This is a genomic window from Gluconacetobacter liquefaciens, assembly GCF_003350405.1.
Taxonomy (GTDB): domain Bacteria; phylum Pseudomonadota; class Alphaproteobacteria; order Acetobacterales; family Acetobacteraceae; genus Gluconacetobacter; species Gluconacetobacter liquefaciens.
The window spans coordinates 1-57,671 of record NZ_QQAW01000009.1 but is presented as its reverse complement, the minus strand read 5'-3'; the positions used below and the strand labels follow the sequence as shown (position 1 = coordinate 57,671).

Genomic DNA, 57,671 nt, shown 5'->3' with positions numbered 1-57,671 from the left:
CCACGACCCCCCTTATGTCGTATTCGCGCAGGCTCGTCGGATCAAAACCGTGCGCGAACGCCACCATCAGCCAGTATAGTTCTTCAGGAACGCCCGCACGGAATCCCCAAGATCCGGCCGATCGATCGACATTGCGATCTGGGCTTCCAGATAGCCCAGCTTGTTGCCGCAATCGAAACGCTGCCCCTCATAGCGCAGCCCGTGGAACGGAACATGCCCGATCATCTTGGCCATCGCGTCGGTCAACTGCACTTCACCGCCCGCACCACGCTCCAGCTTGGACAGATGCGGCATGACGTCGGCCGTCAGGACATAGCGCCCGATGATGGAAAGGTTGGACGGCGCTTCTTCGGGCTTGGGCTTCTCGACCAGGCCCGTCACCTCGACCACACGACCATCGTCCTTGCCGGTCTTCAGGATACCGTAGCGGCTGGTGTGCTCGCGCGGCACCTCGGTGACGGCGACGACATTCCCCCCGGTCTGGTTATAGGCCTCCACGAGTTGCTTCAGACACCCCACATCGCTCTTCACCAGATCGTCGGGCAGCAGGATCGCAAACGGGTCGTCGCCGATAAAGCTGCGGGCACACCAGATCGCATGGCCCAGGCCCAGCGGCTCCTGCTGGCGGACGGCAATCAGCGCCCCGGCCTCGATGGTGCTGGGTGCGAGGGCGTCCAGCGCATCCTGCTTGTTGCGCTCGCGCAGCGTCGTCTCCAGTTCGAAGGCGACGTCGAAATAATCGATCAGCGAGTCCTTGCCCCGTCCGGTAATCAGGCAGAACTCCTCGATTCCGGCGGCACGGGCCTCGTCGATGGCGTATTGGATCAGCGGCTTGTCGACGACCGTCAGCATTTCCTTTGGCATGGCCTTGGTCGCCGGGAGGAAACGGGTGCCGAGACCGGCGACCGGGAGTACGGCTTTTCGCAAGGGTTTGATCACAAGCGTCACCTTCGATCCATCGTTGAAAATCAGAACATTCGAACACGTCACGACTGTACGCGGCGCATGAAACAACGACCGCGCTCGCAATTCGTTCTAACCGATAAACGGGAAAAAAAAATGACTTAAGTGAGGCAAAATAACATGATGGGTCAAAAGGATGCCTATGATGATGCGTGCGGAAAACCCATGCGGGCAGCCATTGCATCACCTGTGCAGGCATAAAATCAGCGCGAGCACCCGGCCCCGGCAAATGGAGCCAGCGTTTCGTCCGCCCTGCTTTCCATTCTGATTTTCATCATAAAGCCAATCGTGCCGGGCTGGCCGGCCTGTCGATTGGTGCGGTCGAGAAGACTCGAACTTCCACGGGGTTGCCCCCACAAGCACCTCAAGCTTGCGCGTCTACCATTCCGCCACGACCGCACCGTGACATCGGTTACCGCCTGAGCGATACCGTGTTGACGGAAGGCCGTATAAACGATGCAGGTTCGAGGGGCAATGACCGAAAAGACAATTCTGTGGAATTCGAGCCGGGTGCCGGTTCCCTACCCCGACGCGATCGCCGGGATGGAGCGACAGGTGGCGGGAATCCGCGACGGCAGCCTGCCCGAGCGGGTCTGGTTGCTGGAACACCCCCCCACCTACACGGCCGGCACATCGGCCAGGGACGCGGACCTGTTCAATCCTTCCGGCTTCCCCACCCACGCCGCCGGCCGGGGCGGGCAGTGGACCTATCACGGGCCGAGCCAACGGGTCGCCTATGTGATGCTGGACCTCACCCGGCAGCAGGGCACGGTCCCCCCGCGCGACCTGCGGGCCTATGTCCACGCGCTGGAGGAATGGCTGATCCGGACATTGCGCCATTTCGATATCACGGGCGAACGGCGCGCGGACAGAATCGGCGTCTGGGTGGTCGATCCCCTCACCGGGTCCGAAAGCAAGATCGCAGCCCTGGGGGTGCGCGTCACGCGCTGGACGTGCTGGCATGGCGTGGCCCTGAACGTGGCGCCCGACCTGAGCCATTTCGAGGGCATCGTGCCCTGCGGCATCCGCGAGCACGGCGTAACCAGCCTGCACGCCCAGGGCCGCAACGTAGACATGGCAACGGTGGATGAAGCCCTGCGCGCCGAATGGCAGGGTCTCTTCGGCAGCATCCCAACCCCGATCAGCGCACTCTGACCTCGACCGGACGCGCTACCTACAGCGGCGCGTCCAGCGAGAAGAAACCGGACGGAAAGTCCGTGCCGGTCCGGACGTCGGTCAGATGCAGGCGCGTGCTGTTGTGGCGCGCGTCCAGCAGGTCGATCGCCACCAGAGACAACTGCCCGGCGAAATCGGCAAATCCCAGCGTCAGCAGGCCCTGCGACGGGTTGTCACTGCGGGCCATCGAAATCTGCAACACATTGGCACCATGCCGAACCGCAGTGACCTCCACGGCCCCCCCCAGATGCACCGGCGTGGCCAGCAGCAGCCCCAGCGGCTGGTGCGAGAGGTTCATGCGCGTCACCGACTGGCGCTGCGCGTCGCGAAACACCAGGTGCCCGCCCGCCGCGACCAGCCGCATGGGGTGCGGCGTCCGGTAATCCAGGCGCAGATTGCCCGGATCGTAGGAGAGCGTGCCCTCCCCGATTCCACCATCCGGCCAGGTCTGGACGACGCGGGCGGTCAGGCCGCGCGTGGTGTTCAGATACCGTTCGACCCGCGCCACGTCATGCCCGTCCACCGCTCCCGGCGATGCCTGGCAAGCCGCGACGGCCAGCGGTGCGGCCAGGAACAGCCGGCGCGAAAGCGTGCCGCCACCGCTCATGCGCCGGCGATCCGGGCCTGCTCGGCGGGGGTGCGCAATGTCAGCGACAGCGCATGCAGGCCCGAGGCGAATTCCGGCGCCAGCAGGTCATGCACCAGGCGAGAGCGCTGTACCCGCGCCTGCCCGTCGAACGCCGCGCTCACCACCAGCACATTGAAATGCGTCTCGCCCCCGGCAGCGGCACCGCGCATCCCGGAATGGCCGGCATGCCGGCCGCTATCGTCCTCGATTTCGATCAGGCTGGGGGCCAGATGCGTGCGGATCGCGCGGGCGATCCGGTCCACCCGTCTCTCATCGGCCAGAGAAGGTGCCACCTCTGCATGGTCTGTGATGCTCACTGTTCCCGTCCCCTCTTTCTGCTGACTCGCTTGGCTCTTGCACGAATACGGTTCGAACGCACATAACGCCAGATGATGACCCGAAAGAACACACGTCACCGGGCTTTCGACCCCGATCCGGATGCGCCGGCCCGGTGCTGCGACATGGCCGGCTGTGACGAGAGCGCCGGCTACCGTGCGCCGAAATCACGCGACGCGCTGAACGAATATTTCTGGTTCTGTCTGCCCCATGTACGCGAGTACAACGCGCGGTGGGATTTTTACAAAGGCATGTCGCCCGGCCAGATCGAGGCGCACATCCGCGATGACGTCTCCTGGAACCGTCCTTCCTGGCGGCTGGGCCAGCGCGCCGGCCGCCTGGGCCCGGACGATTTCATCGACCCGATGGATCTGATGGACGGCGCGCGCCGTCCAGGCCCACGGACCGGTGCCCCTGCCCGCCCCGACATGCCCGAGGCCCTGCGCCAGCCGCTGGACATGATGGGTCTGGACTGGCCGCTATCGATGGACGAACTGAAAATGCGCTACAAGGACCTGGCGCGGCGGCATCACCCGGACGCCAATGGCGGCGACCGCCAGTCGGAAGAACTGCTGAAAAGCATCAATGTCGCCTACACCACGCTGCGCGCCCATCTGGCCTCGGCGCGCGAAGCCGATCTGGAACGTACCGCGTAGGCATGGCCTTGCCGACGATAGCGTCTATAGTGGCACCGGAAACGTCGAAAGAACGCCTCTGGCGCCAGAAACCGGGCGTCGAAGACAGGAAGCCAGAGACCAGAACGGAGAGGCCCTGCCGCCGATCTCGGCCCTGTCCGGCGCGCCCGACCTGATGGTTTCGGCCCGCGAACTCTTCGGCATCGACAGCGACCTGCAAGTTCCTGCCTTCTCGGTCCGCACCGACCATGTGCCGGACGCCGATCCCACCTACCGTTTCGACCATGACACCACGCTGGCGATCCTGGCCGGCTTCGCGTTCAACCGCCGCGTCATGATCCAGGGCTACCACGGCACCGGCAAGTCTTCGCATATCGAGCAGGTGGCCTCGCGCCTCAACTGGCCGTGCATCCGCATCAATCTCGACAGCCACATCTCGCGCATCGACCTGATCGGCAAGGATGCGATCGTACTGCGCGACGGCAAGCAGGTAACGGAATTCCGCGAGGGCCTGCTACCCTGGGCCCTGCAACGTCCCTGCGCCCTGGTGTTCGACGAATATGATGCCGGCCGCCCCGACGTGATGTTCGTGATCCAGCGCGTGCTGGAAATCGAAGGCCACCTGACGCTGCTGGACCAGAACCGCGTCATCCGCCCGCATCCGTATTTCCGCCTGTTCGCCACCGCCAACACGGTCGGCCTGGGCGATACGACGGGCCTGTATCACGGCACCCAGCAGATCAATCAGGGTCAGATGGATCGCTGGAACATCGTCACCACGCTCAACTACCTGCCCCACGCCCAGGAAACGGCGATCGTACTGGCCAAGATGGGGATCGACCCCAACGATGCACCGGCCCGCAAGCGGGTCGAGAGCATGGTGGCGCTGGCCGACCTCACGCGTTCGGGCTTCATCGCAGGCGATATCTCCACCGTCATGTCACCACGCACCGTCATCAGCTGGGCGGAGAATTACCGGATCTTCCAGAACCTGGAATTCGCGTTCCGGGTCACCTTCCTCAACAAGTGCGACGAGGCGGAGCGGCAGACGGTGGCGGAATATTACCAGCGCTGCTTCAACGTCGACCCCTCCGGCACCGCGCCGCGCGCGCGCTGATCGGCCAGCGCCATGCGCGACCGCAAAAACGACGCCCTGTCCGCCCGTCAGGCCGCCGCAGAACGGACGGATGCGTTCAAGCGCGCGACCGTCGGCGTGCTGCGTGCGCTCGGCGGCCGCGCGGATGCCGACGTGATCTTCCAGAGCGGCCCGATCCCGGCTGCCGCCGCCGTCAGCGGCGAGCATGTTCGCCTGCCCCAGCCCGGTTCGAACCTACAGGAAGCGGATATCGACCGCGTCCGGGGCGCCGCTGACGCCGCCGCCCTCCGGCTGCGGCATCACGATGCAGCCCTCCATGCCGTCACCCGGCCCGAACCGGCCGATGCACGGGCGGCCTACGAGGCGCTGGAACAGGCCCGCGTGGAAAGCGTCGGTGCGCGCTACATGGCCGGCGTCGCGGCCAATCTGCGGCATAAGGCCGAACGCGACTATCGCGATAGCGGCTACGACCGCGCCGACCGGCGCGAGCAGATCCCTCTCCCCGTCGCGCTATCGCTGCTGGCGCGCGAGACGCTGACGGGCGAACCGGTGCCGGATTCCATGCGTGCGATCGCCGATCAATGGCGCACGCATCTCGGCCCCTCCGCCCAGCACGCCCTGACGGACATGGCGGCCGCGCAGGACGACCAGCGTGCCTTTTCCAAGGCCGCCCGCCGGCTGCTGGTAGCCTGCGATCTGATCGAAGGCGAAGCCGAGATCGAGGAAGACCCGGACGGCAGCGACAACGCATCGTCCGACGAAACCGACGACAAACCATCCGATTCGCCCGAGGACCAGTCGCCGCAGAACAAGGAGGATACGTCCGGACTGGAAGAGGACGAATCCGGCCTGCAACCCCAGTTGGCCCAGGGAACAGGCATGGGCGACGAAGACGCCGACGACGCCGAACCCGGCGAGGCGGCCGGATCGGAGGAACCCGGTGGTCCGCGTAGCGCCGAAGACCACACGGCCGGAGACGCCACGACCGCCTACCACGCCTTCACCACGCAGTTCGACGAAGAGATCCCGGCCGAGGATCTGTGCGACCCCGAGGAACTGACGCGCCTGCGCCAGCAGCTCGACCAGCAATTGCTGAGCCTCCAGGGCGTGGTGTCGCGCCTGGCCAACCGCATGCAGCGTCGCCTGCTGGCCCAGCAGACCCGCGCGTGGGAGTTCGACCTGGAGGAAGGCATCCTCGATGCCGGCCGCCTGTCGCGGATCGTGGTCAATCCCACCCTGTCCCTGTCCTACAAGCACGAACGCGACACCGATTTCCGCGATACGGTCGTCACGCTGCTGATCGACAATTCGGGCTCGATGCGCGGCCGCCCCATCTCGGTGGCCGCCATGTGCGGCGACATTCTGGCCCGCACGCTGGAGCGCTGCGCGGTGAAGGTCGAAGTCCTCGGCTTCACCACCCGCGCCTGGAAAGGCGGCCAGAGCCGCGAGCGCTGGGTGGCGCAGGGCAAGCCCCCCAATCCCGGCCGGCTGAACGACCTGCGGCACATCATCTACAAATCGGCCGACATGCCGTGGCGCCGGTCGCGCAAGAATCTGGGCCTGATGCTGCGCGAGGGCCTGCTGAAGGAAAACATCGACGGCGAAGCCCTGCTCTGGGCATGGAAGCGCCTTCAGAGCCGGCCGGAAAGCCGGAAGATCCTGATGGTGATCTCCGATGGCGCCCCGGTCGATGACAGCACGCTCTCGGTCAATCCGGGCTCGTATCTGGAGACACATCTGCGCCAGGTCATCGCCCAGATCGAAAACCGCAGCGGCGTCGAACTGGTGGCCATCGGCATCGGCCATGACGTCACGCGCTATTACCGGCGCGCGGTCACGATCTCGGATGCCGAGGAACTCGGCGGCACGATGATGCAGGAACTCTCCGACCTGTTCGACGAACACGCCCCCACCCGCCGCCGCGCCTGACGGCGCGGCCGGTGGAAAGCCCTATACCGATCCTGCCGGGCCGGTATAGGCACCCGGCGGCGGCCGGTCGATCGGCGGCGCCACCATCAGCGCCTCATGGCCCGCCAAGGACGAGACATGGGCCAGCCGTTCACGCGGCAGCGCCTCCGGACATTCGTCACGCATGAAGACGATGATCTTCTCGCGGATCTCGCACCGCAGGTCCCAACTCCGCATGGCCGACCGCGCGCTGGCGATGACCCGGATGGTCATGACATGGGCGCTGCAATCGGCCACCTGAACGTCGAACACCTTGCCGTCCCACAACGCGCTGCCATGCACGATCTCATGCAGGCGCGCGCGGATACGGTCCATGGGCGCGTGGAAATCGACATACAGAAACACCACCCCGATCAGCGCCGCCGAGTTATGGGTCCAGTTCTGGAACGGATTTTCCAGGAACCATGAAATCGGCACAATATGCCGCCGCCAGTCCCACACCCGCAGCACGACATAGGTCGCGGTAATTTCCTCCACCCACGCCCAGTCGCCATTGATGATGATCAGGTCTTCCATGCGGATCGGCTGCGTCATGGCGATCTGCATGCCCGCGATCAGGTTCGTCAGCAGCGGCCGGGCGGCGAGGCCCACGACCACCGAGGCCGCGCCCGCCGACGCAAACAGGCTCAGCCCATATTCCCGCACCGATTCGAACGTCATCAGCGCCGAACCGACCGTCAGCAGTCCCACTAGGATATCCGCCATGCGCCGCAGCACGCGCACCTGCGTCATGTGGGTACGCAGCAGGATATCGTCACGGTCGTCCGTGCCGGTAATCCGCGCCAGATAGGCATCGGAGAGAATCCGCATCGCCACGATCGCGGCATACCCCACCATCAGCACGAACAGCACCAGCAGCGCATGGCCGCCCCACTGCATCGTCCGGTACGAAAAGCCCGAGGCCGGCAGCGCCGTCGCAACGAAGACAATCGCCAGCATCACCCGCGCCGGGCGCTGCATCGCCATCGTGAACAACCGGATGAACGCGCCCTTCTTCTGTCCGGGAATGCGCAAGACCAGCTTGGTCATGATCCGGCTGCAGATCTCGGCCATCAGCACGGCCGCGCACAGCACCACAACCGAGGCCATGGTGCCGGGCAGCCAGTCAAAGGAGATACGAATCTGGGTCAGAAGGTCGATAAAGGCGTTTTTCACGAATCCGGGTTCACTCTTTCCATGGGGACGACGCGGGCTGCCGATGGCCTGAATGGCGCCATATCAATGGGGACGAGGTGCTTCTTTAACCACGATGGGAAGCCTCACTTCAAACGTCATCCGTGGGTTGACTTTGCCCGGGCGGGGCGATATTTCCCACGTCACCGACGCGATGGCGGCGTAGCTCAGCGGTAGAGCAGGGGAATCATAATCCCTTGGTCGGCGGTTCAAATCCGTCCGCCGCTACCATCGGTCGGTCTTCCCCTTTCATGCGGTGCTTTCATCAAGGCGCCAATAACGAATTGCCGCGCAGCATCAGCTTCGCGGCCGTCCGTGGTTTGCAGTATCGCATTGACCGGCACCCGACAAATATGTCGGGCCGGCAGACAATGTCGTGGCCGCCCCCACTCAGGGCGAAACGCCCCCCCGAGCAGCCGCAACATCCCGGGCCGTCACATGGCCCTCCCGATTCCCGAAATGGCTGATGGCATAATTCGCGATGTCGGCCAGATCCTGGTTCCGATATTCTGGCCCGAACGCCGGCATGACCATCGCGCCATGCGCGGTTTGCAGCGTCCCTCCCTCGACCATGGTCCGGACCAGATTCCGCCCGTCGGTCTCGCCCAGGCTGCGCGCGCCCCACAGGGCGGCGAAATCGACCTGCCGTCCATGCCCGTCCGTCAGATGGCACCCGGTGCAGGCCCCTGCAAACAGCCGCTCGCCATTGCTGTGGATCGGCGCCAGTTGCGCCAGCGTCTCGGGCGAAACGACCCCGATGGTCTCGTCCGACCGCCGCGCCGGCAGGCTGCGCAGATAGGTCACCATCGCCGCGACATCCTCGGGCGTCAGAAACCGCAGGCTGTGACTGACCACATCCGCCATCGGCCCGACGGCCGTCCCCCGCCCGTCGGCATGGCCCGTGGAGAGATACGCCGCCAGTTGCGTATCGCTCCACGCCCCAATGCCGCTATCGACATCCGACGAGATATTATAGGCCAGCCACCCATCGATCATGGCCCCGGCATAGGATTTCGTCATCGATAGCGCCTGGAGCATGGTCCGGGGCGTATGGCATTCGCCGCAATGACCGGCCGCCTCGACCAGATAGCGCCCCCGGTTCCAGGCCGCGGTCCGTCCCGGATCGTCCGGCAGCGGGCCGGACGGGCGATAGAGCAGGTTCCACCCGATCATCGCAACGCGGATATTATAGGGAAACCGCACCTGATTGGCCGGCGCCGGCGCATGGACCGGGCGCAGGCTCATCAGATAGGCGCGAATGGCACGGACATCCTCCTCCGTCATCTTCACGTAGGACGCATAGGGCATGACGGGATAAAGATGCCGCCATCCCGGCCCCACGCCGCGCCGCACGGCCGAATCGAACTGCGCGTCGGTGTAGCGCCCGATTCCGGTCTCCGAATCGGGGGTGATGTTCGGCGCATAGATGGTGCCGATCCCCGGCAGGTCGAACGCGCGCCCCCGGCGAAGGGCACGCCCCCCTGCTTCGTGTGGCAGACCTCGCAATCCGCCGCCTGTTCCAGATAAGCTCCACGCCGTACCAGATCGGCATCCTGCGCCTGCGCGGCCCCCACCGGCATCATTTTGGCCAGCACAATCCCGACCAGTACAGCCATGCCGGCCACCCGGCGCCCGAAGCGCGTCACGACCGGGCGGCTCATGCCTGCGGCCCCGTCAGCGGCAACCGGCGATAGCGGCGGCCGGTGGCGGCAGCCATCGCATTGGCCAGAGCCGCCGCGGCCGCGGCGGTTCCGGTCTCGCCAATGCCGCCGGGGTCCTCGGTGCTGTCGATCAGATGCACCTCGATGGCGGGGGATTCGTTCATCCGCAGGACCCTGTATGTGTTGAAGTTCTTTTCCTGCACCCGCCCGTTTTTCAGTGTCACCTCGTTGAACAGGGCGGCACTCAAGCCGAAGATCAGCCCCCCTTCGATCTGCGACACCACCTGATCGGGATTGACCACCCGGCCGCAATCGACGGCGACCACGGCACGGCGTACCCGCACGGTACCCATCGTCGACATTTCGACTTCCATGACCGTGGCGAGGTACGAACCGAAGACATATTGCAGCGCCACGCCGCGCCCGACGCCCTCCGGCAGGGTCGTCCCCCATTCCGCCTTCTCGGCCGCGAGGTCCAGAACCGCGCGCGCACGGGGGCGGTCCTCCGTCATGCGGCGGCGGAACGCTACCGGATCGACCTTCGCGCTGGCCGCCAGTTCGTCAATGAAGCTCTCGATGACGAAGACCCCGCGCGTGCCGCCTACCCCACGCCACCACGCCGTCACCACGCCCGGCGTCTCGCGCCGCGCATAATCCAGGAACATGGCAGGGATGGCGTAGGGCGTCTCGACCGTGGCGACCAGCAGATCGTCATCCACGCCATTCGGCAGCAATGCCTCGGGCGCCCAGCGGGCAACGACCGCCGGCCCCACGATGCGGTGCGACAGCCCGACCAGTTTCCCGTGGGCGTCCAGCCCGCCGACCAGATGATCGACATAGGCCGGGCGGTACCGGTCCATCGTCAGATCCTCCTCGCGACTCCAGATCACCTTGAGCGGATAAGGCACCTGGCGGGCAAACTGCACCGCCTGCGTGACATATTCATGCTCAAGCCGCCGCCCGAAACCACCGCCGATATACTGGTTGTGCAGAAAGACCTTTTCCTTCGGCAGGCCCGTTACCTCGGCCGCCGCATCGCGGGCCCGCATCGGCACCTGGGTCCCCACCCAGACATCGCATCGCTCGGGTGTCACATGCACCGTGCAGTTGATCGGCTCCATCGGCGCATGCGCCAGCAGCGGCTGCTGATACACGGCCTCGACCCGCGCCGCGGCCCCCTTGATGGCCGTCTTGGCATCGCCCTTGGTGTTGGCGACGATGGCCGGCCCCTGCAGCGCCTCATGCAACTGCCGATAGACCGTCTCGGTGGACACGGTGGCATTGACGCCTTCATCCCAGGTGATCGCCAGGGCCTCCAGCCCCTTGCGCGCCGCCCAGTAATGGTCGCCGACCACACAGACCGCATTGCCGATCGTCAGCACGTCCCGCACACCCGGCACCTGCCGCGCCGCGCGGTCATCGACATGCAGCAGCACACCCCCCATCACCGGGCAGGCCGCGACGGTGCCGATCTTCATGTCCGGCTGCTGGATGTCGATGCCGAAAGTCGCCGTGCCGTTCACCTTCGCCGGCCCGTCGAGCCGATGCTGGGCATGGCCGATCAGGCGAAAGGTCGAGGGGTCGCGCAACGCAACCGGGCCGGAGGGAACCGGCAGCGCCGCCGCCTCCACCGCCAGTTCACCATAAGTCAGGGTTCGCCCGGTGGGCACATGCCGCACCACGCCAGCCTCGCTCTGGCACGACGCCGGATCAACCACCCATCGATCGGCGGCCGCCCGGATCAAGAGCGTCCGCGCCACCGCGCCGGCCTCGCGCAGGCTCTTCCAGGTCGCGATCGTCGAAGTCGAGCCGCCGGTGGCCTCCGTCCCCAACGCCTTGGTGACATACGCCTCATCCGCCGGCGCGGCCTCGATCTGGATCTGGTCCAGCCCCACATCCAGTTCCTCGGCGATCAGCATCGCCTCGCCGGTATAGATCCCCTGCCCCATCTCCACATTCGGCAGGATCAGGGTAATGCTGCCATCCGGCGCAATCCGCACGAAGGCATTGGGCGCAAACGGGCCGGTCTGGTCCTCCACGATCCGCGTCACCGTCGCCGCGCGTGACCGCGCGCGCGGCAGCACCACCGCCATCAGCAACCCGCCTGCCCCGGCCAGGGCCTGGCGGCGCGAAACCGCAATCGTCGTCATCGCCATCAAACCGCTCCGGCCACGTTACGAATGGCCGCCCTGATCCGCCGATAGGTACCGCAGCGACAGATATTGCCCGACATCGCCTGATCGATCTCGTCGTCGGAGGGGTGCAGATTGCCTTTCAGCAACGCGATGGCCGCCATGATCTGGCCGGGCTGGCAATAACCGCACTGGACGACATCAATCTCCAGCCAGGCTTTCGTCACCTCCGCCGCCACCTCGTCCTCAGCCAGCCCCTCGATCGTCGTGACCGGCCGCCGGCCCACCAGCGAGACCGGCAGCGAACACGCCCGGACCGCCTTGCCGTCGACATGCACGGTGCAGGCCCCGCACTGGCCGATCCCGCAACCGAACTTCGTGCCCGGCAGCCCCAGCACATCCCGCAGGACCCACAGCAGCGGCATGTCATCGGGAACATCCACCTGATGCGCCGTACCGTTTACCTGCAATGTCAGCATACAAATCCTCCGGACCAGACAAACCGGGTCACGGACTGGCGGTTACCCGCCAGTCCGCCGCACCGCTATCAGAACAGTATCGAATCGACCATGCCCCCGCATCCCTTGAAATCAGGGAGACGGCCCCTGCTGATCGTCCGGCCTGTCGGCCGATTCGGGCAGCGCGTCCGCCAGGTCGGCCGTCGCCAGCGCGATCGCATCGTCAGATGCTCTCACAACGGCGCTGTCGCCCGGCAGCAACGCGACGCCAGAGCGTTCGGTCGTATGCCGCGCCCGCGTCAGTTCATCAAGATTGGCGAGGATATCGGGATACTCGGCCACCAGACGGCGGAAACGGCGCGTGCTGATGGTCAGGAACTGGCCGAACTGCAACGACCGCGTCACCGCCCGAGCCGGCATGCGCGACAGGGCTTCCTCCGCCCCGATCACATCGCCGGCTCCGAACCGGACGTCATGTTCGGGAAAATGGGTTTCCGCCAGCCCGGCACTGATGAAATAGACGGTTCGCACCCGCCGCCCGCGCCGATACAGCCGCTCGCCCGGCGAGGTAAAATGGATGGAAAATTGCGGCGCGATCGCATGCAACGCTTCATCCGACAGGCCTTGGAAAACCGGCAGCGCGCGCATCCGTGCCTCGATCCCGGCCTTGATGTTGAAGACCAGCGGCGCACCCAGATGTCCGCGCCGCCGCTCGACATCGCGATGAAGTTCGCGGTGCAATTCGTCGCTGATCAGAGACTCCGACAGAAGGGAATCATATTCCTCTCCTTCCAGCCGCAACGAGACCTGTTGCAACAGGCGCATTTCCAGCGCCTCCGAATAGCCCTGATAATGCAGCCGCAGCGTCTGTAACGCCTCGTTCAGCAGCTTGCGCTGCCGCTCCAGCACCTCACCGACGATCTCGCCAATACGGCTGCCCAGCGTCGGCTCCATGCGCGTACGCATGAAGCGAATCAGCGACAGCGAGACGAAATAGCTGATCATCAGCATCTCGAACCGCTCGGTCATGCATGACATCAACGGCTGGTCGAAATGGAAGCGATGATGGATCGCCTGCGCCAGCCGGAACCGCAGCGACGGCCGCAGGCGTCGGCGCATGGCGCGCACATAACCGAAACGCCCTTCCAGCCGGGCACCATCGACCATCGCCTCGGCCGAGCGCAGCAGCGTCTCCATCACCGGGCGCGACAGGCCCTGGATGCGGAACAGGTCCAGCAGGATCGAGCGTTCGCGGTTCGCGATCACGATCAGCGCCAGAGTCACCCTCTGCCGGTCGCCCAGCGCGGTGTCGAACGTATTGGCCTGCTCCTCTTCCTCCACCTGCCGGCCAAGCTGGCTGATGACGGTGTCCGACACCGCGCGGGAGAAGCCCAATTCCTCGGCGACCTCGCTGGTGCGGTCGCGCACCTCGCCCAGCCCGATGCCCAGCACCTGATGCCGCAACGCCTGGTCGATCGGCGAAAGCTGGTCGAGCTTCAGGAACAACACCAGATAACGCAGCGTGGTGCCGTTAACGAACAGCGTAATCAGCACGAACCCGGTCGCGATGATCCCGATGAAATGCGCAACCGGGGTCGAGACGTGCTGGTTCTCGGTCACCGCCAGCGCCAGTGCCAGCGTGATCGCTCCACGCAGCCCGCCCCAGACCATGGTGATCTTGAAGGGCGTGGGCACCGGCGGCGACAGGCGCGTCGCCGCCAGCAACGGCAGCAGGCCGAACACCACCGCGCCGCGCGCCAGCAGCCCGGCCCCCGTCGCCAGCAGGATCAGCACGCAATCCCAGCGCGTCATGCCTACCAGCAAGCGAGGCACCAGCATCGACGCCAGCACGAACACGAGCGACCCGGCCCAGAACACAAGCTGCTGCCAGAGTTCGTTAAGAAAGCGCCATGTCTGCGGCCGAAACGTCGAAGGCCCGTAGACCGACATGGTCAGCCCCGCCGATGCGGCAGCCACCACGCCGGAGAACCCCAGAAACTCGTCGCAGAGAATATAGACGATATAGGGCAGCGCCACGGTCAGCGTAATCTCCGCCGCCGGCGCCGCGCCGATGGTGGTGATCATCAGCAGCGTCAGCCGCCCGAACAGCACGCCCATGACGATGGCGCCGATGAACGAGACCAGGAATTCCAGCAGGGCGCTGCCCGGCGCGATGCTGTGATGCGACGTCACGGCCGCCAGCAGCAGCGAGAAGATCGAAATCGCCGCCGCGTCGTTCAGCAGCGCCTCCCCCTCGACCAGACGGGTCAGCCGGCTGCTGGCCCCGATATCGCGAAAGATTCCCGCCACCGCCGAAGGGTCGGTGGTCGCCACGATCGCCCCCAGCAGCAGACAGACCGAAAGCGGCAGCCCGGCAAACGGAAACAGCGCGAGCCCGATAGTCGCGGTCGAGACCACCACCGCCACCACCGCCAGCAGCAGCACGGTGGCCGTCTCATGCGCCAGACGGCGCACATCAATGGCCAGTGCCCCCTGGAACACCAGCGCGGGTAGAAAGATCAGCAGAAAGGCTTCGCTGTTCAGCGGAAAATCCAGCAGGGTCTCAGCCGCGCCGTTGAACAGTTCGGTATAGGACGACCGCAGCACCAGGTCGGCGCTGCCACCCAGCACGATGCCCGCCAGCGCCAGCAACACCGTTTCGGAGATTTCCAGGCGTCTCGCGACCGGCTGAACCGCGCTGACGACCACCAGAAGCGCGGCGATCGCCAGAAGAACCGCAGCCAGACCTGTCACCGCCATCCGTTAACTCCCTGTCGTCTTACGCCCGGCCGATTCATCATGGCTCGAGAGTATGACATTCCGATGGCCTTCCGGCTCCGCGATGCGACGCCGGTCCCCTCGCCCGTGCTCATGCCCCGAAAAAGCATACCGGCTGGTTACCGGCAACGGCACCAGCCGGTCACGTTATGCTGCCGTCCTGAAACACGGCGCCCTCCGCCGTGGCCGCCAGCCATGCCCGGACCTGTGCCTCGGGGTCCGGCTGGGCAATGAAGTCGGAGACGGCGGAAACACAATCAGCCCCCGCGGCGATGCAGGATGCCGCCCGCGCCAGCGTAATGCCACCAATGGCGACCAGCGGCACCGACCCGACCAGCCGCTTCCACTCCCCCAGCCGCTCCACGCCCTGCGGCCCCCAGGGCATCTTCTTCAGCCGGGTCGGCCAGACCGGGCCGAGCGCGACGTAATCGGGCCGCACCGACAGGGCGCGATCGAGTTCGCCGGTGGAATGGGTACTCACGCCGAGACGAATCCCTCCGGCCCGAATCGCCTCCAGATCGGCATCGTCCAGGTCCTCCTGGCCCAGGTGAATGAAGTCGATCCCTTCATCCAGAGCGAGGCGCCAGTAATCATTCAGCACCAGGCACACGCCATGACGCGCGGCATGGGCACGCGCGGCGCGGATTTCCTCCAGCAACGCGGCGCCTTCCAGATCCTTGACGCGCAACTGGATCAGCCGCGCCCCGGCCCCGCCCAGACGGTCGACCCACACCGCCCGATCGACGACCGGATAAATTCGTGACGGCAGGCTCATGCCAGCACCGCCCGGCCCAGAACAGGGGTCGAAGGCGCCGCCATGTCGCGCTGCTCCATCGGGTCGGCGGCCCGCGCAATCAGCCCGGCCTCGACAGCAAGGCGAAACGCCGCCGCCATCTGCGCCGGATCACCCGCCTGCGCAACAGCGGTATTGATCAGCACGGCGTCATAGCCCAGCTCCATCGCCTGGGCGGCGTGAGACGGCAGGCCGATCCCCGCATCCACCACCAGCGGCACATCCGGAAAATGCGCCCGCAATGCCCGCAGGCCGAACACATTGTTCAACCCCTTGCCGGAGCCGATCGGCGCCCCCCAGGGCATCAGCACCCGGCAGCCCGCCCGCAACAGGCGCTCGGCCCCGACCAGATCTTCCGTCATGTACGGAAAGACCTTGAACCCATCCTCGCTCAGGATTCGCGCCGCCTCGACCAGCGCGAACATATCGGGTTGCAGCGTGTCCGATTCCCCGATGACTTCCAGCTTGATCCAGTCGGTCTCGAACACCTCGCGCGCCATGTGGGCGGTCGTCACCGCCTCCTTCACCGTATGGCAACCAGCGGTATTGGGCAGAACGGGCACACCCAGATCGCGGATCAGCGACCAGAATGCCTGCCCCGCGCGGCTGCCGACCGATTCGCGCCGCAGCGACACCGTCACCACCCCTGCCTGGGCAGCCCGCACGGCATCGGCCAGAATGCCGGGCGACGGATATTGCGCCGTCCCCAGCATCAGGCGGGACGACAGTTCGGTACCATAGAACAGCATGGGTCTATCCCCCCTGCATCGGCGCCAGGATCTCGATCCGCGCGCCCTCATCAATCGTCCATGACGCCCGGCGCGACGCCGGGACGAACGCGCCATCCACCGCCGTCGCCACCCTGGCGTCGCCATAGCCCAGTTCATCCAGCAGGCCGGCCAGGGTCGCCGTCGTGATCTCGCGCGGCTCCTCGTTCACCAGTATTCTCACGTCATTCCTCCCTGCCCCGTTCGCCCGCCGCCCCGTCAAAGCCGTCAGGCGGCCGGGCCGCCGAACACGATGTCGCCCACCTGCCGGGCCCGCGAAGGCGACAGCAGAAAGCCATGGCGATACATCCCGTTCACATGAACAGTGCGCCCATGCACGGTCACGGCCGGCACATTGTCCGGATAGGCGGGCCGCACGCCAACGCCCGTTTCGACGATTTCAGCCTCACCAAAAGCCGGATGCAGCACATAGGCGGCGGTCAGCAATTCCACCATCGAGCGCAGGGTCATGCTGGCCAGGCTCTCGCTCTCCACCATCGTCGCCCCCACCATGAACAGATGGTCCGCCCGGGGCACGATGTAAACCGGTATCCGCGGATGCAGCATGCGGACGGGCCGGCTCAGCGTCACCTCACGGCAACGCAGCAGCACCATCTCGCCGCGCACGCCACGCAGTCCGGTCAATTGGTTTTCAGCGGCAATCCCGGTGCAATCCACCACCCAGTCGGGCCGCGCGCCATGCCATGAGTCCTCAGCCATGCGGTCGGCCGGCGCATTGACAACGATCGTGCCGCCCAGCGCGACCAGTCGCGCACGTAACGCCCCCAGCGCCTCGCGCGGGTCCAGATGCCCCTCCTCGGGAAAGAACAGTCCCTTGTCGAACCGCCCCTCCAGATCGGGTTCCAGTTCAGCGATGCGGGCACCATCCACGGTCTGGAAATGGCTGGTTCGCCGTGCGAAACGCGCGATATCGCCTACATCGCGCGGCGGGGCCAGCACCAGCGTGCCATTCCGCGCCACGTCCGGCACATGGGCAGCCCACCATTCGACCGATTCGAGCGAATCGTGCGTCACCTCGGGCGGCGCGGATTCGGCCTCGCACCACGGCGCCAGCATCCCCCCCGCCATCCATGACGCCCCGGAGCCCTCGCGGCCACCGATCTCCAGCAGCACCACGTCGGCACCGCGCTCCGCCAACGTCACCGCGCTGGTCAGGCCCGCCACGCCAGCCCCGCGCACCAGTACCCGCGGCCGTCCACCGGATTCCATTTTCGTCATGGATATCGCTCCCTTCTCCCCACCGGGCCAGCCGGCGGTTCGGGGCGAGAGGATGTTGCCTCCGCCGGCCGAAGACAACACCCCTCAGCGTACGACCTGCACCGACCGCCCCAGGACCGTCCGGCTATTCGACGGTCACCGACTTCGCGAGATTCCGCGGCTGGTCCACATCCGTCCCCTTCAGCAGGGCGACTTCATAAGCCAGCATCTGCACCGGAATCGTCTGAAGCACCGGAGCGGTAAATTCACTCACCGTCGGCAGCGCAACCACGATTTCCGCCAGATCGCGCAGGCGCGGCGCGCCCTTCGTGTCGGTAAAGACCAGCAGCCGCCCCCCCCGGGCACGGGCTTCCTGAAGGTTGGAAAGCGTCTTCTCGAACAGCCGGCCCGAAGGCAGCGTGGCCACGATCGGCACGGTATTGTCGATCAACGAGATCGGCCCATGCTTCATCTCGCCCGCCGCATAGGCCTCGGCATGGATATACGAGACCTCCTTCAGCTTCAGTGCCCCTTCCATGGCTACCGGAAAGGACGATCCGCGCCCCAGATACAGCACGTCGCGCGCCTGAGCCACGACCGCCGCCATCTCGCGGATCGCCTGCCCCTGGTCGAACACCTCGTTCGCACGGCTGGGCAGGTCCAGCAGTTCCGTCACCAGTTCCTGCTCCCGCGCCTCCGACAGCGTACCCCGTGCCCGCCCGATCGCGATGGTCAGGCATGCCAGCACCGAAAGCTGGGCGGTAAACGCCTTGGTGCTTGCCACCGAGATTTCGGGTCCGGCGACGGTACCCAGCACGACGTCGCTCTCGCGCGCCATCGTGCTCTGCTCCACATTCAACACCGAGAGGATATGCTGCCCGCGTGCCCGCATGCCGCGCAGCGCGGCCAGGGTATCCGCCGTCTCGCCAGACTGCGAAATCAGCAGGCCCAGCCCCCCCGCCGTCAGCGGCGGATCGCGATAGCGCAGTTCGCTCGCCACATCGATATCGACCGGCAGCCCTGCCACCGCTTCCAGCCAGTAACGGCCAACCAGCCCGGCATAAAAGGCCGAGCCACAGGCCGTCACCACCGCACGCGGCAGCGACGCAAGGTCGAACGGCAGATCCGGCATCATCACCCGCCGCGTCGCAGGGTCGATCAGCCGCTGAAGGGTCTGCCCGATCACCACCGGGTGCTCGTGCAGTTCCTTTTCCATATAATGGCGATAACCGTCCTTGCCGACCGAACCGGCGATCAGCGCGGTCACGCGTACCGCGCGCTCCACCCGCTCGCCCGATGCGTCGAAGAATTCCGCGCCCTCCGGCGTCACCACCACCCAGTCGCCATCGTCCAGATAGGCGATGCGGCGCGTCAGCGGCGCAAGGGCCAGACTGTCGGAACCGAGAAACATCTCGTTCTCGCCATAGCCCACCACCAGCGGCGCCCCATGCCGCGCACCGATCATCAGGTTGTCGTGCCCGGCAAAGATCATCGCCAGCGCATAGGCCCCTTCCAGCCGGCGCAGCGTGGCAAACGCCGCCTCACGCGGCGACAGGCCCCGCGCCATATGGAAATCGACCAGATGCGCCACGGTCTCGCTGTCGGTCTCGGTCACGAAGACATGACCGGCCTGCTCCAGTTCGCGGCGCAGTTCCTCGAAATTCTCGATGATGCCGTTATGCACGATCGACACGCGGGCAGTGGAATGGGGGTGGGCATTGTTCTCGGTCGGCGCGCCATGGGTGGCCCAGCGCGTATGGCCGATGCCCGTCACGCCCGCCAGCGGCTCCCGCGCCAGCAGCGTCGCCAGATTATCCAGCTTGCCCGCCGCACGGCGCCGCTCGATCCGCCCGTCCACCAGCGTCGCGATGCCGGCGGAATCATAGCCGCGATATTCCAACCGCCGCAGGGCGTCGAAGATGATCGGTGTGGCGTCCCTGCCGCCGACGACGCCGACTATGCCGCACATCACCCCTGCTCCTTCTTCTTGCGGCGCAGGGCATCGCGCAACGCCGCCCCCCGACCGTCCTTGTTCTCCTGCCGGGCGCGGCCGAAGGCCAGCGCACCGGCGGGCACGTCTTCGGTCACGACACTTCCCGCCGCGACCAGCGCACCGTCTCCGATCGACACCGGCGCCACCAGGATCGCATCCGACCCGATGAAGCAATCCGTACCAATCTCGGTACGATGCTTGAATACGCCGTCATAATTGCAGGTAATCGTCCCGGCCCCGACATTGGTCCCGGCCCCGATCGCCGCATCTCCCAGATAGGTCAGATGGTTGGCCTTCGCCCCGGCGCCAAGCGTCGTGGCCTTCAATTCGACGAAATTGCCGACATGCGCCGCCGCCCCCACATCACTGCCCGGCCGCAGCCGCGCATAAGGCCCGATCAACGCCTCCGGCCCCACCACACAGCCTTCCAGATGGCTGAACGCCCGGATCTCCGCCCCGCGATGTACGCGCACCCCCGGCCCGAACACCACATGGGGCTGCACCACAACATCCTGCTCGAACACCGTATCGGCCGACAGAAAGACCGTCTCCGGCGCCACCAGCGTCACGCCCGCATCCATCGCCGCCGCGCGCAGCCGCTTCTGGACGCAGGCTTCGGCCTCGGCCAGTTCGGCGCGGGAATTGATGCCGCGCAGTTCGTCCTCAGGCGCTTCCACCGCGCGGACCTGCTCCCCTTCGGCAACAGCCAGAGCCACCACGTCGCCCAGATAATATTCGCCCTGCGCGTTGTCGTTGCGCACCATCGACAGCCAGCGCCGGAAGGTCGCGGCCTCGGCGCACAACACGCCGGCATTGCACAGGCCGATCGCCCGCTCCTGCGCGCTCGCATCCGCCCATTCCACGATCCGCTTGACCAGCCCGTCTTCGCTGACAATCCGGCCATAGCGACCCGGATCGCGCGGCCGCATCGCCATCAGCGCCAGCCCGACACCGGGCGTTGCCCGGCAGGCCAGCAGGTTGCGCATGCTTTCCGGCGTGATCAGCGGATTGTCGCCATACAGGACGGCCACATCGCCGTCACCGAACAGATCCGCCGCCTGGGCGGCGGCATGGGCGGTGCCCAGCCGATCCGCCTGCACGACGGCCTGATGCGGCCCGGCCAGCGCCGCCACCTGCTCCATCCCCGGCCCGACGACGACCACGATGCGGCCGAACACCGTGGCCGCATGGTCCAGCAGGTAGCGCAGCATCGGCCGACCGGCGAGCGGATGCACCACCTTCGGCTGGGCGGATTTCATGCGCGTTCCCATTCCCGCCGCCAGGATGACGGCGGTGGCGGGGCGTCGGGCGGACAGGTCCGCGGGCGTCGCGGACAGAGGCGGGGCATTCATGTCATGCGGGTAGCGGGCGAGGATCGGCCCTGTCAAATAAAGGGGTGATCCAAGGCCATCACTTAGGTTTACCAATTACTGCATTCCGCCCGAAAGGCCCGGTGTCAGGAGAAGCCCATGCCATCACAGACCCAACCCCGCCTCGCCGTTTTCGACATGGACGGCACGCTTCTGGATAGCCTGCCTGACCTCGCCGCCAGCGCCGACCGCATGCTGCGAAGCTACGGCCTGCCCGGCATCGCACCCGACCTGGTGCGCGCCATGGTCGGTGACGGCGTGGCCGCGCTGGTGCGCCGCCTGCTGGCCCATGCCGGCGAGGCGGCAACGCCGATCGATGCCAATGAAGCCGTGCAACGCTACATGGCCGACTACACGCCCCGCTCCACCGAACAGTCCCGTCTCTTCCCCGGCACCGACTATGCGCTGCAGACCCTGCGGGAGAAGGGCTGGCGGCTGGCGGTCTGCACCAACAAGCCGGTCGCCGCCGCCACACGCATCATCGACGCGCTGGGGCTGGCGGGCGTGTTCGAAGCGATCGGCGGCGGCGACAGTTTCCCCGCCCGCAAGCCCGACCCCATCCATCTGCTCGGCACCATTCAGCAGGCCCACGGCACGCCGCTGCGTTCCGTCATGGTCGGCGACCATCACAACGACATCGCAGCCGCCGAAGGGGCCGGCGTGCGTGCCATCTTCGCCCGCTGGGGCTATGGCCGCCCGGAGATGGAAGCCGGCGCCACGGCAGGCGGCGATTCCATGACCGAAATCCCGCATCTCGCCGGCGAATTAATTCCAGCCTGAACAAGGGGCGCCAGGAAACGCCCTAAGCGGCATCCGGCAACAGCATCACCGTCAAATGTCCCAGCTTCGGATGGTCGAAGGCGATACGGACGATCGTCAGCCCGTCACCCGGCACATCCTGAAACCAGACCGAGCCGTTCACGGGCTTGCGGGCCGCCGAACCCGGCCCGTCGCTCTTGCGGAACCCGGCAATCTGCATGTCGCTGAAATCACAGCGTAACGCCGGCCCCTGATAAGGCTGATGGGAATCGCTCGCCATGTCCTGCATGCCGACCGTATGGGCATCCATCCGCAGCAGCCGCGCCCCGTCGAACACCGTGGCCGACCCGTCACACTGATGGTGCGCCCGCACCGTCTGTTGCAGCCGCATCAGCGCACTGAGCGAATCCATCGCCGGTGCCAGATCGGTGGCCGGAATCGGGTCGCGGCTAGGCTCCGGCGGGGTCTGGAGCGCGATATGCGTCTGCCCCCCGCTATAATCCAGCACGACATGCCGATCCTCGCCGCGCGAATAGCCCGCGCTGTCATAGGTCAGCGGCTGCACCCCATCGGGCACGAAACGCCCCGTCGCCTGCGAGGTGACGTTCATATGCACCAGCAGCCCCAGCAGGCCTCCGCTGCGGATCGTCGACCGCACGGCATAACCATCCGGCGTCACGGCATAGCGCGCCGCAATCGTCAGCGCCCGGAAGCCGTGATTGAACACACCATAGGTATGAACGATCTGCCCGGACGCCGGCACCTCCGCCGCCTGAGCAACGGGCGTCCACGCACCGAGCATGGCCGCCAGCGCCAGTGCGGAAAGTCCCCGCGCCGGGATCTTACGTGACAGACGCATCACTGCTCTCCACGACACAACATAATGGAAATCGCCTGCCTCAGACGTCCAGATTGGCAACCTTGAGCGCATTCCCGACGATGAAATCACGGCGAGGCTCCACGACATCGCCCATCAGGGTCGAGAACACCTGTTCGGCATTCTCCACATCCCCAACCTTCACCTGCAACAGCGTGCGCATGGCCGGGTCCAGCGTCGTTTCCCAGAGCTGGGCATCGTTCATCTCACCCAGCCCCTTGAAGCGGTTGATCGAAAGCCCGCGCCGCCCCTGCGCCAGGATACGCTCGTACAGCGAGGCCGGGCCGGCAGCAGTCCGTGCCGTGCCATCCAGCGTCAGTTCGACCGGCGCCGCGAAATCGGCCCCAAGCCGCTCCCCGCGCTCGGCCAGCCAGCGAACCTCCGCACTGCGCAGCGCCGCCGCGTCCAGGCGATAGATCTCGCCCACGCCGCGCACGCTGCGTGCCATTTCCAGCCCGGATTCCGCCGTGGCGGTCACCTTCCAGCCCCGCTCGTTGGGTAGCGAGACCTCGTCAAGCCGCGCCTGCAAAGTCGGCACCCGCCCCTGCACCACCTGTGTGTCGGCACTCAGCGCGCCGGTCACCGCCGCCTGTTCCAGAATCCAGATCGGCGCCCGCACCGACAGGCGCTGGATCGCGCGCGTCACGTCGCGGATAAAGAGCACTTCAGTCGCCAGTTCGGCTCCCTGGAGCACGCGCCCGTCGGCATAGCGCATCGACGCATTGGCCAGCGCCTTGTCCAGCAGATACTGCTCCAGCGCCGCGTCGTCCTTCAGATAGCGTTCGTCATTGCCCCGCTTGGCGCGATAGAGCGGCGGCTGGGCGATATACAGATGCCCGCGCTCGATCAGTTCGGGCATCTGGCGGAAGAAGAACGTCAGCAGCAGCGTCCGGATATGCGACCCGTCGACGTCCGCGTCGGTCATGATGACGACGCGGTGATAACGCAGCTTGTTGATCGAAAACCCGCCCTGATCCACCTCACCCCGGCCGATCCCGGTCCCCAGCGCGGTAATCAGCGTGCCGACTTCGGCCGACCCCAGCATCCGGTCGAAGCGCGCACGCTCCACGTTCAGAATCTTGCCCTTCAGCGGCAAAATCGCCTGAAAACGCCGATCGCGGCCCTGCTTGGCGGTACCACCCGCCGAGTCACCCTCGACGATGAACAGTTCCGACTTCGCCGGATCGCGCTCCTGGCAGTCCGCCAGCTTACCCGGCAACGACGAAACATCGAGCACGCCCTTGCGCCGCGTCAGTTCGCGGGCCCGTCGCGCCGCTTCGCGCGCCGCCGCCGCATCCATCACCTTCGCGACGATGCCCCGAGCCTCTTTCGGATGGGTCTCGAACCAGTGGGCGATCATGTCCGCCGCCGCGGCATGCACCACCGGCTGCACTTCGGAGGACACCAGTTTGTCCTTGGTCTGCGACGAGAATTTCGGGTCCGGCACCTTCACCGACAGCACGGCCGTCATGCCCTCGCGCATGTCCTCGCCCACCAGCGACTGGTTGTCCTTCTTGCTGGCATTGCTCTCGGCATATTTGCCGACGACACGGGTCAGCGCCTGCCGGAACCCGGCAAGATGCGAGCCACCATCGCGCTGCGGAATGTTGTTGGTGAAGCACAGCATCGTCTCATGGAAACTGTCGTTCCACGAAAGCGCGAACTCGACCTTGATGCCGTTTTCGTCGTTCTGCAGGCTGCCGGTAATCGGCGGATCGACGATCGAGCTCTTCCCCCGATCCAGCCACGACACGAAGGCGGACAGACCGCCCTCATAGTGAAAATTCTCCTCGCGCGTCGGCGTATGCCGCTCGTCACGCAGGATGATCTCCAGGCCGGAGTTGAGAAACGCGAGTTCGCGCATCCGCCGTTCCAGGACGGCGAAATCGAACTCGGTGATCTTGAAGGTCCCGACACTCGGCTTGAACGTGACCTGCGTGCCGCGCGGCTCGGCACTCGGCCCGATGATCGCCAGCGGGGCATCGCGCTCGCCATGCTGGAACCGGATCATATGCTCCTGCCCGTTGCGCCAGATCCGTACTTCCATCCACTCGGACAGGGCATTGACCACAGCCGCGCCCACGCCGTGCAGGCCGCCCGACACCTTGTAGGAATTCTGGTTGAACTTGCCGCCGGCATGCAGCTTGGTCAGCACCACTTCGGCCGCGCTGACCCCCTCCTCGACATGCATGTCGGTCGGGATGCCGCGCCCGTTGTCGCGCACCGTCACGCTGCCGTCGCCATTCAGCGTCACGATGCAGCTCGTGGCGAATCCGGCCTGGGCCTCATCGACCGCGTTATCGATGATCTCGAATGCCATATGGTGCAGGCCCGACCCGTCATCGGTATCGCCGATATACATGCCAGGCCGCTTGCGAACGGCGTCCAGTCCTTTCAGGACGGAAATGGAAGCGGCATCATAGTCCGAATCTTCGGGCAAGGTCCCGCTCATGTCCGCATCGGATTTCTGAACAGGATTGGATTGATCGGACATACCGGGCAGATGCTCCAGACAGGGTCGTGGTCGAACGCCACGATCATACAGGCTTCGGGTCCATCGAACCAGCATCGGCGGGGGGAATTCCCCCTTCGGGCCGAAGCACTCCGTCCGACAGCGTGCAGAACGCCGCGCGACCGCGCAGCGGGTAAAACAGGTCGGCATCGGTCCCGGTCATCAGAACCGTGCCATCAAATCCATCCAGGCTACGAAAGAGCGCCTCGCGCCGCCGCTCGTCCAGATGCACCAGCGGCTCGTCCAGCAGGATCACCGGCCCCTCCCCCCGATGCCGCGTCATCAGTGCCGCATGGGCCAGCACCACCCCCAGCAGCAGCGCCTTCTGCTGGCCGGTACTGGCCTGCGCGGCCGGCCGGCCGCTGGCCCGGTCCGACAGCGCCATGTCGGCCCGGTGCGCGCCCATGCCGGCACCGCCCCGCGCCGCATCCGCCGCCCGGCCGGCCGCCAACCGGTCGCGCAGCCAGTCCTCGACCGCCAGCGCCGGGCGGCTGCGCAACTGCTCCGCAATCGGACACAGAAGGTCGAGCCGGGCTGCGGGAAACCCTTCCGGCGCCCCCAGCCTCCCTTCCTCGTTCAGCCGATCCGTCAGCACCAGTCGCGCCGCCGTCGCGGCCACGGCATGCCGCGCCATCGAATCCTCCAGCGCCGCCAGCCACGCCGCATCGGCACGCCCGCCGGCCAGCAGGCGGTTGCGCTGCGTCACCGACTGGTCATGGGCCGCCAATTCCCGCGCATGGCCGGGCTCCAGCGCCACCACCAACCGGTCCAGAAACCGCCTGCGGCCGGGCAACCCGTCCTGGAACAGCCGGTCCATCTGCGGAGTCAGCCAGACGGCCGAGAGGGAATCGGCCAGCGCTCCCCGCCCACGTACGGCCTCGCCGTCGCGTCGAAAGGCCCGGCGTTCGGGCCGCACGGGATCGCTGCCGGTGGAAAGGTCGGACGGCAGACCATCCGGCGCGACAAAACGCGCCGCCACACCCCATAATGGCGTCCCGTGCCGGGCCATCTCGGCACCGCGCGCGCCACGCAGCCCCCGCCCCGGCACCAACAGGGACAAAGCCTCCAGCAGGTTGGTTTTCCCGGTGCCGTTCTCGCCGGTGATGACATTGACCGGCGCATCTGGCTGCCAGACCAGACGCGCGTAATTCCTGAAATCCGTCAGCGCCAGCCGCTCAAGGCGCGCCATGATGCGGCCAGCGCTTCCGCGATCAGACCCGCATCGGCATCAGCACGTACAGCGCCGACGGGCTGGCGACATCGCGCACGATGGTCGGGGCGGAACTGTCGGAAAACAGGAATTCCACGTCACGGTCGATCTGGTCGGTAATGTCGTTCAGATAACGCGCCTGGAAGCCGATCTCCATCGGTTCAGCATCATAGGTCACATAGTTCTCGTCCAGCTCTTCCTTCGCCGTCCCCTGGTCGGGACTGATCGCCGAAAGCGTCAGCAGATTCCGCCCGATCGAGAGCTTGACGGGGCGCGAGCGCTCCTGGCTGATCGCGGCGACGCGGGCAACAGCGTCGGAGAAATCCTTCTTGCCCACACGCAGGACCCTGTCGTTGCCACGCGGAATCACGCGGTCATATTCCGGGAACGTGCCATCGATCAGCTTCGAGGTGAGAGTCACAGGCCCCACCGAGAATTGGATACGGGTGTCGGACAGGCCAACCACCACGTCCTCGGTGCCTTCATCGAGCAGCTTGCGCAGTTCGGCGATCGTCTTGCGCGGCACGATCACGCCCGGCATCGCCTCCGCCCCCGAAGGAACCTCGGTCTCGACCCGTGCCAGACGATGCCCATCGGTCGCCACCGCACGCAGCATCGGCCCGGTATCGCCGGCGGCAACATGCAGAAAGATGCCGTTGAGATAGTAGCGCGTCTCCTCGGTCGAGATCGCAAAGCGCGTGCGGTCGATCAGCCCGCGCAGCACCGCCGCCGGCACCGAAAAGCGGTTGGGCAGGTCCCCCGCCGTCATCGACGGAAAATCGTCCACATCCAGCACGTTCAGGCTGGTGGTGTAACGTCCGGCCCGCAGCGCCAGCGGCGCATCGCCACCCGCATGGTCCAGTTCGACCGCCACCCCGTCAGGCAGTTTGCGGACGATCTCGTGCAGCACGGCGGCAGGCGCGGTCACGGCACCATTGCGGGCGGTCTCGGCGCCGATTTCCTCGACCACCGCGATTTCCATGTCGGTCGCCGTCAGCGTCAGCCGACCATCCGCGACATTGATCAGAACATTGGCCAGAATCGGAATGGTATTCCGCTTCTCGGCGACACTCTGGATATGCGCCAGAGCCTTCAGCAATGTCGCGCGGTCAGCCTTCAGCTTCATAGGTACAGACTCTCCTTGCCCGGCATACGCCACCGGGATCATGGCCGCCCCGGCCACCCGCCCGGACTGCCAGATATGACCTTCGGTCCCGTGATTCTAGCAGTCCCCGCCCGGCTGCGCAAAGCCCCGCCGGGCTACTCCTGCCCAAGGTCGCCCGTCAGCTTTCCAGCATACGGCGCAGCAGTTCGACATCCTCGGCGAACGCGGTATCCCGCTCCATCAGTTCGGTCACCCGCGCCACCGCGTGCATGACGGTCGTATGGTCGCGGTTGCCGAACTTGCGCCCGATTTCAGGCAGCGACCGGCTGGTCAACTGCTTGGCCAGATACATTGCCACCTGCCGAGGCCGCGCCACCGCGCGCGCGCGCCGGGCCGAGGACATGTCGGTCAGGCGGATGTTCCAGTGCTCGGCCACCTTGCGCTGGATTTCCTCGATCGTCACCCGCCGGTCATGGGCCTTGAGGATATCGTGCAGCACATCCTGCGTCGCTTCCAGCGTCACCGGCCGGCCGAACAGATTGGCATGGGCGATCAGGCGGTTCAGCGCGCCCTCAAGTTCCCGCACGTTCGACGTAATCTTGTGGGCCAGGAATTCCAGCACCTTGGCCGGCACCGCGACACCCGACGCCGCCGCCTTCGATTCCAGGATCGAGATCCGCAGTTCGAACGTCGTGGCATGGATGTCGGCCACCATGCCGCACCCCAGGCGCGTGCGCAGCCGGTCTTCCAGGCCCGACAAGTCGGACGGCGACTTGTCGGCAGACACCACGATCTGCCGCCCGGCATCGACCAGCGCATTGAACGTATGGAAGAATTCTTCCTGCGTGTTGTCCTTGCCGATCAGGAATTGCAGATCGTCGATCATCAGCACATCGACCGAGCGAAGCTGCTCCTTGAACTCCATCGTCGATTGCGAGCGGATCGCGGCGATGAAGCGGTACATGAACTTCTCGGCCGACATATAGGCTACCGAGACCTTGCCGCCCCGCGTCAGTTCCGAGCCGATGGCATGCATCAGATGCGTCTTGCCCAGCCCGACACCACCATAAAGGAACAGCGGATTGAAACCGGGGCTGGACGGCCGCTCCGCCACCCGGCGGGCGCAGGCATAGGCAAATTCGTTGGGCTTGCCGACCACGAACGTATCGAAGGTAAAACGCGGGTCCAGCGGCGCGGCCAGGTCATGCCGGCTCAGTTCGCTGCGCGCCTCGGCCACCCGCTCGTCCACGGCAGCAACCTGCGCGGCATCGGCCGAACCGCCTTCGTCACCCGCGGCGGCCGGATCGGCAACCGGATCAGCCCGCCCAACCTGCAATTCCACCCGGCGGATCGACGGCAGCTCGGCATTCCACAGCGCGCTCAGCCGGTCGCCATACTGCGTACGCACCCAGTCGCGCAGAAAACGTGTCGGCAGATTGAGCGTAATCTCGTCACCATCGACCGGCCCGATGCTGATCTGCTTCAGCCAGGTGCGATACTCGACCTCGCCAACCTCGGCCTGCAGGCGTGAACAGATCCGCGACCAGTGGATGTCGAGAACATTCCGGACCGACCGGGCTTCCGCGACGGCATCATATCCACTGAGTTCGCCCGTCATGTTCCATCCCGGCCCCATGGAGACGGTACCCTTCCGATCATGCGGAAGATCCGTCCCTGCGTTTTCCGTCCCCGTCATACCGATGATCCCACGCAATCCACCTGCCGCCAGCCCGCCACGCAAAGGAAAACAAGCCTCCCTTGCCCGACGCCAAAAAGGCGCGGCCACGATGTCCTGCTCAGTCGTCTCGGAATGAAGAAGCAGAAGATAGGTCACCGGCCCGATCGAGGCAACGGAAAACTGGGTCGGCGGAACGGGAAAATCTCCCCACCGCACACAACAGCACCAGTCACCGGAACCTGAAGCAATCAGCCGGAACTTTTACAAAAAAAGCAAAGGCCGCCCCTCTCCTTGAAAGAGAGAAACGGCCTTTTGCCAAATTCTATGCGTCTATTTGCCGGATTTCAACAATACCAGCCGACGCAGACAATCAAGCCGCGACAAGCGCCTTGATGCGCGCCGACAGGCGCGAAATCTTGCGGGAAACGGTGTTGGCGTGGATCACGCCCTTGCCCGAAGCGCGCTGCATTTCCGGCTGGGCCGCACGCAGGGCGCTGGTCGCCTCTTCCTTGTTGCCCGAGGCGATCGCCGCCTCAACCTTCTTCACGAAGGTGCGCATGCGCGAAACGCGCGCCGTGTTACGCGCATTGCGGCGCTCGTTCTGACGGATGCGCTTACGCGCGGAAGCAGTGTTCGCCATGGTTCTCAGTTCAAAAATATGGTTACGAGGTCCGTCGCCAGCAGGCCTCGGACATCCAGATCAGGGTGGCGATCTAGTCCAAGCCTTCCACCCCCGTCAAGACAACTCTTCCGCACGGCAGGAAATACTGCCATGCCAATCAACCAGCCGCCGTTGGCGCACCAGCCGGAAGCACCTGCCGCCGTGGACAGAAGAAGGTCGAACGTCCCGCCTGCTCGATCCGCACCACCCCACCGCACACCTTGCCACCAGGGCAATCCGGGCATCCCTGCCACGCACGACCATAGACCCGCCAGGCATGCTGGAAATAGCCCAGCTCCCCATCCGGCTGGGCATAGTCGCGCAGGCTTGATCCGCCGGCCGCAATGGCCTCCTCCAGCACCGTACGGATCGCCTCGACCAGCCGCGCCTCCTCGGCCGCCTCCAGCCCGCAGGCCATCCGCGCCGGATGGATACCGGCGCGGAACAGCGCCTCGGAGGCATAGATATTCCCGATGCCCGCCACCACAGACTGGTCCATCAGCGCCGCCTTGATCGAGGTCTTCCGCCGCGCGATCGCCTGATGCAGCCACTCCTGCGAAAATCCGTTCCCCAGCGGCTCGGGGCCGAGTCGGACCAGCAGCCGATGTTTTCCTTCATCCGCCGTCGGCATCACATCCACCGTGCCGAAGCGCCGTGGGTCGATCAGGCCGAAATGCGTGCCGTCCGTGGTTTCGAACGACAGATGCTCGTGCCGGTCGGGCACAGGCGCCTTGCCGGGCAGCGACAGCAGCACCCGCCCGGACATGCCCAGATGCAGCAGCATGCTCTCGCCCGTGTCCAGCCGCATCAGGATGTATTTCCCACGGCGGGCAAAATCGCAGATCTGCGCGCCTTCCAGCCGTCGGGCGAGGTCCGGCGGAAAGGGCGTGCGCATCCCCTCGCGCCGCACCGTCACACGGGCGATCGTCCTGCCATCGAGATGCAACCGCATCCCACGCATCACTGTTTCGACTTCAGGGAGTTCCGGCATGAGTGGATCTGAGGTTATATCCCTGAACCATGACCGACAATACCAAGCCCTCCGCCATCCTCGACGCCGCCGGCGCCCCTCCCTCCGGCGCGGAGACGACCGATTTCGGCTTCCGTGACGTGCCCCTGGCCGAAAAGAAGCCGATGGTGCGCGCCGTGTTCGACAGCGTGGCCACCCGCTACGACATCATGAACGACGTCATGTCGCTGGGCATCCACCGGGCCTGGAAAAAGATCTTCGTCACCGAAATGGGCGCGCACCCCGACCTCACGCTGCTCGATCTGGCAGGCGGCACGGGCGACATCTCGTTCGGCTGGCTGCGCGCCGGCGGTGGCCGGGCCATCCTGTCCGACATCAATGCCAGCATGCTCTCCGTGGGGCGCAGCCGGGCGCTGGAACGCGGGCTGATCTCCAGCCTGAATTTCGCCGTGGTGGACGCCGAGGCCATCCCCCTGCCCGACCGCTCCGTCGATCGGGTCACGATCGCCTTCGGCCTGCGCAACTGCACCGACAAGGATGCAGTCCTGCGCGAGGCGCGGCGCGTGCTGCGTCCGGGCGGGCGCTTCCTGTGCCTCGAATTCTCCCGCGTGCAGGTCGCGGCCCTCTCACCGGTCTATGACGCCTGGTCGTTCCATGTGCTCCCCCGCATGGGCGCCGCCATCGCCGGCGACCGCGAGAGCTACCAGTATCTGGCCGAGAGCATCCGCATGTTCCCCGACCAGGAGACCCTGGCCGGCATGATGCGCAATGCGGGGCTGGAGCATGTGACGGTCCGCAATCTCTCGGGCGGCATCGCGGCCATCCATTCCGGCTGGCGGATCTGACGATGCAAGCCGGCCCCGCCCCGATCGGCGGCCGCACGGTCCTGCTGATCGTGTGCGGGGGAATCGCCGCCTACAAGACGCTGGAACTAATCCGCCTGCTCATGGGCGCGGGCCTGCGCGTGCGCACCGTGCTGACGGCGGCCGGCCGGCAGTTCGTCACCCCGCTCAGCCTCCAGGCACTGACCGGCGAAAAGGTGTACGAGGACCTGTTCTCCCTGACCGACGAGAACGAGATGGGCCATATCGCCCTCTCGCGCTCCGGCGACCTGCTGGTGGTCTGCCCCGCCACCGCCGACATCATGGCCCGCATGGCCGCAGGACTGGCCGACGACCTGGCCAGCACGCTGCTGCTGGCCACCGACAAACCGGTGCTGATCGCCCCGGCGATGAATGTCCGCATGTGGGAGCATCCGGCCACCCAGGCCAACCTGGCCACCCTGCGCGCCCGCGGCGTCGCGGTGGTCGGGCCGGAAATCGGGCTGATGGCCTGCAACGAGACCGGCCCCGGCCGCCTCGCCGAACCTCCCGCCATCGCCCAAGCCATTCTCCGCCACCTCGCCGGCCCCGCCGCTCCCGGCCCCCTCGCCGGCCGGCACGCCCTGGTCACCGCTGGCCCGACCCACGAGCCGATCGACCCGGTCCGCTACCTCGCCAACCGCTCCTCCGGCCGCCAGGGCTATGACATCGCCACGGCCCTCGCCGCTCTGGGCGCGCGCGTCACGCTGGTCAGCGGACCGGTCGACCTGCCCGCGCCGGCAGGCGTCACCCTCCACCGGGTCGAAACGGCCAGGCAGATGCTGGCGGCCTGCCGGGACGCCCTGCCCTGCGACATCGCGGTGTGCGCCGCCGCCGTCGCCGACTGGCACGTAGCAGGCGAAGCCACCGGCAAGATCAAGAAGACAGCCGGCGCCCCACCCCCGGTCCTGACGCTGGTGCCCAACCCCGACATCCTGGCTGAACTCTCCACCCCCGGCGCCAGCCGCCCCGCCCTCGTCATCGGCTTCGCCGCCGAGACCGATACGGTCGCGCAGCACGCGACGGCCAAGCGGCAGCGCAAGGGCTGCGACTGGATCGTGGCTAATGACGTGCGGCCGGAAACGGGCATCATGGGCGGCACGGAAAACGAAATCACCCTGATCACCAGCGACGGCGCGGAGCACTGGCCCCGCATGACCAAGCAGGCCGTGGCCACCCATCTGGCCGACCGGATCGCCGCCTTCTTCACCCCCGCTTCCTCTTCCGGCCGGAGTGCCTCATGACCGCCCCCATCGTTTCCGTCGCTGTCCGCCGCCTGCCCCACGCGGCCGACCTCCCCCTACCCGGCTACGCCACGGCAGGCGCCGCCGGCATGGACCTGCTGGCGGCGGTGCGCGAACCGGTCGTACTCGCCCCCGGCGCACGCTTGCTGGTGCCCACCGGCCTGTGCATCGCCCTGCCGCCCGGTTATGAATTGCAGATCCGCCCGCGCTCGGGCCTGGCGCTGAAGCACGGGATCACCCTGCCCAACACGCCCGGCACGATCGACGAGGATTATCGCGGCGAAATCGGCATCATCCTGCTCAATACGGGCGATGCGCCGCTGGACATCACGCGCGGCATGCGCATCGCCCAGGCCGTCCTGGCCCCGGTGGTCCGCGTCGCCTGGCAGGAAACCGAGAGCCTCGACGAAACCTCCCGCGCCTCGGGCGGCTTCGGCAGCACGGGTACGGCCTGACGGGCCGGAGGCATTGGGCAGACAGGAAAGAGGGTCATGACGGCGCGTTGGCTTCCCGCCTTTTTATCCCGCGACAGCCGGCCCAACCTGTTCGACCTGGCCGCCCTGCTGTGCATGCTGGGGCTGGCCGTGCTGCTGGCCACGGCCGGGCGCCACATGCTGGCGCCCATCACGGCCCCCAATGCCGCGGTAATCCATCTCGATCCCGCCTGGCTGCCCGGCTATGCGGTGCGCACCACCCTGCGCATGTTCGCGGCCCTCGGCGCCTCGCTGCTGTTCACCTTCACCTACGCCGTCTGGGCCGCCAAGAGCCGCCGCGCCGCGCTGATCCTGGTACCGGTGCTGGACGTGCTGCAATCAGTGCCGATCCTGGGCTTCCTCACCTTTACGGTCGTCTTCTTCATGGGCCTGTTCCCCGGCCGCATCCTGGGGGCCGAACTGGCGGCAATCTTCACCATCTTCACCAGCCAGGCCTGGAACATGGCCTTCAGCATGTACCAGTCGCTCCGCGCCGTGCCGCCCGATCTGGAGGAAGTCGCCCGCGGCTTCGGCCTCACCGCCTGGCAGAAATTCTGGCGGCTGGACGTCCCCTTCGCCGTGCCGGGACTGGTCTGGAACGCCATGGTCTCCATGTCCGGCGGCTGGTTCATGGTCGTCTATTCCGAGACGATCACGGTCGGCAACACCGATATCCTGCTCCCCGGCATCGGCTCCTATGTCGGCACCGCCATCGCCCAGCGCGATCTGTGGGCGGTGCTTTACGCCATCCTGGCCATGCTGGTGGTCATCCTGGCCTATGACCAACTCCTCTTCCGGCCGCTGGTCGCCTGGTCCGCACGCTTCGGCACCGCGTCGTCCGATGCCACCCCGGCGTCGGACCCGTGGATGCTGGTCCTGCTCCGCCGCACGGCGCTGCTCCGCCGCATCACCGATGCCATCGGCGACGGCCTGACCGCCATCGGCGGCCTCCCCCTGGGCCGTCGCCCCCACGAGGTCCGCCAGGGCCCCATCCTCCCGTCCCGCCTGCTCGACTGGGGCTGGACCGCCCTGCTGGCCGGGCTGAGCCTGCTCGCCCTGTGGCAGGTCTGGGTCTATGCACGGGCCACCTTCGCACCGCTCGAATTGCTGCATGTCGTCGAACTCGGCAGTTTCACGCTGCTGCGGGTGGTGTCCATGGTCCTGCTGGCCTCGCTGGTCTGGGTGCCCGCGGGCATCTGGCTGGGGCTCGACCCGACCCGCGCCCGGCGCACGCAGTTCGTGGCCCAGTTCATGGCCGCATTCCCGGCCAACCTGTTCTTCCCCATCTTCGTCGTGCTGATCGTCCACTACCATCTCAGCAGCGATATCTGGCTCACGCCGCTGATGATCCTCGGCACCCAGTGGTATATCCTGTTCAACGTGGTCGCCGCCGCATCGTCCTACCCCGCAGACCTGCTGGAGGTCGCGCGCAGCCTTCAGGTGCGCGGCCCGCTCTGGTGGCTGCGGGTCGCCCTGCCGGGTATCCTGCCGCACTACATCACCGGCGCCATCACCGCCTCCGGCGGCGCGTGGAACGCCGCCATCGCCGCCGAGGTCGCAAGCTGGGGCAGCGACCATCTGGCCGCCCATGGCCTCGGGGCCTACATCGCCCGCGCCACGGTGGCGGGCGATACCGCCCATGTCGGGCTGGGCATGACGGTCATGGCGGTGTTCGTCCTGCTGTTCAATCGCGCGGTGTGGCGTCCGCTGGCCGATTATGCCCGCCGCCACTTCGCCTTCGTCTGATCATCATCCGGGACCGCGCCATGACCCTCTCGCCTTCCTCCCCGGCCCCCATGCCCCAGGTCGAGGATCAGGAGGACCTGATCCGCGTCATCGACTGCCGCCAGGCCTACCACAAGGGCGGCGCGGCCGACCTTGTAGTGTTGGACGACGTGAATCTCAGCCTCCGTTCGGGCGAGATCGTCGGCCTCCTGGGCCGCTCCGGCTCGGGCAAATCGACGCTGCTGCGCATCGTGGCCGGCCTGCTCCCACCCACCGAAGGCAGCATCCTGTGGAAGGGCCGCCCGGTCTCCGGGCCGGTCCCCGGCATCGCGATGGTGTTCCAGTCCTTCGCCCTGTTCCCATGGCTGACAGTGCAGAAGAACGTGGAACTGGGCCTGGAAGCCAAGGGCATCGCCGCCGCCGAGCGCGACCGCCTGGCCGAAGGCGCGATCGACCTGATCGGCCTGGGCGGCTACGAAAACGCCTATCCCAAGGAATTGTCGGGCGGCATGCGCCAGCGCGTGGGCCTAGCCCGGGCGCTCGTGGTCCAGCCCGACCTGCTGTTGATGGACGAACCCTTTTCGGCGCTGGACGTCCTGACGGCGGAAAACCTCCGCACCGACCTGATCGAGCTGTGGGCCGAGCGCAAGCTGCCGGTCAAATCCATGCTGCTGGTCACCCACAATATCGAGGAAGCGGTCCTGATGTGCGACCGCATCCTGGTCTTTTCCTCCAATCCGGGCCGCGTGGCGCACGAACTGGCGGTCCCCTTCGCCCACCCCCGCAACCGCGAAGATCCCGCCTTCCGCCAACTGGTCGACCAGATCTACGCGCTGATGACCCGCCGCGCCCCGATCGTCTCCGAAGCCGAACTCCCCATCGGCGAAACGGCGCCGCAGCCCACGGCACCGATTCAGGTCGCCCTGCCCGACCTGCCGATGAACACGATGGTCGGCATGATGGAAACTCTCGCCGCCGACCCGCTGGACGGCCGGGCCGACCTGCCGCTCCTCGCCTCGCGCCTGCAACTGGCGCTGGACGACCTCTTCCCGCTGGGCGAATCGCTGCAATTGCTGGAATTCGCCGAACTGGAGGATGGCGACATCCTGCTGACGGCCGAAGGCGCGCGCTTCGTCCAGAGCAGCCACGACGAACGGCGACAGATCCTCTGGCACAGCCTGCTGCACAACGTCCCGCTGGTCCGCGTGATCCGCTCGGTGCTGGACGAACGGCCCAACCACCGCGCCAGCGCCGAGCGTTTCCGCGAGGAACTGGAAGACAGCATGTCCCCCGACTACGCCAAGCAGACCCTGCAAACCCTGATCGGCTGGGCCCGCTACGCCGAACTGTTCGATTACGACGAGGAAGCGGACCAGCTTTTCCTGGACGACGAGACCGAATGACTCCCTGCGATCACGACCGGGCCAGCGCCAGCCGGTTGAAGAACAGCCGCCGCACCTTCGCCACCTTGGGCGCGATCACCGCCGCGCAATAACCGCGCTCCGGATGCTTGGCGAAATAATCGTGGTGATAGGCCTCGGCCTCGTAGAACGCCGTCAGCGGCTGGATCTCGGTCACGATCGGATCGGGCCACAACCGCGCCGCCGCGATTTCGTCACGCACCTCATGCGCCACCCGCTCCTGTTCCGGCGTCGCGTAGAAGATGGCCGAGCGATATTGCGTCCCCACATCCTCGCCCTGCCGGTTCAGCGTCGTCGGATCATGGATGGTAAAAAAGATCCGCAACAGATCGGCATAGGACAGCACGCCCGGATCGAACGTCACGCGGACAAGTTCGGCATGGCCGCTCCGCCCGGTGCAGACCTGCTCATATGTCGGGCTCGCAACATCGCCACCCGCATAACCCGGCACCACGTCCTCGATACCAGCCAGTTCACGTAACGCCGCTTCGGTACACCAGAAACAGCCACCCGCCAGATAGGCAGTCTGCCAGGATGGGTCATGCCCCTTCGTCGCGTTCGTCATATTCTTCTCTCCTGTGCCGGATTCGCACCGTCTCCATGGAAGATGTGCTGTCCCGGCATGGATTGAAAGAGAAGCGATCGTGACGAAGGGAACGTGACGAGGCGTCAGGCCAGATACCCCAGCGCCGCCTCCACCCTTGCCCGCTCGCTCTGGAACTGCGCCAGACGCTCGCGATTTTCCTCGACCACCTCAGGCTTGGCGCGGGCAACGAAATCCGCATTCCCCAGCTTGCGCTCGACCTTCACGATCTCGCCATCCAGCCGGCCGCGCTCCTTCTCCAGCCGCTGCCGCTCCTGGTCCAGATCAATGATGCCCGCCAGCGGAAGCACCAGCGTCGCCTCGTCCACCACAAGCTGGGCGGCCCCGCGCGGCATCTCGCCGGTCAGCGGCTCGACCTCCGACACCCGCGCCATACGGCCGATCGCCTCCGCCCAGCGCGCCGCCCGCGCAATGGTCCGGTCATCGGCATCACGCAGCAGCACCGGCGCCAGACGCGACGGCGGCACATTCATTTCCGCCCGCACGGTCCGGATCGCGGAGATGAAGCGCACGACCCAATCCAGTTCCGCCACGGCCTCGGCCGCATCCGCCGGGCGTTCCGGCACCGGCCAGGCCGCCGTCATCAGGCTGCCACGCCCCCCGAAACCGAACTGCACCCACAACTCGTCGGTCACGAACGGCATCACCGGCTGCAACAGGCGCAGGATCAGCCCCAGCACATGCACCGCGACCGCCCGAATTTCGGCGGCCAGAGCTTCGTCCGCACCATTGAAGATTGGCTTGGCGAATTCCAGGAACCAGTCACAGAAACAGTTCCAGACGAACCGGTAGCAGACGGCGGCATATTCATCGAACCGATAGGCTTCCAACGCCGCATCGGCATCGGCCACCGCGCGGGCAGCTTCGTCCAGCAGCCAGCGTCCCAGCGGCGAAGTCACGCTCTCGGGCCGGAAACCTGCAACCGGCGCCACGCCGTTCATTTCGCAGAAGCGTGCGGCATTCCAGATCTTGGTCACGAACGACCGGTATTCCTCGATCCGCTTCTGCCCCAGCTTCACATCGCGACCCAACCCGGTCAGCGCACAGACGGTAAAGCGCAGGGCGTCGGCGCCATACTGATCGACCATATCCAGCGGATCGATGCCGTTGCCTTTGCTCTTGGACATCTTCTGGCCGCGCTCGTCACGCACCAGCCCATGGATGAAGACGGTGCGGAACGGCACGTCCTTCATGAAATGCAGGCCCATCATCGTCATCCGGGCCACCCAGAAGAAGATGATATCGAACCCCGTCACCAGCACGTCGGTCGGGTAATAGCGCGCCAGATCCGCCGTCTTCTCCGGCCAGCCCAACGTGGAAAACGGCCACAGCGCGGACGAGAACCAGGTGTCCAGCACGTCCTCGTCGCGCGTCAGCACTTCGTCCCGCCCATAATGCGCCCGCGCCTGATCCAAGGCCTGTGCCTCGTCATGCGCCACGAACACATGCCCGTCCGGGCCGTACCAGGCCGGAATACGATGCCCCCACCACAACTGGCGGCTGATGCACCAGGGCTGGATATCGCGCATCCAGGCGAAGAAGGTGTTCTCCCACTGCTGCGGCACAAACCGCACCTGCCCGGTCTCCACCGCCGCAATAGCGGGTCCGGCCAGCGTCGCGGCATCGCAATACCATTGCGTGGTCAGGCGCGGCTCCACCACCGCGCCGCTGCGCTCGGCATGCGGCACCTGGTTACGATGCGGCTCGATCTTTTCCAGCCAGCCCAGACGCTCCAGTTCGGCAACCACGGCCTTGCGGGCCTCGTCGCGCCCCAGCCCTTCCAGCCCGCGCGTAAAGGCCGGATCGGCCAGCCCTTCCACCGCATGCAGGTCGTCGGCGATTTCCGCCAGCGTCACGCGCGCGTCCTCGTCCAGCACGCTGGGCATCGCCAGCTTGTGCCGCCGCCCGACCTCGAAATCGTTGAAATCATGCGCAGGCGTAATCTTGACCGCACCGCTTCCCTTCTCGGGGTCGGAATAACTGTCGGCCACGATGGGAATCCGCCGTCCGGTCAGCGGCAGCACCACGGAACGCCCCACCAGACCGGCATAGCGTTCGTCCTCGGGATGCACCGCCACCGCCATGTCGCCCAGCAGCGTCTCCGGCCGCGTGGTCGCAACCGTGATGGTCCGCCCTTCCGCGTCATCGGCAACGGGATAGCGGATATACCACAGGCTCCCCTGCACCTCGCGGTTATCCACCTCAAGGTCGGAAATCGCCGAGCGAAACGCCGGGTCCCAGTTCACCAGCCGCCGGTCACGGTAGATCAGCCCCTCGCGATACAGGGTGACGAACACCTCCAGCACCGCCTTGGACAGGCCCTCATCCATGGTAAAGCGCTCGCGCGGCCAATCCAGCGAGGCACCCAGCCGGCGAAGCTGGGTCGTGATGCCACCGCCCGATTCACCCTTCCACTGCCACACGCGCTGCTCGAAGGCTTCCCGCCCCAGCGCCTGCCGGCTGGTGCCTTCCTTCTGAAGCGTGCGCTCCACCACCATCTGGGTGGCAATGCCGGCATGGTCGGTACCCGGCTGCCACAGCGTGTCCCGGCCCTGCATCCGCCGCCAGCGGATCAGCGTGTCCTGCAACGTCATGGTCAGCGCATGGCCCACATGCAGCGTGCCGGTCACGTTGGGCGGCGGGATCATGATCGTGTAAGGCTGCGCGCTGCTGCCCGGTACGGCCGAGAACGCGCCTTCGCGCTCCCATTCCGCATAGAGGGCGGGTTCGATCTCGCCGGGCGAGAAAGACTTGTTCAGCATCGCAAAACCAGACCTGAGCATGAAGGAAAATGGCCCGGACAGGGTTCACCCCGCCGGTCCGCCGCTTATAGCGAACTTCGCCCCGAAAGAAACGCCGCGCGTCGGATCGCCGCCGACGCACCCTTCCAGACACGCTTTCAGCGGGTCATCAGAGGGCTCGACCTTTCATACGACGCGCCGAAAGGCGCCAGATAGGTCCCCGTCACCGGATCATGATGCGGGTCCGGCTCGCCGCCGCCCACACGGAACTTGCCAAGTGGACCGAGCGGAATACCGAAATCATCGTCTCCGGCCGGCTTGCGGACCTGCTCATCGGGAACCGGCGCCGCTTCATAAACCGTCCGTTTGCCGACGACGTCCACCCGCTCGCCCCCACCGTCCGGCAGCGTAGTGGCGGTAAAGGACGCCGCCGTCGGCACAGCCCGCGACGGAATGGCGACATAGATATTGGGATCGAACGGTCGATGGACCGGTCGGGCGGCAACCGCTCCAGGACCCACCGGTACCATAAGCACCAGCCAGACCATGCTTCGGCGTACCGTCCAAGCCATGTCGCCCCCTGGTCACCATTGCCCGACAGACGTCGGAATGACGTCACCGCCCCGGCTGGTTCGCCGCCTGATCGCTGATCCCCCATAGCCGGTCCTTGACCGCCTTGTAATAAGCGGTCTCGTCATAGCGCGGCACGTCCAGTTTTAAATCCTGCGCCGTCAGCCGGCCGATGGCGGCCGCTACCCCATAGGATGCGGTCACGAGGTTGCTCAGGCTCTGCACCAGCGCCACCTGGGCCTGAAGCAGCGTCTGCTGCTGCTGCAACACTTCCAGCGTCGTACTGGTGCCGACGATCGCCTGCCGCTCGACCCCCTCCAGGGCAACGATGTTCGAGGAAATGGCGATCCGGTTGCTCTTGATCGCCGCCGTATAGGCCACCAGTTGCTGCCAGTTCGACGAGGCAAGCTGCATCGCCGCCCGACGCTCGATATCCAGCGCGCGATGCGCCTCGGACACCTGCTGACGCGCCTGCCGCACGGCCGCATATTCCGACCCGCCCTGATAGAGCGGAAACTGGATATTCACCGTCGCATATTTGTCGTCCATCAAAGAGCGGCCGCTGCTCTGGTTGATGGCCCGTGAATAGCTCGCCTGGGCGGAAATTTTCGGCATGATCGCGGACATGGCGACGCCAACCGCATCCTTCTGCGACGCCTCGGTAAACAGCGCCCCGATAACATTCGGATTGTTCTGCACCGCCTGTGCGATCGCCTCGTTCTGCGAACGCGCCGGCAGCACCAGCGGCTGCGGCGGCACCAGATTGGGCGGCGGCGACATGCCGATCACCTGGGCATAGGTCGCCTGCGCCGTCTGCAACGTGCCCTCGGCCTCCTGCCGGGCAGCACGGGCGCTGGCCAGGGCCGCTTCGGCCTGGGCAACATCAGTCCGCGTAATTTCACCGACTCGGAACCGCTCCGAGGTCGCCCGAAGCTGCTCCTGCAACACTTTTTCGTTATTGATGTTGAGTTGCAGCAATTGCTCGTTTTCGATCACACCCACATAGGCACTGACCACATCGCTGAAGACCTGCTGTTCGGTCGCGATCAGCCGCGCCCGCTCGGCCATCACCGCATTGACGGCCTTGTGGGTGCTCGCCGTTGTCCGCCCACCAGAGTAGAGCGGCTGCGAGATCGTGACCCCAGCGGTATAACCCGGAACGTCATATTTCCGGTCATACCCGGCATAACCATCCTGTGCCGACACGCGATTGACGCCAGAGAAATAGCTCATGCCGGCGTTGCTGGTCACGGTCGGCCGCCAGCCGGCCAGCGCCGTGGGCACCTGTTCATCGGTCGCGCGCAGGGTCGCGCGTTCCTTCTGCAAGGTCGGATTGGTCAGATAGGCCGCCGCCAGCGCTTCCTGCAATGTATGGGGGATGAAACTGGGCGAACCGCTGCCGTCATAACGCTGCGCCCACGCGGCCGAACTGCATAACAGGGCCGCCAGACCTGCCCCGATTCCGCATCCGCGCTTCATTCGCCCCTCCCCCGGAAATGCCATCCGGGGTTGGGTATCGCATTTCCAGGTAAAGAATATATCAAACGGTTTCAGGCATCAGAACGCGAAGGCAGGCGCCGGCTCCAGCTCAGGCAAAAGGGGCAGCGCAACGTCGAATACCGGCCGCGTCGCCAGCCCGCTTGCCGAGGCTTCCCCGATACTGGCCGTTGCCACCCCGCCTTCGGGCCAGATCACACAGACAATCCTGCCATGCGGTGCAAGCTGCTCTACCAGGGCCGACGGCACCGCACGCACCGCACCGTCGATCAGGATCAGGTCGAACGGCGAATCGCCCGAAGCACCTGCCGCCAGCGCACCATCCCGCCAGACCACATCCGGCGCCTCGGCGGCGCAGAAGCGCTTGCCGATCGCGCTGAGGGTCGCATCCGATTCCAGCGCCACAACCTTCAGGCCCAGGCGCGCCAGGAGGGCCGCGATGTATCCGGTCCCGGCCCCCACCACCAACGCGCGCTGCCCGGCTTGGGGCTCGCCGATCTGAACCATGCGGCCGGCAATCCGCGGTTCGGTCAGCACCCGCCCATGGCCCAGTTCCAGGCTCTGGTCGGCATACGCGATGGCCCGCAGCGAATCCGGCACGCAGGCTTCGCGCGGCAGCACGCGCATGGCGGCGACGATTCGCGGATCATTGATCTGCACGGGACGGATCTGCGCATCCACCATCCGCTGCCGCGCGGCATCGTAATCGAGGATGGCATCTCCAGGCGCGGACTGGTTCATGGCGTTCCCTTCGCAACGTAACCCACGGCACGGGCCCCATCATCGGTGGTTCCCTGGGGCATTTCCCTAGCCTGAGCCCGTTTTATGTCCCCAGGCGCCATCTGCCTAGCAGGCCCATTGCACACAACGGCTTGACCAGCGCGCTCAGAGCGTGGATATAGCCAACGCACCATGTCGGGTCCGGTGGCAGAATGGTGATGCAGCGGACTGCAAATCCGCGTATGTGGGTTCGATTCCCGCCCGGACCTCCACCCGTTGGAAGTTCATCCCCAACGGTTCGTGAAATACCCGACAGCAAGCCACGGCGATAAAAAACGGTCTGATTTCATTTTCAATCAATAAGTATCGTCATTTTTAAAGAGCACTATATAAATAGTTTCCATAATAATTTTCATATCCAAAAACAAAGACCAGTGGTTTATGTAAAAAATATCATAACTCAATCTTCTTCTCGCATCCCTTAATGTTTTAACTTCCCCACGACAGCCTCTGACCTGAGCAAGTCCTGTAATTCCCGGATTTAATTTGTGGCGAATTAAATAGTTCTTAACGACATCCTCATATATGCCCTCTCCCACCCGCATGGACGCGACATGCGCACGCGGGCCGACAATGGACATCTGTCCTGCCAGCACATTCCACAATTGGGGGAGTTCATCCAAAGAATAGCGCCGCAAATAGCGGCCAACCCGCGTAACGCGTGGATCGTCCCGCACCGTCTTCTGCACACCTGTCGGATCAGACAAATCGGTATACATCGTGCGGAATTTGAGGACCGGAATGGGATTCGAATTAAACCCATAACGCATCTGTTCAAAAAAAATTGGCCCTTTACTGTCATATTTAATCAAAATAGCAATGAGAGCAAAAACAGGAGATAAAAACAATAGAAGTAAAATTGATATTATTTTATCTTCAAGAAATTTTACAATATAGTCAAACCCGGACAATGGCTGTTTTTCTATAAGAATCATCGAAAACTCAGCTTCCGACGATGCCTTCTTGGGGTCGGAACCCGATTTCCTCAATGCGATCTCGATATCGACGGGAAGCACCCGTATCTTCTGAAAAATATCAAGGAACCGCTCCCTGCTCAGGGAGAATATGGACAAGATAATAATGTCAGGCAAAGTCCGCCGACAGAAAACCAGCAAATCATCAAGATTCCCCAGATACTGCACCGAGGGTTTAGCCTCTTCCAGTTCCCTGGTCCGGTCATCGAAATTCCCCAGAATCTCATATCGATCCGGAGCCTGACGGAGCCAGCGCGCCACCTTTTCCGCATCCATGCCGGCCCCGACAATGACCACACGTTTCCGCTGTGACGGCAGGCCACTACGCAGAAACGATGCAGTCCTTCTAACACTCGACGCCGAGATGCGTGCCGCCAGATATGACGCTTCCGCCTGAAGATCAGATATATCAGCCAAAACGTAATAGATCCCTGCACATTGCAATCAAGAATTCATACAGTGCCCAGACATATCGTCTTATCAGGCGCCGAGGCTCCAGCACGATCCGCCAGAGCCATTCCAGATTAAGACGCTGAACGATGGCCGGGGGCTTGGGCAAAAGGCCAAGGGCCACGATCAGCGATTGCCCGATGCACAACGCCCAACAGGGCGGCAGATAGTCCTTATACCTGCTAACAAACAGTTCGCTCCGTGGCGCCCCGACCCCCATGAAAAGCAGGGTCGTCCCGTGGCTGCAGATCAGTTGCGCCATGTGTCGTGATTCGATCGCATTATTTTCGAAACCGAAGGGCGGAACGTAAAAGGCAAACCCCGCATCGAGACCGTGGGCCCGCGCCCATTCAAGAACTGCCTTTCCCGTCCGCTCACTATCCACTACCGCGAAAATACGATGTTTCTTCAATGCCCCGGGCATGGACATCAAATCCTCGGTGATCTCACGCCCCGTCACCCGACCCGGCAACGGCAAACCACGGCAACGGCCGTAATAATAAAGCGGGAAGCCATCGCACGTCAGAATTTCCGCCTGTCGGCATGCCTGCCGAAATTCATCATTCGTCCGCATCAGTGCAATATGCTGGATATTCGGCGTCACAAGCAGACCCACGCCTGCATCCGGAGTTCTGACATGCTCCGCTATAAGGTCCGAAATTTCACCGGCAGACAATGTGCTAAAAGGCAAACCAAACAACAGAAAAGCCGATCGAGACATATACGCCGACATATTGTTCGAACCTTTGAACACTACATTATTTGGGTCAGGGTATCGCCGATCGGTGCCCAAAGGAACACCGAATTCACGCTTTGCCTATTCGTTTCCTCATGAAGACGTCCGCTCTTTGCACCCGCACGAACGGAACGTCTCGAATGCATCCTTGAACGCACTCCTATTTGACCGAAGATGGTGCAAGATAGGGCTTTCCACTGCGGGGCATAATGAATAGTGCGCTCAACCCGAAAGAATTTGCATACTTGTATATCGCAATGGGGAAAAATATACCTACAACCGTACCAGATATCGCCTGGATATATAGGTTATTTATATGAAAAGCTCCATGCATTACGATGCGCATGCCACTTCCAACAATAACATGGATTAGATAGATAGGCATTGAATACTTTCCTATGTATTTTATTATGTTCGCCCTATCTTTTAAATTAATACTCACGCTTATTATAAATAAAATCGTTATCAATGATAAATAGAGAGAGAAAAATCCTATCTTCGTGTAATTAAAATCATATACAAAATGAAATATATACTGCGAAGCAAGAACGGTAACCAGCAGGAGAATTATATATTTCCGGCACGCTCCCTCAAAAAGGGCCATAAATTGGCCGCACAATATACCAAAAGAAAAATACACAGCATTTGCGAGGAAAAGATCAAAAATAAATGGAGCATTAAGCTCATATCGAAAGACACAGAAAAACGAAAGAATTATCGTCAAAAACAAATAATTTACAGACGAAAAAGTCACTTCAATTATAACAAAAACAACAAAGCACATCATTAAAATGTAAAGAAACCAAAACTGATCCCGAGGCATCCATAGAATGGAAAGCAATTCGATTGGTCTAAAATGACTATTTGTATAATGTGATAAAAATATTTCTATACCACCCTGTATTATTGACCACACAATATAAGGATAAACTATTGTATCAAATTTATTCCTGATAAGTCCATCGCTATGCCGTTTTTCCATAGAACTATGAAAAAACAACCCTGACACAACAAAAAATAGAGGCATGTGAAAGCTATATATAATACTATCAACGATAGTCAGGGCATTGTTTTTTTGTACGATCCCGGCTTTTTCTATACCTCTGAGCACATGTCCCAGAACCACAAGAATTATTCCAATACCTTTAACATAATCTACCCAAGCATAGTACCCTTTGGGCGATGCGTCCCGTAGCACAGAAACAGTTTGAGGATGGACAGGATCTGCTCTAACCATACTTTCTCTCATCTTTGCACGGCCGCCCAAGAGTTTTGAACAAACTCTTCCAAGCATCAGGTATTTTTCTACGAAATAACTGAATCAACATAATTTTCAGGGGACTATTTAAAGCAGCCTCGATGGCCACAAACCTCGAAACACAGGAACGCACGCAGGGTCGTCACCAGCGTGCTTTTTTTTCGACAATCTCTCAGCATTTCACTTCCCAGACACATTCCCCCATCTGGTCGCACGTTCTTCTGGGAGGACAATGACTACCCCCGGCAGGAAGAGTGTCGGGAACCATGAATGGCCCAGAATCCACTGGCGAAAGCGGAGGAAGTTCCTTCGGCTCGGGAGGCACCAGACCATTTGGTTCAGCACATTGGGACACATGTTTGCACTGTCCCCGCGTACAATCCCATACCCATCTACAGGCATGCCGACCGACTTGCTGCTCGATTTCCCTTTGAGCCCACGCCCCCTCGGACGCGGGCAAAGCCAAAAGGATGGTCACGATCACCAGTAGAGCGGTGCGGCCAAACCGATGGCCACTCAGCCACCGTCCACGCCAGCCTCCCGTTCCTTCACGCCATACGACTCTCCTCCAGCCCCCCCGTGAAATGTTCCTTGATAATGACATTATGGGTGCTTCATCAGATCGAGCCTTAAAGCAGGAAAAGCGCACAACAGACAGGTCAGACGCAAACGCGATCATTCGCGTTCAAATACATTCAACCGACGGCCGGCGCTTCAGTGTAGCCGCGATCCATTGCCCGTCCAATCCTTGTTTTGGCGCTTCATCAAAGGATGCCAGAGGGCTATATCTGTTTTAGCATGTCCCGCGTGCCCCTGTTACGCCATGAGTCTTTTCTGCCAATGCGTTTTCTGATTTCCCTGTCTGATCAGGCGCTCGGCGCCTTGCTGACTTTCATCGTCAATCTATGGATGGCACGTGAGGGACTGCCAAACTCCTATGGTGTTTATGCCTTATGGCTTGCGGTAGCCTGGATCACCGGCACCGCTCAATCCACGCTGATCACCTGCCACCTTGCGGGACTGAATGCGGTCGAAGGGAAGGAAAGAGCAACAGCCGAACGTTTTTTACTGACGATCCAGATCCTCTTCGCTCTGGCCGCATTTGTAACAACAGCTTTGGTCATGGCGATACTCGGTCACTACCACAGCAAGTTCCATGCCGTCGGCGCGGTTGTTTTTGTTCCGATGTTCCTTGTCTATCAATATACGCGCGCCCTGTTCTTCGCCCACCACCGAGTCGGCTCCGCCACGGCTCTGACCGCAACCTCCCTGCTCATCTTCATCGTTGCCGCCTCGACATGCTCCCTGGCCGGGCACACCCCAACCCCTGACATTGGGCTGCTCCTGGCCGGTGGCTCGTATGGTATCGCAGCGTTCGCCTGGCTGGTAACGGGAACAAGAGGGCAGCGTCCCCTCGTGCACTGGCGCGATATGCGCCCACATCTCCATTATCTGCATAGTTCGGGTTGGATCATGCTCGGCGCAGCGTCCGCTGAGTTGGCCAGTCGCATGTTCAACTTTGTCGGTGCCTGGCGCTATGGTCCACTCGCTCTCGCAGAACTGACAGCAACACAGGTCGTCATCAGGCCGGCCTGGATGCTCAACGCAGCATGGTCATCCATTAGCCTGCCGCAACTTTCCAGAATGTGGGCCCATCACGATCGACACCCTTTCATGAAGACACTTGCCACAGGCGTGCTGTTACCGCTGGTCGGCAGCATCCTCTGGACGGGCAGCGTGGCGCTAAGTTGGCCCGAACTCTCTCAACTGTTGTACAAAGGGAATTATCAACAGAGCGGTTCTCTAATCCTTCTTTGGGGCGCAAATGTTATCCTCGGCGGCCTGTCTACCGTCGGAACCATCACACTTCTGTCCATGAAGCGATATCGCGTCCTCGCGCTGACCGATCTGGCTGCAGCCCTGACAACATGCTCAAGTATGGTCGTCATCGCAATGAACTCCCATTCGGCTATGGTCATTGTCGGAACCCTCGCCGGCCAGACAGTTCAATGCCTTTGCATGATATACATAATTCGACGCATTCTAGTCGGCTCGCACGTTGTTTCGAAGAAATAGCGCGGCCTTTACAATTCTCATCCCAAATATAAAATGCTCAACAATACACGCAGGAGCAATAACGCTTGCGCCGTAGACGCTCATTTCACCAGTTAGCCGTTCCAAATCATGTCACGATAGTATAATATACATTTCATGATTATTTTTTTAACAACGACAAATAGCTCTTTTTGCTAAATAAGTTAAATTTCCATATCACATTAATAAGATATCTTTCCGCATGCGTTATTTTGATAAGGGCGGGCGGTCTATGCGGCATCTTATTCGCACAAAGTTTCAGGGCAATCTTGTAGGGAACCCATTGAGACAATTCGTGATATAAAAATGCAGACTGCATGGCTGCTCGCAGATGAACGGAGAAGGACGGAAGTTGCCGCATAGCCACCTGCGCTGCGAGATACGCAAGAAGATATTTTGGGTCTTCGACCCCCTGAAGGATCTCTCCATAATCAGATCTATTTTTCAAACTTGAAAGATATGTATCGACACCCTGAGTGACGTTCTTGAACTCGTCTCTCCAGGCTCGAATCAGCGGATCATCCGGCGGAGATGCGATCAGCCAGTTTTCAAGAACTGGGAAATGCTCGATTTTCGTCCAGTTTTCATAATAAAATCCGACAAAATTATACCGCCCACTTAAAAATTTTTCGTAAATCCAGGAAAAATCTTCAAATACTAGAGTGGTTGCATCAAGCCATATACCACCATAACGCAGTATCAATTCCAACCGGATCAAATCGGACTTCGTCGTTGCCGAAAGTCCTTCATGGTTCACCATATAGTCATCTATATAATGAGATACAGTACGACAATTCAGCAGGCGAATATCGTAATCCGGATTCAATTCGCTTAGTTTTTCTATTAAATTATCTATATATTTGGGATAATCTGGATTATCCCAATACATCCATATAATTTTAGGAAGAAAAATCCCTTCCTCCCCTGAATTTAAAAAAGATATCTCATTAACTGGGCCAGCCTCAGGCGCAACCTCAAATGAAGACGAATAATAAAACAATAAATACGCCAATAAATCTTTAATATTTTTAATTTTTTTTCGAAATCGGATCATTATCCATTCCCAGTCCAACACTTCCGACACCAACCATTACCATAAACGCCCCCTTCTTCGAGGGAGCGATGAAAAAAACCAAATTAATAGAAAACGCTCGACCCCATATTGTAATTCAATGTCTTATTAAACGGTATGGCCTTGTCCAAATACTGGTCGATGAAGATGTCGAATGACGCAATTGCAGTTTTGGGTACAAAGACCAGATCACCAGGTTGAAGCATGACGTGATCACTCATATCGGCCGTGTTCATGTAATGTCGCAGATCGATTGTCCGCATCATTGGGCGCCCGTCGGCGCGGTGGCGGATCAGGACGGCCTGAGACAATTTGGCCGAATCGATGGGACCACCTGCAGTAACAACCGCCTGCATGGCATCCATGACACCCTTGAGCGGATAGACCCCCTGTGTTTTGACCTCGCCCCCCACGTATATCTGCGCACCCACGTAACTACGCACGACTATGTCGAACTCGGGCTGCCGCAGGTAAGCAACGTATCTTTGCTGCATGTTGCTCTTCAGCGTCGCAACAGACAGCCCAGCCGCCATGATCGTTCCCAACAGCGGAGCCGTGATCGTGCCGTCGGGCGCGATTGACAGTTCATTTTCGTTCAACTCTGGGTTAAGAGTATATTGAATTGCCAGCGTGTCCCCCGGAGAAAGCCGGTAAGGAACAGGCTCATTCGTCCAGGGAACGAAATTACGTGCGCCATGAGGTTGGGGATCAAGATGCTGGACACAGCCCGTGATGCATACGGCAAACAACGTGACTAACAACCTGCGCAAGAATGTCACAGCCAGCTTGTTCCTTCAGACCAAGGTTGCTTTCTCAATAAAGCTTTCCGGGGGGCAGAGCAATCAGCCTGATGCGATACGAAGCGTATCGCGCGAAGTTTCGCATTTCACACTGGTCGCCATTCATGGTAGCACGCAGTATATGACGACAGTGTTGGCGGTCTGAACTTATCATGAAGGAACCCTTCCAGCTTCGCCTGACCAGCAGGTCCATGTCGTATGCGCAACATTCGTTGCGCGATATCTTGGCAGCAGTTTTTTATTATAAAAGAAGCATTCTGATTGCCGCATTGATTCCGGTCGTGCTCAGCATCATGGCCACCGTCACCGCGCACCGGATCTACACGGCCCAGGCGCGACTGCTGATCCTTTATGGCGGGGAATATGTCTTCCATCCGCTCGGGCAGGAAACTGGCGGCGACGTCGCTATGGATCGCAATCAGATCATTCAGGGCGAATTGGAAATTCTCCAAAGTCCAGCACTGGCTGAACAGGTAATCCAGGACGTGGGGGTCCGGCGCCTTTATCCGGATCTCCCGTCGACCCGACAGGGGGAACAGCAGGCGGCCAGTCGCCTTCTGCGGGATTTGCGTGTCGATGCCATCCCGCAGTCCAATATTCTGGAACTGTCGCTTCGTAACCAGAAGCGTCAGATAGCTCTGGATACGCTCGATACCATTATCCACGACTATATTATTTATCACGGCCAGATCTTCACAGCAAACCGGGACAGCGGCCCCGCCAAATTGGTGGCTCAGATGGCGGCCCGGCTGAACGCAGCCGAAGACAAGCTCGTTGCCTTCAGCGTGGCCCATAATATCAGTGATCTGCCGCAGCAGACATCCATCATCCTACGCCGTACCGGCGAACTGTCCGACGAGCAGACGAACATCATCAGTGAAACAGACAATCTCGATGCCCAGATCAAAAGTCTAGAAAGCACATTGTCATCGACTCCGTCACGAATCGAGCTATATTCCGAAACAGATGTCGGGCAATCTCGCAAGACGATGCAGGACCGTTTGGCGCGCCTGCAGATCCAGTTGGCTGATGCCCGGCAGCGCTACCAAGACACATTTCCCCTAGTCGTCGATATCCAACATCAGATCAACGATATCAAACAGCAGATCGAGCATGCCGCCCCCCGTGAAGTGAATGTAAAGCGCAGCGGCATCAATAATGTCTACGATGAACTGAATCAGCAGAGAATTCTGCTGACGTCGCGGATGGCGGGTCTCCGTGCCAAGCGCGTTGCAATCGATGCCGAAAAAAGCGCCCTTCAGAGACGCCTGGTCGAACTCACCAATCTGTCGGGTCAATATCGAAATTTGCAAACGACCCGAGATTCGTTGACCGAAAGCTACCGGACGCTCGAAAACAACGTCGAGGCTTCGACGATAGGCTCGTCCTTGGCTCAATTGGCAAGCGCCAATATCCGTGTCGTCCACCCCCCGAATGCGTCCATGCACGGCTCAACGCTGCGGTTGCCGATCCTGGCGACCGGCCTGCTGCTTGGCATGATCGCTGCTGTCGGTACCTTGGCCTTTCTCGTTTCTACCCAGAAAATATTCGTCACTGTTCGCGACGTCGAACATGGCCTTCACTTACCCGTTCTGCTATCTATTCCCGTATATAAGAAGTAACGCATAGTGAGCGACATACCTACCGCGGCCGACAAGACAAACGGCCTTCATGCGTATCTGGTTTCGGCAAATGAAATAAAGCGGCTTCTTTATATGGTGCCGCGCAAAAAAAATCACGCAACAATTCTACAGTTTATCGCTACCCAAGCCGGGATCGGCACCAGCAGCATTGCACGTGAATTCGCAACCGTCGCTGGCGGTGAGATGGGAATTCCGACACTTCTCATATCGCTCGACGAATCCGCCATCGCCACTGACGACGATCTGGCACGGAAATATCAGCTGTCGCCTTCCGCCCTGCTCCCCCCCGGCGCCGAACTGCCCTCAGCAGACTGGGTGAGACTCCGCATGGTCAGAGATTCGACGCTGACTTTTGCTGCAGCCATAGCGGACCAGCAGAAGCATCCTGCTGACTGGATCGAACTGCTTCAGGCTTGGCGACCCTATTTCGAACTGATCCTGATCGACGCACCGCCTCTTAGAAAATCATATCTTGGGGTGGCACTCTCTTCGCACGTTGACGCCTCCATTATTATAATCGGCGCAGAAGAAACGAATAAGAGCGACGCAAAAGACCTTATCCACAGAATACAGGAGTCGCGAGGCAACATAATCGGCGCGATATTAAATAAGCGCCGCTCTCATATCCCAGATATTCTTTATAATCTTCCGATATGATTTTTTATTCAACAAGCGTAGAGCACGCCATTACCGATTTCGGGGACGGGGCCGTCCTGCTTCCGATTTTCGCCGTGTCTATTGTTCTATTTGCAGCCTTCGGATGGATGCGTGGTGCCATCATCTGGGGAGCGCTGTCAGGCACAGCGCTTGCCATATTGATGTTGGCCAAGCTCATGGGCCTGGAATGGGCGTATCTTTTTGACAACTCCGCTCGGGCACTCAGCGTCAGTGGCCATGTTTCGGCCGGCAGCGCGATTTATGGCAGTCTCCTGAATTTTCTGCTTTTTCGCAAGAGGATGAACCTACTTGCCTACTTGCCGGTTCCGGTCCTGGTTGCCTGTACATTGTCCTATACGCGCCTCATACTCCATATACACACACCTGCCGAAGTCGCATTAGGCGGTGCCCTCGGCGTTTCCGTCGCCTTGGCATCCAGCCGCGTGCTCATTCCCATGCCCTCCCGATTGATCATTCCAACACTTGCGATCATGTTGATCATCATTGTGTCTTTTTACGGCGAGCATTCTCATACTGAAACGTTTCTTCAATCCCAGTTTTCCGCATGGTCACCGGATTTATAAGATCGCTGCACATTGTCGGCTGATCCCCTGCCCGCGGCCCCAAACAGAAACGCTGGATGAGGCCGGGTGGCATAATGCGCCATTGCCTGTTTAACTGCGAGGCGAGCCTGTCCAGGCGACGGCCATCCGGAAAGCGATCCTTGCGCGGCAGCCAAAGGAGCATCTCTCGGGATGACGACTTCCCGCCCCCTCTATCACCCCATGAAAGCGTCACCCTGTTTCCCTGCCTCCTGTACTTCCCCCTAGAAGAGTTGCTCAGGCTGCGCCATAGTTGCGCCATTAGAGTGCACGCCATCGCAGCCCGATCACCATGACGTCCTGTCGAGAATCGAGCCTTCCGCACCATCATGACGGACACAGCGTGCATTCATGCTAGGAAACCCAACGAAATTTTCTTACATTCCATCACTGGACGGAATAAGAGCCATTTCCGTCATCATCGTCTTATTCAGCCACGCAGGGGTGTCCAAACTCATACCCGGCGGTTTTGGCGTTACGATTTTCTTTTTCCTGTCAGGATTCATCATAACCACGCGCATGTTCAGGGAACATGAGAAGAACGGAACTATTTCGCTAAGAAATTTCTATATCCACAGAGCCTTCCGGTTGACTCCTTCTTTGCTTTTGAGCATGTCCGCAGCGATCATTCTCGTTCTATTCGGCGCTGCGCAAGGCGCCATCGATCCATTAACCTTGTGCAGTCAACTTTTTTTCTTCTTCAACTATTTCTCGATATACGGAAATGCCCATCCTATAGATGGTCTTGGCGTCTTGTGGTCTTTATCGGTAGAAGAACATTTTTACCTAATTTGGCCGACCATCTTTATTTTATTTATGAAAAATCGAATCAGTATTATACAGATTGCAGGATTGGCCGCCCTTCTGCCCATGTGGAGATATATTAGATTATTTTTTCTGCATGATACAGAATGGGCTATTTACACACTGACGGATACGCGGTTCGATAGTTTGATATTTGGATGCCTTCTCGCGATTTTTCAAAAAAAATATACAGTGGAGGAAAATATAGAACCAATATCTATCTATTTTATAATACTTAGTTCAATTTTTGTTTTAATTTTTACTTTTATTTTCCAAGACTACACTTTTAGATCAACATGGAGATACACAATCCAAGGGTTAGCTCTTCTCCCTTTGTTTCATTTTTCGGTAACGATGCCGGATCTGGCGATCTTCCGTCCACTCAACTGGATGATATCACGCATGATAGGTGTATGGTCTTACAATATATATCTCATTCATTATGTCATTATCCTTGCACTCGAATCACACAACTTAGCTCCATCACATAAGGTCATTTTTGCATTGCTCGTTTTGTTTCTATCTTCGGTATGGGCCGCACTCATTTTCTACTTTGTCGAAAAACCGCTCCGGAGAATACGGCAGAAGTTCTGAAGCAAACACACATTCCCGGCGATCCGACGCGCCTTTCATGCGTTCAAAAATTCTCGCCGAGCGTGCTCCTCCCCTGCTCTCGCTCGTCAGGACGGTTTTCAAAAGGCCTCCAACATATTGTTCGCCCTCACTGTCACGCTCTGTGTTCTGCCCTTTCATGGCTCCATACGGATGACATGCAGCAGGCAGTTTCAGCGCTGGCTGGCAGCTTCGATCGGGTAGAGCGGAATTTTGTAAAACCAGAAGCATTTTCCCACTGCCCCAGCCATTTTAAGCAGCAACGCGGCCAAGGCCGGCGTCAGGCGTGTACCGCGCATGACATAGGGCACAACATGAAACAGCAACAATAAGGATCCGCCGACGCATTGCATCAGGCCGCGCAGCATGAGTCGTAATGCCGCCCCCCCCGCATGATCGGTGTTATGAATCACAGCGGCGGCAAAAACCTGCCCGCCGCTAAATGCACGCAGAAATAGATAGCGAAAGCGCATGCGATTGGCGGGGACCCATTCAAAAACGACGGCTGACCCACACCAAGCAATGCGCAGACCCTCTCTTCGAAGTCGAAGAAAGAGGTCCAGATCTTCGCCACCCGACTTCCCGAATGTCGGATCAAAGGGCGCCGCGCCTCTGAAGCATCTCTGCCGCTTCCATATCGAAGCATTCGTGGACACGGTCACCGGGGCCCCGCCGCCCAGCCCAAGCGGAATGAGTGTACCGTCCGGCATTGGCCAAGACCGTACGAACTGCCGGCATTCTTCGTCCCAGACAGGTGGTTTCTCAGCCGGGCGAACAGATACGGCAGAGAGCGCGCAATCAGCGCCGCTGGCTTCCAGCGTAGCATACATCTGATCCAGCCAACCAGCTTCGATCGTAACATCATCATCCAGAAACGCAATAATATCAGCCTTTGCCGTCGCTATTCCCCGATTGCGCGCAATCGAAATATTGGCCGGCTGTGCGCTAACATATCGGACAGGCACAAGCTGTCCTTCATAGCGCTTCACGATGTCATTTCCATAACCGGAGGGGCTATTGTCGGCGATCACGATTTCAAAGCCCAAACCCTTCGGGCTCGCATGGTCGATGCACATATCAATCAGCCGCGTCAGAGATTCGGGACGATTGAAGGTGCAGATGACAATAGAAATAAGCGGCGTTTTCATCACGTACGCGCCACCTTTGCCTTGGATTGCCCGATGGTCGCAAGACCATCTTCCAGCGTTATCCGCGCGGACCAGTTCATAATCTCTTTCGCCTTGTCTGTCCGATAAAAGACCGTCCGCTTGAACAGGGCAAGTTCACTGATTGCAGGGGCACCACGGACCCAGGCAAACCTGTCCGTTCTCAATAGCTTCCTGATCAACTTGAAAGGAAGCGCGACCAAAACACGTCCATAGAGAACAGGCAGCGTGATATGCCGCAACGGTCCATATCCGATCAGGTTCGCCACTCTCTGGAACCAGTCGTTCCAACTGATGCAATCCGGACCATTGATGTTGAAAACATGTCCCGCCGCCGCGCGAACGACAAGGGCAGCCTCGACCGCGGATGCAACGTCATCCACATGCACGAGATTACACGATCCAGCAGCCGCGCTACCGAAATTGCCCCAGTATCCGCTACGAATGCGGCGCTCCAGATCCGTTACCCAGAGAGGGCTGTTGGGACCATAAATAATGGTCGGTCGCAAGATAACGATTTCCAGCGCGGGAAAACCTTCAGCCACCTCCTCTGCCATGGCTTTCCAGGAGGCATAGTTCGACCACGTCCCCTTGATACGAGGCGTCGCTTCCGAAACGCTCCCATCGGCCCCACCATAAACTGAAACCGAACTGATCAGCACGACACGCCTGACACCCGCAATGCAGCAGGCTTCAAGCAGCTTCCGCGTGCCAGCTATCACCACGTCCGCACCGCCCACAGCGCAGTGCACCACGCTGCCGACATCGTACAGAATACGGGCCTGCATCGCCGCATCCTCTGTAACATCCAGTCTTACTGTGCTATCATTTGTCTGGCGCGCAGTGGCCAGAACCTGCATGTCTAGCCGGCCAGTCAAAAACTTCACAACGGCTTTTCCAAGAAAGCCATTGCTTCCCGTTACGAGTACTTTCACGAAAATAGCCTCCTGGGCACTTCTACCGTCATGTGATGGCAGCTATAGAAATTCAGAGAGAAGCTGCAATTCCAGAGAGGCGCCGCCTGCTAGCATAACATGTGTTGATCGGCCGGGCATACGTGCAGACAGGTCTGGGAAAAACGGTGCGGAATGGATAGATCATGCAGATCGGCCTGATTAACGACAGTCTGACGTTCCATGAGGCTCAGGACGTTCATGACTTGACGAGGGCGACGAGATAAAGAAGCACGGCGCAGGAGTGTCTTCCCTCCTGTGCTGTTGCAGTAGCAGGAATACGCATGGAAACATACAAGGAACCAAGCTGGGTCTATCGCCTCTCTGCTTGGGTTCTCCTGCTCACGCTACTGTATTCGGCGATAGGCACGCCCAATTTTCATCGCGACGCCCTGACGGTCAGCGATACGGATTCCGTCAATCCCATCAATCGTTTCATCTGGCTGGCTCTTCTGGCCGGGGCCTTTCCCCTAATCAGGGTCCGATGGCCCAAACTCCAGGACACGCTCAAGGCGGCCTGGCCCCTTATCGCCTTGTTTATCTATTTTTCGTTCAGCACATTCTGGGCACTCGATCCAGACGCTTCGAAACGCCGGGTCCTGCTTGCATGGGTGCAGATTATCCTTGTGGCAACATTGACTTGCTCCATACGTGACAGGCTACTTCTGATTCGTTTCATTTTTCTGAGCTGTGTAATCACTGCGTGCGCCGACGTCGTGACGTGGATAATCATGCCCGGGTTTGCCATGACCGACGAAGGACTGGCCGGCTTGCAGCCCCAGAAAAACCTGACCGGACTGATCATGATGTATGGCCTTCTGGCAGGGGGAACGCTGCTCTTTTGCGACCTCAGCCGCCGGGAGCGTTGGTTGACACTAGGGGGAAACACCCTTCTGCTGGCGCTTCTTCTCGCAAGTCGCTCTAAGTGACTGTTTGAAAAGTCATAGAACGGTCTGAAACCCTGAGGCGGCGTATGCCGACTTGGGCAGGTTTACCTATATGAGGGTAATTTCTGCCC

General features: G+C 62.1%; 51 protein-coding genes and 3 tRNA genes (1 of these 54 running past the window's edge). 19 read left to right on the top strand and 35 right to left on the bottom strand.

All coding sequences use genetic code 11. The features are described from left to right. From pgmG to C7453_RS14555, 3 genes are all read right to left on the bottom strand, one after another. A protein-coding gene (gene pgmG / locus C7453_RS14565; RefSeq protein ID WP_114728433.1) for a phosphoglucomutase/phosphomannomutase PgmG crosses the window boundary here: on the bottom strand, positions 1-64 show its beginning. 1,340 nt of this gene lie to the left of the window's left edge; the window shows 64 of its 1,404 coding nt (coding positions 1-64); its start codon is at positions 62-64; its stop codon lies off the left edge, out of view. 2 nt (positions 65-66) lie between these two features. After that, entirely contained in the window at positions 67-939 is an 873-nt protein-coding gene (galU, locus tag C7453_RS14560) for a UTP--glucose-1-phosphate uridylyltransferase GalU (protein WP_114728431.1), read from the bottom strand. A 337-nt stretch (positions 940-1,276) separates the two neighbouring features. Then, a tRNA-Leu gene (locus C7453_RS14555) sits at positions 1,277-1,362 on the bottom strand. Between the two features lie 57 nt (positions 1,363-1,419). Between C7453_RS14555 and lipB the strand changes: the two genes are divergently transcribed. Further along, positions 1,420-2,118, top strand: a complete 699-nt coding sequence (gene lipB / locus C7453_RS14550; protein WP_114728271.1) for a lipoyl(octanoyl) transferase LipB — start codon at positions 1,420-1,422, stop codon at positions 2,116-2,118. Positions 2,119-2,137: 19 nt separating this feature from the next. On the opposite strand, the gene C7453_RS14545 is transcribed toward lipB, so the two are convergent. Then, positions 2,138-2,746 carry a LolA family protein gene (locus C7453_RS14545; protein ID WP_114728269.1) on the bottom strand — a complete coding sequence of 203 codons (609 nt, stop codon included), beginning with the start codon at positions 2,744-2,746 and terminating at the stop codon, positions 2,138-2,140. Further along, entirely contained in the window at positions 2,743-3,078 is a 336-nt protein-coding gene (locus C7453_RS14540; RefSeq protein ID WP_371858480.1) for a BolA family protein, read from the bottom strand. Before C7453_RS14540 ends, C7453_RS14545 begins: the two co-directional genes overlap by 4 nt. A 78-nt stretch (positions 3,079-3,156) precedes the next feature. On the opposite strand from C7453_RS14540, the gene C7453_RS14535 reads away from it, so the two are divergent. The 3 genes from C7453_RS14535 (at position 3,157) to cobT (ending at position 6,763) form a co-directional block, all read left to right on the top strand. Further along, on the top strand, positions 3,157-3,759 hold the full coding sequence (locus C7453_RS14535; RefSeq protein WP_170143239.1) for a J domain-containing protein: 603 nt from the start codon (positions 3,157-3,159) through the stop codon (positions 3,757-3,759). 115 nt (positions 3,760-3,874) lie between these two features. Continuing rightward, positions 3,875-4,855: a cobaltochelatase subunit CobS gene (gene cobS / locus C7453_RS14530; protein ID WP_114728427.1), complete on the top strand. Its 981-nt coding sequence runs from the start codon at positions 3,875-3,877 to the stop codon at positions 4,853-4,855. A 12-nt stretch (positions 4,856-4,867) separates the two neighbouring features. Then, complete coding sequence (gene cobT / locus C7453_RS14525; protein ID WP_114728267.1) at positions 4,868-6,763, top strand: cobaltochelatase subunit CobT; 1,896 nt, start codon at positions 4,868-4,870, stop codon at positions 6,761-6,763. Positions 6,764-6,784: 21 nt separating this feature from the next. Here the strand turns inward: cobT and C7453_RS14520 are convergent, their stop codons facing one another. Continuing rightward, complete coding sequence (locus tag C7453_RS14520; protein WP_114728266.1) at positions 6,785-7,957, bottom strand: mechanosensitive ion channel family protein; 1,173 nt, start codon at positions 7,955-7,957, stop codon at positions 6,785-6,787. A gap of 174 nt (positions 7,958-8,131) precedes the next feature. On the opposite strand from C7453_RS14520, the gene C7453_RS14515 reads away from it, so the two are divergent. Then, positions 8,132-8,206, top strand: a tRNA-Met gene (locus tag C7453_RS14515). 159 nt (positions 8,207-8,365) lie between these two features. Here the strand turns inward: C7453_RS14515 and C7453_RS14510 are convergent. Next, a complete protein-coding gene (locus tag C7453_RS14510) occupies positions 8,366-9,481 on the bottom strand; it encodes a cytochrome c (RefSeq protein WP_245949061.1) in 1,116 nt (371 codons plus the stop codon). Here C7453_RS14510 and C7453_RS19455 point away from each other — a divergent pair. Then, positions 9,466-9,669, top strand: a complete 204-nt coding sequence (locus tag C7453_RS19455; protein WP_245949060.1) for a hypothetical protein — start codon at positions 9,466-9,468, stop codon at positions 9,667-9,669. The two genes, C7453_RS14510 and C7453_RS19455, sit on opposite strands and share 16 nt — an antisense overlap. Here C7453_RS19455 and C7453_RS14505 read toward each other — a convergent pair. The 9 genes from C7453_RS14505 to glmU all read right to left on the bottom strand — a co-directional run bounded on the left by C7453_RS14505 (position 9,633) and on the right by glmU (position 21,127). Beyond that, on the bottom strand, positions 9,633-11,786 hold the full coding sequence (locus C7453_RS14505) for a xanthine dehydrogenase family protein molybdopterin-binding subunit (RefSeq protein WP_114728425.1): 2,154 nt from the start codon (positions 11,784-11,786) through the stop codon (positions 9,633-9,635). The two genes, C7453_RS19455 and C7453_RS14505, sit on opposite strands and share 37 nt — an antisense overlap. Positions 11,787-11,791: 5 nt before the next feature. Further along, positions 11,792-12,247, bottom strand: coding sequence for a (2Fe-2S)-binding protein (locus C7453_RS14500; protein WP_114728265.1), 456 nt, complete (start codon positions 12,245-12,247; stop codon positions 11,792-11,794). 111 nt (positions 12,248-12,358) lie between these two features. Next, the gene (locus tag C7453_RS14495; RefSeq protein ID WP_114728264.1) at positions 12,359-14,986 is read right to left on the bottom strand and encodes a cation:proton antiporter; all 2,628 of its coding nucleotides are present in this window, start codon (positions 14,984-14,986) and stop codon (positions 12,359-12,361) included. Between the two features lie 160 nt (positions 14,987-15,146). Then, positions 15,147-15,779 (bottom strand): thiamine phosphate synthase, encoded by a 633-nt coding sequence (locus tag C7453_RS14490; RefSeq protein WP_114728263.1) that lies wholly within the window; start codon positions 15,777-15,779, stop codon positions 15,147-15,149. Beyond that, a complete protein-coding gene (locus tag C7453_RS14485) occupies positions 15,776-16,546 on the bottom strand; it encodes a thiazole synthase (protein ID WP_114728262.1) in 771 nt (256 codons plus the stop codon). Before C7453_RS14485 ends, C7453_RS14490 begins: the two co-directional genes overlap by 4 nt. A gap of 4 nt (positions 16,547-16,550) precedes the next feature. Beyond that, positions 16,551-16,748: a sulfur carrier protein ThiS gene (gene thiS, locus C7453_RS14480; protein ID WP_114728261.1), complete on the bottom strand. Its 198-nt coding sequence runs from the start codon at positions 16,746-16,748 to the stop codon at positions 16,551-16,553. A gap of 44 nt (positions 16,749-16,792) precedes the next feature. Beyond that, positions 16,793-17,803, bottom strand: a complete 1,011-nt coding sequence (locus C7453_RS14475; protein ID WP_114728260.1) for an FAD-dependent oxidoreductase — start codon at positions 17,801-17,803, stop codon at positions 16,793-16,795. Positions 17,804-17,927: 124 nt separating this feature from the next. After that, complete coding sequence (glmS, locus tag C7453_RS14470) at positions 17,928-19,751, bottom strand: glutamine--fructose-6-phosphate transaminase (isomerizing) (RefSeq protein WP_114728259.1); 1,824 nt, start codon at positions 19,749-19,751, stop codon at positions 17,928-17,930. Next, positions 19,751-21,127, bottom strand: coding sequence for a bifunctional UDP-N-acetylglucosamine diphosphorylase/glucosamine-1-phosphate N-acetyltransferase GlmU (gene glmU, locus C7453_RS14465; protein WP_114728258.1), 1,377 nt, complete (start codon positions 21,125-21,127; stop codon positions 19,751-19,753). The genes glmS and glmU overlap by 1 nt, the downstream gene beginning before the upstream one ends. Positions 21,128-21,244: 117 nt before the next feature. On the opposite strand from glmU, the gene gph reads away from it, so the two are divergent. Then, the gene (gene gph, locus C7453_RS14460) at positions 21,245-21,925 is read left to right on the top strand and encodes a phosphoglycolate phosphatase (protein ID WP_114728257.1); all 681 of its coding nucleotides are present in this window, start codon (positions 21,245-21,247) and stop codon (positions 21,923-21,925) included. 22 nt (positions 21,926-21,947) lie between these two features. Here gph and C7453_RS14455 read toward each other — a convergent pair whose 3' ends face one another. The 7 genes from C7453_RS14455 to mutM form a co-directional block, all read right to left on the bottom strand. Further along, a complete protein-coding gene (locus C7453_RS14455) occupies positions 21,948-22,763 on the bottom strand; it encodes a DUF3108 domain-containing protein (RefSeq protein WP_245949059.1) in 816 nt (271 codons plus the stop codon). Positions 22,764-22,803: 40 nt separating this feature from the next. Further along, positions 22,804-25,275, bottom strand: coding sequence for a DNA topoisomerase (ATP-hydrolyzing) subunit B (gyrB, locus tag C7453_RS14450; protein WP_371858478.1), 2,472 nt, complete (start codon positions 25,273-25,275; stop codon positions 22,804-22,806). Positions 25,276-25,318: 43 nt separating this feature from the next. After that, positions 25,319-26,482 carry a DNA replication/repair protein RecF gene (recF, locus tag C7453_RS14445; RefSeq protein ID WP_114728255.1) on the bottom strand — a complete coding sequence of 388 codons (1,164 nt, stop codon included), beginning with the start codon at positions 26,480-26,482 and terminating at the stop codon, positions 25,319-25,321. A gap of 22 nt (positions 26,483-26,504) precedes the next feature. Beyond that, positions 26,505-27,629 carry a DNA polymerase III subunit beta gene (gene dnaN, locus C7453_RS14440; protein WP_114728254.1) on the bottom strand — a complete coding sequence of 375 codons (1,125 nt, stop codon included), beginning with the start codon at positions 27,627-27,629 and terminating at the stop codon, positions 26,505-26,507. 157 nt (positions 27,630-27,786) lie between these two features. Then, positions 27,787-29,226 carry a chromosomal replication initiator protein DnaA gene (gene dnaA / locus C7453_RS14435; RefSeq protein ID WP_114728421.1) on the bottom strand — a complete coding sequence of 480 codons (1,440 nt, stop codon included), beginning with the start codon at positions 29,224-29,226 and terminating at the stop codon, positions 27,787-27,789. Between the two features lie 430 nt (positions 29,227-29,656). Then, on the bottom strand, positions 29,657-29,926 hold the full coding sequence (rpsT, locus tag C7453_RS14430) for a 30S ribosomal protein S20 (protein ID WP_114728253.1): 270 nt from the start codon (positions 29,924-29,926) through the stop codon (positions 29,657-29,659). 139 nt (positions 29,927-30,065) lie between these two features. Beyond that, positions 30,066-30,938, bottom strand: a complete 873-nt coding sequence (gene mutM, locus C7453_RS14425) for a bifunctional DNA-formamidopyrimidine glycosylase/DNA-(apurinic or apyrimidinic site) lyase (RefSeq protein ID WP_114728252.1) — start codon at positions 30,936-30,938, stop codon at positions 30,066-30,068. A gap of 29 nt (positions 30,939-30,967) precedes the next feature. Between mutM and C7453_RS14420 the strand changes: the two genes are divergently transcribed. From C7453_RS14420 to C7453_RS14400, 5 genes are read left to right on the top strand one after another with little or no spacing between them, the layout of a single operon-like run. Further along, on the top strand, positions 30,968-31,762 hold the full coding sequence (locus tag C7453_RS14420; RefSeq protein WP_114728251.1) for a class I SAM-dependent methyltransferase: 795 nt from the start codon (positions 30,968-30,970) through the stop codon (positions 31,760-31,762). 2 nt (positions 31,763-31,764) lie between these two features. Then, a complete protein-coding gene (coaBC, locus tag C7453_RS14415) occupies positions 31,765-33,021 on the top strand; it encodes a bifunctional phosphopantothenoylcysteine decarboxylase/phosphopantothenate--cysteine ligase CoaBC (RefSeq protein WP_114728250.1) in 1,257 nt (418 codons plus the stop codon). Then, positions 33,018-33,476 carry a dUTP diphosphatase gene (gene dut, locus C7453_RS14410; protein ID WP_114728249.1) on the top strand — a complete coding sequence of 153 codons (459 nt, stop codon included), beginning with the start codon at positions 33,018-33,020 and terminating at the stop codon, positions 33,474-33,476. The genes coaBC and dut overlap by 4 nt, the downstream gene beginning before the upstream one ends. Positions 33,477-33,512: 36 nt before the next feature. After that, entirely contained in the window at positions 33,513-35,240 is a 1,728-nt protein-coding gene (locus C7453_RS14405; RefSeq protein WP_114728248.1) for an ABC transporter permease, read from the top strand. Positions 35,241-35,290: 50 nt separating this feature from the next. Beyond that, on the top strand, positions 35,291-36,622 hold the full coding sequence (locus C7453_RS14400; protein ID WP_114728247.1) for an ABC transporter ATP-binding protein: 1,332 nt from the start codon (positions 35,291-35,293) through the stop codon (positions 36,620-36,622). A 10-nt stretch (positions 36,623-36,632) separates the two neighbouring features. Here the strand turns inward: C7453_RS14400 and msrA are convergent, their stop codons facing one another. From msrA to C7453_RS14375, 5 genes are all read right to left on the bottom strand, one after another. After that, on the bottom strand, positions 36,633-37,205 hold the full coding sequence (msrA, locus tag C7453_RS14395; protein ID WP_114728246.1) for a peptide-methionine (S)-S-oxide reductase MsrA: 573 nt from the start codon (positions 37,203-37,205) through the stop codon (positions 36,633-36,635). Positions 37,206-37,309: 104 nt separating this feature from the next. Beyond that, positions 37,310-40,006, bottom strand: coding sequence for a valine--tRNA ligase (locus C7453_RS14390; protein ID WP_114728245.1), 2,697 nt, complete (start codon positions 40,004-40,006; stop codon positions 37,310-37,312). A gap of 137 nt (positions 40,007-40,143) precedes the next feature. Continuing rightward, complete coding sequence (locus C7453_RS14385; protein WP_141288863.1) at positions 40,144-40,557, bottom strand: hypothetical protein; 414 nt, start codon at positions 40,555-40,557, stop codon at positions 40,144-40,146. A 43-nt stretch (positions 40,558-40,600) separates the two neighbouring features. Next, positions 40,601-42,034, bottom strand: coding sequence for a TolC family outer membrane protein (locus C7453_RS14380; RefSeq protein WP_114728243.1), 1,434 nt, complete (start codon positions 42,032-42,034; stop codon positions 40,601-40,603). A gap of 78 nt (positions 42,035-42,112) precedes the next feature. Continuing rightward, a complete protein-coding gene (locus C7453_RS14375; protein WP_114728242.1) occupies positions 42,113-42,793 on the bottom strand; it encodes a protein-L-isoaspartate O-methyltransferase family protein in 681 nt (226 codons plus the stop codon). A 177-nt stretch (positions 42,794-42,970) separates the two neighbouring features. Between C7453_RS14375 and C7453_RS14370 the strand changes: the two genes are divergently transcribed. Beyond that, positions 42,971-43,044: transfer RNA gene (locus C7453_RS14370), tRNA-Cys, on the top strand. 84 nt (positions 43,045-43,128) lie between these two features. Here the strand turns inward: C7453_RS14370 and C7453_RS14365 are convergent. From C7453_RS14365 to C7453_RS14355, 3 genes are all read right to left on the bottom strand, one after another. Then, positions 43,129-44,223, bottom strand: coding sequence for an exopolysaccharide biosynthesis polyprenyl glycosylphosphotransferase (locus C7453_RS14365; protein WP_170143238.1), 1,095 nt, complete (start codon positions 44,221-44,223; stop codon positions 43,129-43,131). Then, on the bottom strand, positions 44,216-44,872 hold the full coding sequence (locus C7453_RS14360; RefSeq protein WP_211311078.1) for a WecB/TagA/CpsF family glycosyltransferase: 657 nt from the start codon (positions 44,870-44,872) through the stop codon (positions 44,216-44,218). Before C7453_RS14360 ends, C7453_RS14365 begins: the two co-directional genes overlap by 8 nt. A 280-nt stretch (positions 44,873-45,152) precedes the next feature. Further along, complete coding sequence (locus C7453_RS14355) at positions 45,153-46,286, bottom strand: acyltransferase family protein (RefSeq protein ID WP_114728239.1); 1,134 nt, start codon at positions 46,284-46,286, stop codon at positions 45,153-45,155. An 804-nt stretch (positions 46,287-47,090) separates the two neighbouring features. On the opposite strand from C7453_RS14355, the gene C7453_RS14350 reads away from it, so the two are divergent. Continuing rightward, positions 47,091-48,326 (top strand): lipopolysaccharide biosynthesis protein, encoded by a 1,236-nt coding sequence (locus tag C7453_RS14350; RefSeq protein WP_141288860.1) that lies wholly within the window; start codon positions 47,091-47,093, stop codon positions 48,324-48,326. 139 nt (positions 48,327-48,465) lie between these two features. On the opposite strand, the gene C7453_RS14345 is transcribed toward C7453_RS14350, so the two are convergent. Next, entirely contained in the window at positions 48,466-49,398 is a 933-nt protein-coding gene (locus C7453_RS14345; protein ID WP_114728237.1) for a glycosyltransferase family 32 protein, read from the bottom strand. Positions 49,399-49,481: 83 nt separating this feature from the next. After that, positions 49,482-50,195: a polysaccharide biosynthesis/export family protein gene (locus tag C7453_RS14340; RefSeq protein ID WP_114728236.1), complete on the bottom strand. Its 714-nt coding sequence runs from the start codon at positions 50,193-50,195 to the stop codon at positions 49,482-49,484. Positions 50,196-50,368: 173 nt separating this feature from the next. On the opposite strand from C7453_RS14340, the gene C7453_RS14335 reads away from it, so the two are divergent. The 4 genes from C7453_RS14335 (at position 50,369) to C7453_RS14320 (ending at position 54,516) form a co-directional block, all read left to right on the top strand. Further along, positions 50,369-51,838, top strand: a complete 1,470-nt coding sequence (locus C7453_RS14335; protein WP_114728235.1) for a GumC family protein — start codon at positions 50,369-50,371, stop codon at positions 51,836-51,838. A 6-nt stretch (positions 51,839-51,844) separates the two neighbouring features. Continuing rightward, positions 51,845-52,516 (top strand): P-loop NTPase family protein, encoded by a 672-nt coding sequence (locus C7453_RS14330; protein WP_141288856.1) that lies wholly within the window; start codon positions 51,845-51,847, stop codon positions 52,514-52,516. Further along, positions 52,513-53,100 (top strand): phosphatase PAP2 family protein, encoded by a 588-nt coding sequence (locus C7453_RS14325; protein WP_114728233.1) that lies wholly within the window; start codon positions 52,513-52,515, stop codon positions 53,098-53,100. Before C7453_RS14330 ends, C7453_RS14325 begins: the two co-directional genes overlap by 4 nt. Positions 53,101-53,469: 369 nt before the next feature. Beyond that, the gene (locus C7453_RS14320; protein WP_114728232.1) at positions 53,470-54,516 is read left to right on the top strand and encodes an acyltransferase family protein; all 1,047 of its coding nucleotides are present in this window, start codon (positions 53,470-53,472) and stop codon (positions 54,514-54,516) included. A gap of 191 nt (positions 54,517-54,707) precedes the next feature. Here the strand turns inward: C7453_RS14320 and C7453_RS14315 are convergent, their stop codons facing one another. Together C7453_RS14315 and C7453_RS14310 are read right to left on the bottom strand one after the other, a co-directional pair. Then, positions 54,708-55,682: a glycosyltransferase family 2 protein gene (locus C7453_RS14315; RefSeq protein WP_114728231.1), complete on the bottom strand. Its 975-nt coding sequence runs from the start codon at positions 55,680-55,682 to the stop codon at positions 54,708-54,710. Continuing rightward, complete coding sequence (locus C7453_RS14310) at positions 55,682-56,635, bottom strand: NAD-dependent epimerase/dehydratase family protein (protein ID WP_170143237.1); 954 nt, start codon at positions 56,633-56,635, stop codon at positions 55,682-55,684. Before C7453_RS14310 ends, C7453_RS14315 begins: the two co-directional genes overlap by 1 nt. 302 nt (positions 56,636-56,937) lie before the next feature. Here C7453_RS14310 and C7453_RS14305 point away from each other — a divergent pair, with 302 nt between their 5' ends. Then, positions 56,938-57,582 carry a hypothetical protein gene (locus tag C7453_RS14305; RefSeq protein ID WP_114728229.1) on the top strand — a complete coding sequence of 215 codons (645 nt, stop codon included), beginning with the start codon at positions 56,938-56,940 and terminating at the stop codon, positions 57,580-57,582. Positions 57,583-57,671 lie beyond the last annotated feature (89 nt).

Bases quoted from the DNA above. Each gene is read 5' to 3' on its own strand.
- lipB (WP_114728271.1), top strand. From the start codon at position 1,420: ATGCAGGTTCGAGGGGCAATGACCGAAAAGACAATTCTGTGGAATTCG.
- C7453_RS14545 (WP_114728269.1), bottom strand. From the start codon at position 2,746: ATGAGCGGTGGCGGCACGCTTTCGCGCCGGCTGTTCCTGGCCGCACCG.
- C7453_RS14535 (WP_170143239.1), top strand. From the start codon at position 3,157: ATGATGACCCGAAAGAACACACGTCACCGGGCTTTCGACCCCGATCCG.
- cobT (WP_114728267.1), top strand. From the start codon at position 4,868: ATGCGCGACCGCAAAAACGACGCCCTGTCCGCCCGTCAGGCCGCCGCA.
- C7453_RS14505 (WP_114728425.1), bottom strand. From the start codon at position 11,786: ATGACGACGATTGCGGTTTCGCGCCGCCAGGCCCTGGCCGGGGCAGGC.
- C7453_RS14500 (WP_114728265.1), bottom strand. From the start codon at position 12,247: ATGCTGACATTGCAGGTAAACGGTACGGCGCATCAGGTGGATGTTCCC.
- C7453_RS14495 (WP_114728264.1), bottom strand. From the start codon at position 14,986: ATGGCGGTGACAGGTCTGGCTGCGGTTCTTCTGGCGATCGCCGCGCTT.
- C7453_RS14490 (WP_114728263.1), bottom strand. From the start codon at position 15,779: ATGAGCCTGCCGTCACGAATTTATCCGGTCGTCGATCGGGCGGTGTGG.
- C7453_RS14485 (WP_114728262.1), bottom strand. From the start codon at position 16,546: ATGCTGTTCTATGGTACCGAACTGTCGTCCCGCCTGATGCTGGGGACG.
- C7453_RS14475 (WP_114728260.1), bottom strand. From the start codon at position 17,803: ATGACGAAAATGGAATCCGGTGGACGGCCGCGGGTACTGGTGCGCGGG.
- glmS (WP_114728259.1), bottom strand. From the start codon at position 19,751: ATGTGCGGCATAGTCGGCGTCGTCGGCGGCAGGGACGCCACACCGATC.
- glmU (WP_114728258.1), bottom strand. From the start codon at position 21,127: ATGAATGCCCCGCCTCTGTCCGCGACGCCCGCGGACCTGTCCGCCCGA.
- gph (WP_114728257.1), top strand. From the start codon at position 21,245: ATGCCATCACAGACCCAACCCCGCCTCGCCGTTTTCGACATGGACGGC.
- C7453_RS14455 (WP_245949059.1), bottom strand. From the start codon at position 22,763: ATGCGTCTGTCACGTAAGATCCCGGCGCGGGGACTTTCCGCACTGGCG.
- gyrB (WP_371858478.1), bottom strand. From the start codon at position 25,275: ATGTCCGATCAATCCAATCCTGTTCAGAAATCCGATGCGGACATGAGC.
- recF (WP_114728255.1), bottom strand. From the start codon at position 26,482: ATGGCGCGCCTTGAGCGGCTGGCGCTGACGGATTTCAGGAATTACGCG.
- dnaN (WP_114728254.1), bottom strand. From the start codon at position 27,629: ATGAAGCTGAAGGCTGACCGCGCGACATTGCTGAAGGCTCTGGCGCAT.
- dnaA (WP_114728421.1), bottom strand. From the start codon at position 29,226: ATGACGGGCGAACTCAGTGGATATGATGCCGTCGCGGAAGCCCGGTCG.
- rpsT (WP_114728253.1), bottom strand. From the start codon at position 29,926: ATGGCGAACACTGCTTCCGCGCGTAAGCGCATCCGTCAGAACGAGCGC.
- mutM (WP_114728252.1), bottom strand. From the start codon at position 30,938: ATGCCGGAACTCCCTGAAGTCGAAACAGTGATGCGTGGGATGCGGTTG.
- C7453_RS14420 (WP_114728251.1), top strand. From the start codon at position 30,968: ATGACCGACAATACCAAGCCCTCCGCCATCCTCGACGCCGCCGGCGCC.
- coaBC (WP_114728250.1), top strand. From the start codon at position 31,765: ATGCAAGCCGGCCCCGCCCCGATCGGCGGCCGCACGGTCCTGCTGATC.
- dut (WP_114728249.1), top strand. From the start codon at position 33,018: ATGACCGCCCCCATCGTTTCCGTCGCTGTCCGCCGCCTGCCCCACGCG.
- C7453_RS14405 (WP_114728248.1), top strand. From the start codon at position 33,513: ATGACGGCGCGTTGGCTTCCCGCCTTTTTATCCCGCGACAGCCGGCCC.
- C7453_RS14400 (WP_114728247.1), top strand. From the start codon at position 35,291: ATGCCCCAGGTCGAGGATCAGGAGGACCTGATCCGCGTCATCGACTGC.
- msrA (WP_114728246.1), bottom strand. From the start codon at position 37,205: ATGACGAACGCGACGAAGGGGCATGACCCATCCTGGCAGACTGCCTAT.
- C7453_RS14390 (WP_114728245.1), bottom strand. From the start codon at position 40,006: ATGCTGAACAAGTCTTTCTCGCCCGGCGAGATCGAACCCGCCCTCTAT.
- C7453_RS14385 (WP_141288863.1), bottom strand. From the start codon at position 40,557: ATGGCTTGGACGGTACGCCGAAGCATGGTCTGGCTGGTGCTTATGGTA.
- C7453_RS14380 (WP_114728243.1), bottom strand. From the start codon at position 42,034: ATGAAGCGCGGATGCGGAATCGGGGCAGGTCTGGCGGCCCTGTTATGC.
- C7453_RS14375 (WP_114728242.1), bottom strand. From the start codon at position 42,793: ATGAACCAGTCCGCGCCTGGAGATGCCATCCTCGATTACGATGCCGCG.
- C7453_RS14355 (WP_114728239.1), bottom strand. From the start codon at position 46,286: ATGCTTGGAAGAGTTTGTTCAAAACTCTTGGGCGGCCGTGCAAAGATG.
- C7453_RS14350 (WP_141288860.1), top strand. From the start codon at position 47,091: ATGCGTTTTCTGATTTCCCTGTCTGATCAGGCGCTCGGCGCCTTGCTG.
- C7453_RS14345 (WP_114728237.1), bottom strand. From the start codon at position 49,398: ATGATCCGATTTCGAAAAAAAATTAAAAATATTAAAGATTTATTGGCG.
- C7453_RS14335 (WP_114728235.1), top strand. From the start codon at position 50,369: ATGAAGGAACCCTTCCAGCTTCGCCTGACCAGCAGGTCCATGTCGTAT.
- C7453_RS14325 (WP_114728233.1), top strand. From the start codon at position 52,513: ATGATTTTTTATTCAACAAGCGTAGAGCACGCCATTACCGATTTCGGG.
- C7453_RS14320 (WP_114728232.1), top strand. From the start codon at position 53,470: ATGCTAGGAAACCCAACGAAATTTTCTTACATTCCATCACTGGACGGA.
- C7453_RS14315 (WP_114728231.1), bottom strand. From the start codon at position 55,682: ATGAAAACGCCGCTTATTTCTATTGTCATCTGCACCTTCAATCGTCCC.
- C7453_RS14305 (WP_114728229.1), top strand. From the start codon at position 56,938: ATGGAAACATACAAGGAACCAAGCTGGGTCTATCGCCTCTCTGCTTGG.